We start from the raw sequence: 56,756 nt of genomic DNA on the forward strand, positions 1-56,756 counted from the left end.
GGGACACCTCACGGTCGAGCAGCGCGGTGACGGAGGCCAGCTCGTCGGCGAGCTGCGCCGCGTCGACGGACGTGGAGTCCGTCAGCGCGTCGAGACGCTCACGTGCGGTGGCCAGCGCGTCGCGGCTCGCTCCGTTCATCGCGTGGCCTCGGCCTTCGAAGCGGTCTCGTCGAGACCGTCGAGGAACCGGTCGATCGTGCGGCTCTGCCGGGCGTGGTCCTCAAGGGACTCGCCGACCAGCTTGCCGGCCAGTTCGGTGGCCAGCTGGCCGACGTCCTGGCGCAGCGCGGACGCGGCGGCCTTGCGGTCGGCGGCGAGCTGCGAGTGACCGGCGGCGATGATTTCCTCACGCTGCCGCTGGCCTTCCGCGCGCATCTCGGCGATGAGCGTGGCACCCTGCTCCTGCGCCTCCTGGCGCAGACGCGCGGCCTCGTGCCGTGCCTCGGCGAGCTGGGCCTTGTACTGCTCCAGCACGCTCTGGGCTTCGGTCTGAGCGGCCTCGGCCTTCTCGATACCGCCCTCGATGGCCTCGCGGCGCTGCTCCAGAACCTTGTTGATGTTCGGAAGCAGCTTCTTGGCGAGGAAGCCGAAGACGATGACGAAGGCGATCAGGCCGATGACCAGCTCGGGAATCGGCGGGATGAGGGGATTTTCCATCTCCTCGGCCGCGACAGTGAGCAGCTGGCTCATATCAGTGCCTTTCGTCTAGTGGGCGGTCTGTCGTGAATCCGACGTCAGACGCCGTAGACGAACGGCATGACCAGACCGATGAGGGCGAGCGCCTCACAGAAGGCGAAGCCGAGAATCTGGTTGGCACGGATCAGGCCGGCAGCCTCGGGCTGACGGGCAAGGGCCTGGGTGCCGTTACCGAAGATGATGCCGACGCCGACGCCGGGGCCGATCGCGGCAAGGCCGTAGCCGATGGAGCCGAGGGAGCCGGAGACAGCGGCGAGGGTCTCAGTGGCAGCCATGCTGATTCTTCCTTCTCTGTACGGACCGGCGGGGGTTGACCACCGGACGTTTAGGGGGTTTTACCGGGGGTGGCTCAGTGGTGCTCGGCGAGCGCGCCCTGGATGAAGGTGCAGGTAAGAAGCACGAAGACGTATGCCTGCAGGGCCTGGATGAACAGCTCGAACGCCGTCATCACGATCACCATGATGAACGAGACGCCCGCGTAGGCGATCCCGATGCCGTTGAGCAGGTACCAGCTGGCGATCGTGAACAGCAGCAGCAGGGTGTGTCCCGCGAACATGTTCGCGAACAGTCGCACCGCGTGCGTGAACGGCCGGACGATCAGGTTCGAGAGGAGCTCGATGCCCATGGCCAGCGGGAGAACCGGGCCCAGCGACTTGTCGTAGCCGGAGAAGTTCTTGAACGCGCCGGCGAATCCGTGCCGCTTGAAGGTCAGCGAGACCCACAGGACGTACACGATCCCGGCGAGGACCGCGGGGTACGAGATGATCGACGTGACCGGGAACTGGGCGACCGGGACGATCGACCAGATGTTCATCATCCAGATGAAGAAGAACAGCGAGACGACCAGCGGTACGTACTTCTCGCCCTCCTTCTTTCCGATCGTCTCGTAGACGACGCCGCGCCGGACGAAGTCGTATCCGGCCTCGGCGACCATCTGCAGCTTGCCCGGGACGACCTTCGGCTTGCGGAAGGCGGCCCAGAAGAAGCCGAGGACGATGACGGAGCCGAGCAGCGCCAGGAGCATCGTCTTGTTGAAATAGACGCTGCTGTCCGCATCGCCCACGAGGGGCTCGAACAGGAACGAGTGCAGGCCGGGAGCCGGGAATCCACAGCCGTCGAAGATGTGGCAGTCGGTCTCGAAGGCGAGCACCTGCGTCGGGTCAGCACTCACCGCGGGCTCCTTCAGCGTGGCGCATAGGTACGGCAACCTCGTTGTGTCGGCGCGGCGCGCAGCCGCGGTTCGGCACTGGACTGGTGTAACGGATGTGAGGGCGGCTGGGGGGCATCAAGCCTCGCGATTGAGCAGGCGTCAGCTCAGATGCCCGCGCCCGCGATGCCGCAGTTGGCACCGGACGATAGCAGGGTCTTCTACGAGCACTTATCCCGGCCCTACCTCTCACGACGAGTGCCCTGTCTTTTCGGGCCTGTCGCCCTTCGAGGACTCGGGTTCGACGTAGAGGATCTTGGCTTTCATCTGGGCACGCGCCTGTGCGCCGATCCACGCGAGCGTGGCGGCGACGATCGAGATCGCGAAGGCCTTCGGGTTGAACAGCGTCGTGTTCTTGAACGCGGCGACAAAGATGAACAGCAGAAGAATCTGTGCCGTGTAGAGCATCAGACCCATTGCCTGGAACAGGTGCGGAAGCGATTTGGCGGTGCGCTGCAGAACGTACAGCCCGATGCCCATGAAAAGGATCACGACCAGCGTCGCCACGAGCGCCCCGACCGCCCCCTTGCCCCCCGCGACCACACCACTGACGACGGCGGCAATCGCGCCGACGGCAGCTGTGGGCACAGCGGCCTGGAGAAGGATCCGGACGTCATTGGAGGGCATGGCGGCAACTCCGCTTTGCTCAAGGGGGCAGGTGTCGTCATGGACGAGCGTAGTCCCGGACAGCGAGAGAACCTCACCGCCGGTGAACCGTCGCACCGCGGTCCTTCGGCTCTGTCCTGGGTTCTCGTGAACCGTATCACAAACTATTTGATGAGGTCTTTACCTGGTTGGTGTGCTCGGTGTCACACATGAGGGTGAACATGCACGTCTGTGCGCTCATGCGACCAACTTGTCTGGTATTGAGGCGCTTTTGCAGAGCCGCCCACCGGACGGCTCTTGCGAAACTCTTACCCGGCGTCAGCGCGACGACCCGGCCCCTCGCTCGTCCAGCAGACGCGAACGGGCGCCGACGGCGCTCGCCCCGTTGACCCCTGAGACACCGACAGCGACCGGAGTACGACGTTCCCCGTCCCGCTCCCCGTCCTCGTCCCTGCCGTGCGCGAGGTCGTCGCCGGTCTCGTCGTACGCGGCCGCCCGACCGCCCTCCGCGGGCACATCCACGGCCTTGCGACGGCGGTAGCGCGGCGGCACGAAGTGCTCGGCCCAGCGCGGGGCCCGCGGCGTGAACCGCGGCAGCAGAAGCAGCAGCAGGCCCACCGCGCTGAGCGCCATGATGCCGAGCACGATCCACATCGCGCCCGAGTTCACCGAGTAGGCGAGGGCTCCGAAGGCGATCAGCGCCGACCAGAAGTACATGATGAGCACGGCCCTGCTGTGCGAGTGCCCGATCTCCAGCAGCCGGTGGTGCAGGTGTCCGCGGTCGGCGGCGAACGGGGACTGGCCGCGCCAGGTGCGCCGCACGATGGCGAGCACCAGGTCCGCCGCCGGCACGGCGATGATCGTCAGCGGCAGCAGCAGCGGGATGTAGACGGGCACCGTCTGGTGCACGGCCTCCTTCTCGGACCCCGCGAACAGGTTCATCGCGTCCGGGTCGACCTGGCCGGTGATGGAGATGGCGCCGGCCGCCAGCACCAGCCCGATGAGCATCGAGCCCGAGTCGCCCATGAAGATCCGCGCGGGGTGCATGTTGTGCGGCAGGAAGCCCAGGCACATGCCCATCAGGAGCGCGGCGAAGAGGGTGGCGGGGGCGGCGGACTCCAGCCCGTACCCGTACCAGATGCGGTAGCCGTACATGAAGAACGCGGCGGCGGCGATGCAGACCATGCCCGCGGCGAGGCCGTCGAGGCCGTCGGCGAAGTTCACGGCGTTGATGGTGATCACGACGAGTGCGACCGTCAGCAGCGTGCCCTGCCACTGGGTCAGCGAGACCGAGCCGACACCGGGGATGGGCAGCCACAGGATCGTCAGACCCTGCATGACCATGACGCCCGCGGCGATCATCTGGGCGCCCAGCTTGATCAGCGCGTCGATCTCGAACTTGTCGTCCAGGACGCCGATCAGCCAGATCAGGGCGGCGCCGGACAGCAGCGCCCGCGGTTCGTTGGAGTTCTCGAAGACCACGCTGAGGTTCGTCAGATGGTCCGCGACCAGCAGGCCCGCGCACAGCCCGAAGAACATCGCGATGCCGCCGAGGCGCGGTGTGGGTTCTCGGTGCACGTCACGTGCCCGGATCTCCGGCATCGCTCCGGCCACGATCGCGAACTTCCGCACCGGCCCGGTCAGCAGGTACGTCACCGCGGCCGTGATGCAGAGCGTCAGGAGGTATTCACGCACGGGCATTCCCCACAGGTCTCGCTGGCCATCTCAGCCCCACACCATAGCTTCGTGCGCATACGGTTGAGGACTTCCGGGTAGAGCCGATGGTTGCACGAGTGGCTGCGGCTCCACGCCCGCCCACCCCACGCTAGCCGGGATAGGGGGGAAATCTCCCGGTCAGATCCCGCACTTCTTCACGTACGCGCCGGCCTGCGGACTCGTCCCGAAGGGCCGCGCCGAACAGCACCGCGATCCGGGCCATCTCGGCCTCGCCCATGCCCTGGGTGGTGACGGCGGCCGTGCCCAGGCGCAGTCCCCGTACGTCGGGGTGGGGCAGCGCGCAGGTGTCGAGGACCATTCCGGCGGCGGCGAGCCGGCCGCGGGCGGTGCGGCCTTCGACGCCGAGCGGCGCCGGGTCGGCGGTCAGCAGATGGGTGTCGGTGCCGCCGGTGACGACCGCGAGCCCCTCGGCGGCCAGGCCCTGTGCCAGCACCCGCGCGTTCGCGACCACCTGATGGGCGTACGCCGTGAACGCCGGTGTTGCCGCCTCACCGAACGCGACGGCCTTCGCGGCGACGGTGTGCATCTGCGCGCCGCCCTGTGTGAAGGGGAAGACGGCCCGGTCGACGCGCTCGGCCAGCTCGGTCCCGCACAGCAGCATCCCGCCGCGCGGCCCGCGCAGCACCTTGTGGGTGGTCGCGCACACGACGTCGGCGTACGGGACCGGGCTGGGCGCCGCTCCCCCGGCGACGAGGCCGATGGGGTGGGCGGCGTCGGCGATGAGATACGCGCCGACCTCGTCCGCCACCTCGCGGAAGGCCGCGTAGTCGATGTGCCGGGGGTACGAGATGGACCCGCACACGATCGCCTTCGGGCGGTGGGTGCGGGCCAGCGCCCTGACCTGCTCGTGGTCGATGAGGCCGCTCTCCGGGTCGACGCCGTAGCCGACGAAGTCGAACCACCGGCCGGAGAAGTTCGCGGGCGACCCGTGCGTGAGGTGCCCGCCGTGCGGCAGGCCCATCGCGAGGACGGTGTCCCCGGGGCGCAGCAGGGCGGCGTACGCGGCCAGCACGGCCGAACTCCCGGAGTGCGACTGCACGTTGGCGTGCTCGGCGCCGAAGAGGGCCGTGGCGCGCTGTACGGCGATCCGCTCGGCGACGTCGACCAGCTCGCAGCCGCCGTGGTGGCGGGCGCCGGGGTAGCCCTCGGCGTACTTGTTGGCGAGCGGCGAGCCCAGCGCGGCCAGCACGGCCGGCGAGGTGAAGTTCTCGGCGGCGATCAGCTGGAGCGTCGTGGTCTGCCGTGTCAGCTCCGCGAGGAGGATCTCGGCCAGCTCCGGATCCTGCCGGCCGAGCACATCGACGGACGGCGGGCCTTCGAGCGTGGGTGTGACCGGCATGGCGGACTCCGGACCTCGGCGGGGGATCGCTATGTCCAATGTAGGACCGACTCCCCCGCCGCGCCCGGCGTTACGCAGGAGCACCCCGCACACCGTCCGAACAGCCCTCCCCGCCGCCCCACCCGGGGACACGCCCCCACGGGGCCTCAGGCCCGCGCGGACGCCCCCGTGAGAGCCGTGACCACGGGGTCCAGCGCCTGGTTGATCTCGTCGCCCACCGAGCGGAAGAACGGGAGGGGGGCGCCGTACGGGTCGTAGACCTCGTCGGCTTCCGCCGTGGGGGCCAGGAGCCACCCGCGTAGAGCCGCCGCGGCGCGGACCAGGGCCCGGGCGCGTTCGACCATGCCGTCGTCCAGCGGCGGCAGTGTCGTGGGGTCTATGGCGCGGACCAGGCGGGTGAACTCCTTCAGGGTGAAGGTGCGCAGGCCCGCCGAGTGGCCCATAGAGATGACCTGGGCGCGGTGGTCACGGGTCGCGGTGAGGACCAGGTCCGCCCGGATGACGTGCTCGTCCAGCAGTTCGCGGCCCACGAAGCCGGAGGCGTCCGCGCCGAAGTCCGCGAGGACCGCCTCCGCGTTGGCCTCCATGGGCGCGCCCTCGTGCCCCCAGGTACCGGCGCTCTCCACTATCAGGCCGCCCCACAGGGGGTCGCCGAGCCGGTCCGCCAGGGCATGGCGGGTCAGCCGCTCGGTGATCGGCGAGCGGCACACGTTGCCGGTGCTGACGTGGAGGATGCGAAAAGAGGAGTCGCCCGAGGCCCCGTCGCCGTAAGCCCCCGTGTACCCCGTCCCCGTACCTATGCCACGCCCCGCGTCAGGGGCTGTCAATTCGCCACCTCAAGGTCGGGTACGACCTTTCGCAGCTCCTCGGCCGACAGCGCGCCGGCCCGCAGCAGCACCGGCACCTTGCCCGTCACGTCGACGATCGACGACGGGACGATGCCGGGGGTGGGGCCGCCGTCCAGGTACACGGAGACGGAGTCGCCGAGCATCTCCTGCGCGGCGTCGCAGTCCTCGGGGGACGGGTGTCCGGTGAGGTTGGCGGACGACACGGCCATCGGGCCGGTCTCGGTCAGCAGCTCGATGGCGACCGGGTGCAGCGGCATGCGCACGGCGACGGTCCCCCGGGTGTCCCCGAGGTCCCACTGCAGGGACGGCTGGTGCTTGGCGACCAGGGTCAGCGCGCCCGGCCAGAAGGCGTCGACGAGCTCCCAGGCCATCTCGGAGAAGTCCGTGACCAGGCCGTGCAGCGTGTTCGGGGAGCCGATGAGGACGGGCGTGGGCATGTTCCGGCCGCGGCCCTTGGCCTCCAGCAGGTCCGACACGGCCTCCGAGCTGAACGCGTCGGCGCCGATCCCGTACACGGTGTCGGTCGGCAGCACGACGAGCTCGCCCCGGCGTACGGCGGACGCGGCCTCGCGCAGACCCGTCGAGCGGTCGGTCGCGTCGTTGGTGTCGTATCGCCGTGCCATCAGCAAGCCTCCTCGCGCACGCGGACCCCGGTGGCCGCGCATCTAACGGTTTCCACGTCGTCCACAGGGGACATCGCCGTGGTCATGGCGTCGCCCTGCGGGCGGTCGCGAACCGCGGCCGGTTGTTGAGGTCCGGGTGGTCGGCCGCGTCGGCCCAGCCCCGCTCCTCGGTGAAGATCCACGGCACCTGTCCGCCCTGGGTGTCGGCGTGTTCGACGACGACGACACCGCCGGGCCGCAGCAGCCGGTGCGCGGTGCGCTCCAGACCGCGGATCAGGTCGAGGCCGTCCTCCCCCGAGAACAGGGAGAGTTCGGGATCGTAGTCCCGGGCCTCCGGAGCGACGTACTCCCATTCCGTGAGCGGGATGTACGGCGGGTTGGTGATGACGAGGTCGACCTGGCCGTCGAGGTCGGGGAAGGCGTCCAGGGCGTTGCCCTGGCGCAGGTCGACCCTGGACCCCTCGACGTTCTTGCGGGTCCACCGCAGGGCGTCCTCGGACAGCTCCACGGCGTGCACGCGCGAGCGCGGGACCTCCTGTGCGAGGGCGAGCGCGATGGCGCCCGAACCGGTGCACAGGTCCACGATCAGCGGCTCCACGACGTCCATCGCGCGGACGGCGTCTATGGCCCAGCCGACCACGGACTCGGTCTCGGGCCGGGGCACGAACACCCCCGGCCCGACCTGGAGTTCCAGATAACGGAAGTAGGCAAGACCGGTGATGTGCTGGAGCGGCTCGCGGGCCTCGCGGCGCGCGATCACCTCCCAGTACCGGGCGTCGAAGTCCGCGTCCTTCACGGTGTGCAGCTCGCCCCGCTTCACACCGTGCACGAACGCGGCGAGCTCCTCGGCGTCGTTGCGCGGCGAGGGCACGCCGGCGTCGGCCAGCCGCTGGGTGGCCTGGGCCACTTCCGCGAGCAGCAGGTTCACGCGTCCTCCGGGCTGAGCTGTTGTCCGTCGTGCGGATGTGTACTGCGACTGTCCACTGCGGCCGTGCGGGTACGCGTCCTAGGCCGCGGCGAGCTTGGCCGCCGAGTCGGCGTCCACGCAGGCCTGGATCATCGCGTCGAGGTCACCGTCGAGGACCTGGTCCAAGTTGTACGCCTTGAAGCCGACGCGGTGGTCCGAGATGCGGTTCTCCGGGAAGTTGTACGTACGGATCTTCTCGGAGCGGTCCACGGTGCGGACCTGGCTGCGGCGGGCGTCGGCGGCGTTGCGCTCCGCCTCCTCCTGGGCCGCGGCGAGGAGCCTGGAGCGCAGGATACGCATCGCCTGCTCCTTGTTCTGCAGCTGGCTCTTCTCGTTCTGGCAGGAGGCGACGACTCCGGTGGGAATGTGCGTGATGCGCACCGCGGAGTCGGTGGTGTTGACGGACTGGCCGCCGGGCCCGGAGGAGCGGTAGACGTCGATCCGCAGGTCGTTCGCGTGGATCTCGACGTCGACCTCCTCGGCCTCGGGGGTGACGAGCACACCGGCGGCGGAGGTGTGGATACGGCCCTGCGACTCGGTCGAGGGCACCCGCTGCACGCGGTGCACGCCGCCCTCGTACTTCATCCGTGCCCAGACGCCCTGGCCGGGCTCGGTGGCGCCGTTGCCGCCCTTGGTCTTCACGGCGACCTGGACGTCCTTGTAGCCGCCCAGCTCGGACTCGGTGGAGTCGATGATCTCGGTCTTCCAGCCGACGCGCTCCGCGTACCGCAGGTACATGCGCAGCAGGTCGCCGGCGAACAGGGCCGACTCGTCGCCGCCCGCGCCCGCCTTGATCTCCAGGATGACGTCCTTGTCGTCGCTGGGGTCGCGCGGGACCAGCAGCAGCCGGAGCTTCTCGGTGAGCTCCTCGCGCTGCTTCTCCAGGTCCTTGACCTCCGCGGCGAAGTCGGGGTCGTCGGCGGCGAACTCCTTCGCCGTCTCGATGTCGTCACCGGATCGCTTCCAGGAGCGGTACGTCGCGATGATCGGGGTCAGCTCGGCGTAGCGCTTGTTGAGCTTGCGCGCGTTGGCCTGATCGGCGTGGACCGACGGGTCAGCGAGCTTCTTCTCAAGATCGGCGTGCTCGCCGATGAGTTCCTCGACCGCCTCGAACATCTCCGGCTCCAATGGACTGCCCCCGGCACCTTCACGGGTTCGGGGACGTAGGTACGGCATGGGGGTTCGTACGGGGGTTCCCTGCTCGATCGAACCGCTCGACCGATCTGCTCGATCGCGTTCGAGAGCGAGGGGTGGGGCTGCACCGCAAAGCGCCGGTCCCAGCGCCCCCGGACGGAGGCACCGAAGACCGGCGCTGTGAGCTCGCTACTTGGTGTCGGCCGCAGCCTTGGCCTTGCCGAAGCGGGCCTCGAAGCGGGCCACACGGCCACCGGTGTCGAGGATCTTCTGCTTGCCCGTGTAGAACGGGTGGCACTCGGAGCAGACCTCGGCGCGGACGGTGCCGCTGGAGATCGTGCTGCGGGTGGTGAACGACGCGCCACAGGTGCAGCTGACCTGCGTCTCGACGTACTCGGGGTGGATGTCGCGCTTCAAGGTGTCTCCTAGTTTCGGGAGGGCTCCGGGTCGCTGCCGCGGATTGCGGGGGCGTGAACCGGGGCCGACTGTCCAGTCTGCCAGGACTGGTGCCATCTCCCCAAACCGGGGGATGGCCGGGGGTATTCCCGCGCCCCGACGCGGGCTCCGGCGGGGCCCCTCCGGGGCCCCGTAAGGGGCGCGGGGAACTGCGCGACCAGCCACGACGTACCCGCACATGCCCACCGGCACCGGCGCGCTCCCCCGTATGGGGCGCTGGTCACGAAGTGACGACGCCCTTGGCGTCGCCGGTCGCCGAGCCCTCCGTCGCCGACTTCGGGATCGCGCGGTCGTTCTTCAGCGCGGCCCAGACCTGCGCGGCCTTGTCCTTCTCGACCAGGACGCGGTTGCCGTCGGCCGGGTCGTACTGGACCGGCAGCGTGACCATGTTCATCTTCGACGAGCCGATCCCCTTCAGCCCGTTGGCGAAGGACGCCAGATCCTTTACCGAGGCCAGGTCGGAGTCGGTGGTCACCGTCTTCGTCGCCGTGTCGGCGAGGTCGTACAGCTTCTTCGGGCTGGTCAGTACGCCGACGCTCCTGACCTGCTCGACCAGCGCCTCGATGAAGGCCTGCTGGAGCTGGATCCGGCCGAGGTCGGAGCCGTCGCCCACCCCGTGCCGCGTACGCACCAGGCCGAGCGACTGCTTGCCGGTCAGCCGGTGCGTGCCGGCCTTGAGGTCGAGGTGGCTCTCCTTGTCGGTGATGTCCTTGGTCGTGGTGACCTCGACACCGCCGAGTTCGTCGATCAGCTTCTGGAAGCCGCTGAAGTCGACCTCGACGTAGTGGTCCATGCGGATACCGGTCATCGACTCGACGGTCTTGACCGCGCAAGCCGCGCCGCCCGTGGAGTACGCCGAGTTGAACATGGCGAGCGACGCGGCGTCGTGCTCCACGCCCTCGCTGTCGGTGCACGCGGGCCGCGGTACGAGCGTGTCGCGCGGTATGGAGACCACGCTGGCCTTCTTGTGGCCCTCGTAGACGTGCACGACCATCGCGGTGTCGGAGCGGGCGCTGCCGTCGTCGGTGCCCCCGCCCAGGTCCTTGTTGCTGCCGGAACGCGTGTCGGAGCCGAGTACGAGGATGTCCTGCGAGCCGTTGTCGACGTCCAGGGGCCGGTCGGTGCCGAGTGCCTGGTCGATGTCGACGCTCTTGATGTTGTCGTTCAGGTTGAAGTACACGTACCCCAGGCCCGTGCCGCCCAGAACGAAGACACCCGCCGCGGACCAGGCCGCGATGACGAGCGCCTTGTGACGCGTGCTCCGCGGTTTACGGCGATGGCCGGATTCAGGTGTGCTCTCGGCAGGCATGTGCTCCTCGGTTCTCGCTGGTCGGTTCGGCTACCCCCTGCGGTCAGGGTCAGGCGTGGTCAGGTGCCGTGACGTCTCTGTCAGGACCCGTCTGTTCAGACGTTGAAACCGAAAAAAGGGTTGCACAACGCACTGTGACCGTACTGTGCGAACCCGGACACAACGGGTGACCGGCCGCGCGGGCCGTCGGCGGCTCACCTGCGCTTACGTGGGCGGACGGGCCGCCTCCGCGCCACCGTGTCGACCTTCACATCTGTGGCGAAGGTCTCGCACAGTGCACCACGGGGACAACGCGCAGGGCCGCCCCCGAGGTGACGGGGACGGCCCTGTGCGCCACCGGCTGCGCCGGCTGAGACCTCAGTCGTTGCCGTTGCCCGGCATCGGCGTCGTCTTCTGGATCTGCAGCAGGAACTCGGCGTTCGACTTCGTCTGCTTCATCTTGTCGAGCAGCAGCTCGATCGCCTGCTGCTGGTCGAGCGCGTGCAGCACACGACGCAGCTTCCAGGTGATGGCGAGCTCGTCGCTGCCGAGCAGGATCTCTTCCTTGCGCGTACCGGACGCGTCGACGTCCACCGCCGGGAAGATGCGCTTGTCGGCGAGCTTGCGGTCGAGCTTCAGCTCCGCGTTGCCCGTGCCCTTGAACTCCTCGAAGATGACCTCGTCCATGCGCGAGCCGGTGTCGACCAGCGCGGTGGCCAGGATCGTCAGCGAACCGCCGTCCTCGATGTTGCGCGCGGCACCGAAGAAGCGCTTCGGCGGGTACAGCGCGGTCGAGTCGACACCACCGGACAGGATGCGGCCGGAGGCCGGGGCGGCGAGGTTGTACGCACGGCCCAGACGCGTGATCGAGTCGAGCAGCACGACGACGTCGTGGCCCAGCTCCACCAGCCGCTTGGCACGCTCGATGGCGAGCTCGGCGACCGTGGTGTGGTCCTCGGCGGGACGGTCGAAGGTCGAGGAGATGACCTCGCCCTTCACCGACCGCTGCATGTCGGTGACCTCTTCCGGACGCTCGTCGACCAGGACGACCATCAGGTGGCACTCGGGGTTGTTGACGGTGATCGCGTTGGCGATCGCCTGCAGGATCATGGTCTTGCCGGTCTTCGGCGGAGCCACGATCAGACCGCGCTGGCCCTTTCCGATGGGCGCGACGAGGTCGATGATGCGGGTCGTCAGCACACCCGGGTCGGTCTCCAGACGGAGCCGGTCCTGCGGGTACAGCGGCGTCAGCTTGTTGAACTCCGGGCGTCCGCGCCCCGATTCGGGCGCCATGCCGTTCTGCGAGTCCAGGCGGACCAGCGCGTTGAACTTCTCGCGGCGCTCGCCGTCCTTGGGCTGCCGGACGGCGCCGGTGACGTGGTCACCCTTGCGCAGACCGTTCTTGCGGACCTGGGCGAGGGAGACGTACACGTCGTTCGGACCGGGGAGGTAGCCCGACGTACGGATGAACGCGTAGTTGTCGAGGATGTCCAGGATGCCCGCGACGGGGATCAGGACGTCGTCGTCGGCGACCTGCGGCTCGTTCGGGCCGAACTCGTCGCGGCCACGGCGGCCACGGCGGTCGCGGTAACGACCGCGGCGGCCACGGCGGCCACCCTCGAAGTCGTCGTCGTCCTGCGGGCCGTTGTCACGCTGACGGTCCTGGCGGTCCTGCCGGCCGCCGCCCTGCTGACGGTCCTGCCGGTCCTGGCGCTGCTGGTTGCCGCCGCCCTGGCCCTGACCGCCCTGGTTGCCGCCGCCCTGCTGCTCGTCGCCCTTGCCGCCACGGCGGTCGCGGTCGCGGCCTCCGCGGTCACGGTCGCCGCGCTCACCGCGGTCGCCACGGTCGGCGCGGTCACGGCGGTCGCGGCGGCCCTGCCGGCCGTCGTTCCCGCCGTCCGAGCCGTCGCCCTTGGCCTCGCCCTGGGACTGCGCGGACTCCTCGGTCCTGACCTCGGTCTTCGCCTCGGCGGTGATCGTCTCCGGGCTGCCCGCCTCGGAGGTGGCACGACGCCGGCGGCGCTCGGCCGGAGCGTCGTCCCCACCGCGCTCGCCGCCCTCGCTCGCCCGGGCGGGGCCGCCGGCCGGCTGGCCGGGGATCTCGATCTGCTGCTGAGCCACGGCCTTCTCGGCCTTGGCCTCCGCCTTCTTCTCGGCGGGAGAGACGGCCTCGTCCCCCGTACGAGCCTTCGAGGTGGCCCGGCGCTTGGGCTTCGTCTCGGTGGCGTCCCCGGCGGCGGACGCGGTCTTGGCCGAAGCACCCCCGCCGCCCTGCGCCTCCTTGATGACCTCGATCAGCTGGCTCTTGCGCATCCGCGCGGTGCCCCTGATGCCGAGGCCGGATGCGACCTGCTGCAGCTCGGCCAGCACCATGCCCTCAAGGCCGGTACCGCGGCGCCGACGGGAGCCGGCACCGGTGGCAGGCGCGGAGGCGTCCGTGGCGGGCGCGGCAGCGGTCTCCTCGACACGTGCGCCCATCAGATCGGTGGTGTCGCTCACGAAGGGTCCTTCCCTGGAGCGGACGTCGGCCTGTCTGGCTCGGCGACCGGTTGTGCTGTCCGACAGTGGTCCGTCTTGTGTGGACCGTGCCGGGGCGGTGGTCCGCCCAAAGGCGGAGGGAATTTCTGGGATGACGTTTCCCGGGGCCGCGGACTTGAGGTTCTGTGTCCATCGGCTCGGTCACGCCGGTTCCGGAGCGTACTCAGCACCGCTCAGCGCCTAGCACCCAATGCGTGGCACAAAGCGATTTGGGGGGCTCCCGGAAGAATGATTGTCCCGGACGGGGACGTGAAGCACCTCGCCATGGTGGGGTCGGGTGCAGACTTGAGGTTAACACTACCGGATCCAACAAACATTCCCCCTCTCGAAATCCGGCAACCGAGTGTCACGGAGCAAGCGGCAGCACGCTCGCCCCGGTGGCGTCGAGGCCCAGCCGGTTGGCCGCCCAGCCCTCTCCCGCCAGTTGTGCGACCTTGTCGGCCGCGGCCTCGTCGGCGAGCGCGAGCACGGTGGGCCCGGCACCCGAGATGACCGCGGGAATGCCGTCCGCCCGCAGCCGCTCCACCAGCGCGGCGCTCTCCGGCATGGCCGGGGCGCGGTACTCCTGGTGCAGTCGGTCCTCGGTGGCGGGCAGCAGCAGCTCGGGGCGCCTGGTGAGGGCCTCGACGAGCAGTGCGGCACGGCCCGCGTTGGTGGCGGCGTCGACGTGCGGGACGGTACGGGGCAGGAGTCCGCGGGCGGTCTCCGTCAGTACGGCCTTGCCGGGTACGAAAACCACCGGAACGATGGAATCGGCGGGTTCCATCCTGATGGCGCGCGCCGCCCCGTTCTCCAGCCAGGACAAGGTGAATCCGCCGAGCAGACAGGCCGCGACGTTGTCGGGGTGGCCCTCGATCTCGGTGGCGAGCTCAAGGAGGGCGGTGTCGTCGAGCTTGCTGTCGCCGCCTATGGTCACCGCGCGCGCGGCGACGATGCCGGCGCAGATCGCGGCGGACGAGGAGCCGAGGCCCCGGCCGTGCGGGATGCGGTTGGCGCACACGATCTCAAGGCCGCGGGGCTGTCCGCCCAGCAGGTCGAAGGCGGTGCGCAGGGACCGTACGAGCAGGTGGCGCTCGTCGCGCGGCAGCGTCTCGCTGCCCTCACCCGCGATGTCGATGTGCAGGCCGGAATCGGCCACGCGGACGACCACGTCGTCGTACAGCCCCAGTGACAGGCCGAGGGCGTCGAAGCCCGGGCCGAGGTTGGCACTGGTGGCGGGGACGCGCACCCGGACGGCGGCGGCGCGGAACGCTGGACCGGCCATCGCTCGATGACTCTCCTTGAGCTTGAGCTGCGAGATTTTCGAAATCCTGCGAGACGTACGGAGAATGCGGAAGACCCGGAGGCCGCAGGGGCGGCGCGGCACCGCGGCATATGCGGCGGGCGGGTTCGGTACAGCTTATCGAAGGAAGGTTCAGTGGCGACATAGGGCGCACAGGAGGCGCACGATGCGTGTCGTAAGCCCGCATGTGCACCCCCTGCCGGATGCCTCTTCCCGTCCCCCGTCGGGCACGTGTGCCGGGTGGTGCGGCTACGCCAGGCCCAAGCGCTCGGCGGCCGTGGCCGCGTCGACCGGGACCGTGACGGGCTGCGGGGCGCCCGCGACGGCCCAGTCGGGGTCCTTGAGGCCGTTTCCGGTCACCGTGCAGACGATGCGCTGGCCCGGGTCGACCTTGCCCTGCTCGGCGGCCTTGAGCAGACCGGCGACGGAAGCCGCCGAGGCCGGCTCGACGAAGACGCCCTCCTGCGCGGCCAACAGCCGGTAGGCGCGCAGGATCTCACGGTCCGTCACCTCGTCGATGAAGCCGCCCGACTCGTCCCGCGCGGCGAGCGCGTACTGCCACGAGGCCGGGTTGCCGATGCGGATCGCGGTGGCGATCGTCGAGGGGTCCTTGACGACCTCGCCGCGCACGATGGGCGCGGACCCGGACGCCTGGAAGCCCCACATGCGCGGAGTCCGCGCGGCGATCTTGTCGGCGGCGTACTCGGTGTACCCCTTCCAGTACGCGGTGATGTTGCCCGCGTTGCCCACCGGGAGGACGTGGATGTCGGGGGCGTCGCCGAGCATGTCCACGATCTCGAACGCCGCGGTCTTCTGCCCCTCGATCCGCACCGGGTTCACCGAATTGACCAGTGCCACCGGGTAGTTGTCGGAGAGGTTGCGCGCCAGGGTGAGGCAGTCGTCGAAGTTGCCGTCGACCTGGAGGATCTTCGCGCCGTGCACGAGGGCCTGGCCCATCTTGCCGAGCGCGATCTTGCCCTGCGGCACGAGGACGGCACAGACCATCCCGGCGCGCACGGCGTAGGCGGCCGCCGAGGCAGACGTGTTGCCCGTGGAGGCACAGATGACGGCCTTCGCGCCTTCCTCCTTGGCCCGCGTGATGGCCATGGTCATTCCGCGGTCCTTGAAGGACCCGGTGGGGTTGGCGCCCTCGACCTTGAGGTGGACCTCGCAGCCCGTGCGCTCGGAGAGCACCTGCGCGGGCACGAGCGGCGTACCGCCCTCACGCAGCGAGACGACCTGCGTGGTGTCGGACACCGGCAGCCTGTCCCGGTACTCCTCGATGATTCCGCGCCACTGGTGGGTCATTGCTCGTTACTCTCCTTCAACCCGCATGATGCTGGCGACACCACGCACGGTGTCGAGGTTGCGCAGCGCCTCCACGGTCCCCGTCAGGGACGCGTCGGACGCGCGATGGGTGACGACCACGAGGGAGGCATCGCCGCCTCCGTCGAGCCGCCCCTGCTGGCGAACCGTATCGATCGACACGCCGTGTTCGGCGAACACGGTCGCCACCTGGGCAAGAACGCCCGGTTTGTCGGCCACATCGAGACTGATGTGGTAGCGGGTCACGACCTCACCCATGGGCGACACCGGCAGCTGGGTGTACGCCGAGTCGCCGGGCCCGGTCGCGCCGCTGAGCTTGTTGCGGCAGACGGCGACCAGGTCCCCGAGGACGGCGGACGCGGTCGGCGCGCCACCGGCGCCCGGCCCGTAGAACATGAGCTGCCCGGCGGCGTCGGACTCGACGAACACGGCGTTGTACGCGCCGCGCACGGAGGCCAGCGGGTGGGTCAGCGGGATCATCGCGGGATGCACCCGCGCGGTGACCGATCCCCCGTCGGCGGCCCGCTCGCAGATGGCGAGCAGCTTGATGGTGCAGCCCATCGCCTTCGCGGAGGCGAAGTCGGCGGCGGTGACCTCGATCATGCCCTCGCGGTACACGTCGTCGAGGCGTACGCGCGTGTGGAAGGCGATCCCGGCGAGGATGGCGGCCTTGGCGGCGGCGTCGAAGCCCTCGACGTCGGCGGTGGGGTCGGCTTCCGCGTACCCGAGCGCGGTGGCCTCGTCGAGTGCCTCCTGGTAGCCGGCGCCCGTCGAGTCCATCTTGTCGAGGATGAAGTTGGTGGTGCCGTTGACGATGCCGAGCACGCGGTTGACCTTGTCGCCGGCGAGGGACTCGCGCAGCGGCCGGATCAGCGGGATGGCACCGGCGACGGCGGCCTCGTAATAGAGGTCCGCGCCGTGGTCGTCGGCCGCCGCGTGCAGCGCGGCGCCGTCCTGGGCGAGGAGCGCCTTGTTGGCGGAGACCACGGACGCGCCGTGCTCGAAGGCGGTGGTGATGAGGGAGCGGGCCGGTTCGATACCGCCGATGACCTCGACGACCACGTCGATGTCACCCCGTTTGACCAGGGCGGTCGCGTCGGTGGTGATCAGGGCGGGGTCGATGCCCGCGCGCACCTTGGAGGGCCGGCGCACGGCCACGCCCGCCAGTTCGACGGGGGCCCCGATGCGCGCGGCGAGGTCGTCGGCGTGCGTCGTCATGATGCGCGCCACCTCTGAGCCGACTACCCCACAGCCCAGCAGCGCCACCTTCAGCGGACGCGTACGCATCATCCGACCTCGTTTCCTCATACCGTCACGGTGGGACCAGTCTCACTCACCGGACGGGGGTTTCTACCCTTCGTCCGGATCGTGAGATGTCGATTTCATTTACGCGAGGCCGGAAAACAGGAGATCTTCCGTCCTCGCTCGTCCGTCCATGTCAGCAGACATCGAGTCAGCCGACATCGAGACGAAGTAGATCCTCCTCGGTCTCACGGCGGACGATGACCCTGGCCTCGCCGTCGCGGACCGCGACGACGGGCGGACGCAGGGCGTGGTTGTAGTTGCTCGCCATCGAGCGGCAGTACGCGCCGGTGGCCGGCACCGCGAGGAGATCCCCGGGCGCGAGGTCGGACGGCAGGAAGGCGTCCTTCACGACGATGTCACCGCTCTCGCAGTGCTTGCCGACCACGCGGACGAGCATGGGTTCGGCATCGCTCGTACGCGAGACGAGGGCGACGCTGTACTCGGCGTCGTACAACGCGGTACGGATGTTGTCGGACATGCCGCCGTCGACGGAGACGTACGTACGCAGGCCTTCGAGGGGCTTGACGGTGCCGACCTCGTACAGGGTGAAGGCGGTCGGTCCGACGATGGCGCGTCCGGGCTCGACGGAGATCCGGGGGGTCCGCAGCTTCGCGGCCTCGCACTCCCGGGTCACGATCTCGCCGAGCGCCTTGGCGATCTCGTGGGGCTCGCGGGGGTCGTCGTCGCTGGTGTAGGCGATGCCGAGGCCGCCGCCGAGGTCGATCTCGGGCAGTTCGACGCCGTGCTCGTCACGGATCTCGGCGAGCAGCGACACGACACGGCGGGCGGCGACCTCGAACCCGGCCATGTCGAAGATCTGCGACCCGATGTGGGAGTGGATGCCGATCAGTTCGAGCCCGTCGAGGCTGAGCGCACGCCGTACGGCCTCGGCGGCCTGTCCGTCCGCGAGCGCGATCCCGAACTTCTGGTCCTCGTGCGCGGTGGCGATGAACTCGTGCGTGTGGGCCTCGACGCCCACGGTCACGCGGATCTGCACGCGCTGCCGCTTGCCGAGGCTCTGCGCGATGTGCGCGACCCGCACGATCTCCTGGAAGGAGTCGAGAACGATACGCCCGACGCCGACCTCGACGGCCTGGGTGATCTCCGCCACGGACTTGTTGTTGCCGTGGAAGGCGATGCGCTCGGCGGGCATCCCGGCGGAGAGGGCGGTGGTCAGCTCACCGCCGGAGCACACGTCGAGGTTGAGCCCCTCCTCGTGCAGCCAGCGCACGACGGCACGCGAGAGGAACGCCTTCCCGGCGTAGAACACGTCGGCGTCGTGGCCGAAGGCGGTGCGCCAGGCGCGCGCCCGTGCCCGGAAGTCGGTCTCGTCGACGAAGTAGGCGGGCGTGCCGAACTCCTCGGCGAGCGTCGCCACATCGATCCCGCCGACGCTGACCGAACCGCTCCCGGTACGCGTCACGGTCTGCGCCCAGACCTTGGGGTCGAGGACGTTGAGGTCGGCCGCCGGGGCGGTGTAGTGCCCCTCGGGCAGGACATCGGCGTGGCGGGGCCCGGCGGGGTGTGCGGATCGGCTCATGTCTTTTGGGCTTTCTAGAAGATCTCGGTTCGCTTCACATCAGACCGGATCAAATCAATCAGATCAGATCGGGTCAGATCAGGTCTGTTCAGCTCGGGTCTGTTCAGCTCAGCTCAGAGATGGGTCGGTGCGTCGATGCCGAGCAGGGACAGGCCGCCGGCCAGCACCGTCCCGGCGGCTTCGGCGAGCGCGAGCCGGGAGCGGTGGGCGGCCGAGGGTTTCTCGTCCCCCAGCGGGAGCACGGTGTGCTGGAAGGCGAGCAGCGCGTCGGCGACGGTGACGAGATGCCGCGCGACCCGGTCGGGCGCGCGGTGGCGCGCGGCGGCGGCGAGGGCGTGGGGATAGGTGTCGAGGGCGTCGAGGAGCGGGCCGGGCCCACTGATGTGGTCCCCGGGAACGGCGGCGAACCCGAGGGCCGCGGCGTTGCGGCCGAGGGCCGTCGCGCGGGCGTGCGCGTACCGGACGCGGAAGAGGGGGTTGCCCTCCCGCTGGACGAGGTGCTCGTCGGTGATGCGGGGGTGGTCGTGGGACGCGGGATGCAGCAACGCCCAGCGGCCGGCGTCACGGCCGAGGGGGGTGGGGTCCTGGCCGGCGGGCACGGGCCGGAGGTCGAGTTCGAGGGGCGCGGACGTGGGCGCGGACGTGGACGCAGGCGCTTCGGGCGGGCCTTGGGCGGCGTCGACGGTGACGCCGAGGGTGTGGGCCCAGGCGGGGTCGAGCGCGTCCTCCGCGGCCTCCGCGGCCTCCGCGGCCTCGCAGGAGGCGGAAGCGGTGCTGTCGGTACAGGCGGTACGGGTGGTACGGGTGGTACGGACGAGGACACCCTGGGACCGCAGAATCCGGGCGAGGACCTGCCCGGTGACGGCGGCGCGCACTTCGCTGCAGGGGTAACACAGCTGAACGACCTGACCGGTCGGCCCATTGACGTACCCGTACCGCTCGCCGCGCCGCAGGATCTCGGCGACGAGGGCGGCCTCCCGGCCCTTGAGGGTGATGTTGAGAAACCCGGGTCCGGTGATGTCGACGCGCTCGACGCCCGCCACTCCGCTCAGATGGGGCCGCAGGATCTCGGCGACCTCCTTGGGCGGCCGGCCGGCGGGACGGGCCAGCTGGAGGGCGACATTGGTGGCGTAGTCGCCACGCCCGCCGGGCCCGGGGGGCACGACCTGCGCACGCTCCGGCACGGCCACGGCCAGCTCACCGTCGTCCACGGCACGGCGCACGGCGCGCAGCACGGTGCTGGAGAGCTCGACGGGGGTCACGGGGCAAGCGTAGGGGAGGAGGGGGGTGGGTAGGCGAATGGGTTTGGGCGAAGGTCCGGCATATGGACGGTCGCCTTCTGCGCGTGCCGCTTCAGTTGCCGGTACGGCCGGCGCGCTCGGGCCCGCCGGGCCCGTACAGGCTCTCGGCACCCTCGAACGACGAACCGGCCCCACTGCCGGAGGCCCCGCCGACACCGGAATCGGCGATCTCCCGCAGCTCCCGCCGCTCTCGCCGCTCCCGCAACTGGCGTACGAGCCGGACCAGGTCCGCGGGCTCGAAGGGCTTGGAGAGGAAGGCGTCGACGCCGACATCGAGGCCGCTCTCGACCTCGTACTGCGTACAGGCGCTGATGATGGCGAGGGGGAGGTCACGGGTGCGCGGATCGGCCCGGAGCCGGGCGGCGGTACGCAGCCCGTCGAGCCGCGGCATGACCACGTCGAGGGTGACGACGTCGGGGCGCACCTGGTGGATGACGTCCAGGCACTCGACACCGTCAGCCGCGGTCACGACCTCGAAACCCTCCAGTTCGAGGTTGACCCTGATCAGTTGCCGGATGACCTTGTTGTCGTCCACAACAAGCACCCGACCCGACGCGCCTGGCACAACTTGAGAGTAGGTCGGCGCGCGGGTTCGCGTCCGGCTTTTCCCTACTTCCACCCCACGCGGGGGATCCGGGGGCCTGGGCCTGCATCGCCCCCGGCCGAGGTACGCCATCGGGCCCGCTGCCGAGTTCCGGCCTCGAACCGGCCCAAGCTCCGGGATCGCACCCGACGGAGTTCCGGCATCGGACCCGGTCGAGCTTCGGGATCGCCGCGACCGAGGTACGGCATCGGACCGCCCAGGCTTCGGCATCAGGCCCGACCGAGGTAAGGCCGAGGTCCAACCAAGATCCAACGAACCCCGGACGCCCCCTCCCCACCCCCCGAAATCCGTTCATGAACACCCGGAGAGAGCTGGTAGTGTTCAACCCGTCGCCGCAACCACAGCGCCCGACACGCCCCCGTAGCTCAGGGGATAGAGCAACGGCCTCCGGAGCCGTGTGCGCAGGTTCGAATCCTGCCGGGGGCACACTGTGTAAGTGTGCCCAAGACCCCGCCATCAGCGGTTTCGCTGAGGACGGGGTCTTCGCGTATGTGTGGGTCGAGTTGCTCGGGCCCGGTGCGCACCTCTACGTGGCGTCCAGGTCGATTCCTGTCAGGTCGCGGAGGGCGCCGAGGAAGGCCTCTACGTCGGGCAGGGTGTTCACGCGGTTTTCGTAGACCTCGATCCGTCGCGCGAAGTCGTTCGCCAATGCGTCGAGCCGGGGCTGGAGGTCCGTGTGGGAGGCAACCGTGATCGCGTCGTAGTAGTCGATGTCGCTGCCGATCGTCAGGTCGACGAAGACATCTTCATCCCTGATGACCGAGGGCAGGCTGGGCCTGGACGCGCCGGACAGTGCGGCGACGAGGTCCTTCAGCCGGGCTTGGCCGGGGGCAACCGCGAAGACTGTGATCTCGCAGGACGCGTCCAACAGCACGGCATGCAGCAGACGGATCAGATCTCGGGGTGTCGAGAGACCGAACAGTCCCGCCCGTTGGGCGTCCTTCCGAGGATCCGACCACCCGGGCACGGCAGTTGAGCGTCCTTGGACGAAGCCGTTGTCACGCACCGCGTGCGGATCCGCCGCCTCGATGTCGTACTCCCAGTCGACGAGTGCCGGCTCTCGCCCCAGAGCCCGTGCGGCCTCGTCCCGGTAGTAGGCCGGAATCGCGTAGCGAGCCAGCCCGGCGGTCAGGCGCCAGACCAGGCCGGTGTAGACGGCCACCTCTTCCATGTTGTTGTTGTTCACCGCGTACTCGGTGAAGGGCGTCGGCCCGGGCTGCCAGTCCTGGAACAGCCCCGGCCAGTGACGGGTCACCGCTGTCTGCGTGCCTGGAAGGTAGCGGTGGACATTGATGCCCTGCTCCTTCGAGCTCTGGAAGCGAAGGGGATGCACAGCCGTAATTTAGGCCTCGACCCGAGCACCCGTGGTCAGGTCGGAGCAAGCGGGCCGACTTCTCCGCGCCAATCGCGGACCCGCCTCGCACCGCCCCCGCAGCCGCAGCCGCAGCCGCAGCCGCAGCCGGGAGGATCACAGGTAGGATTGGTGGCATGAGTGAGAGCACCGGCAAATACTCGATCACCATGCCCCGCGACATCGCGGAAGCGGCGAAGGCTCGCAGCGGGCCCTCCGGGCTGTCCGCGTATGTGGCCGCCGCCGTGGCCCGGCAGATCGAGCGGGACAACCTCAACGAGATCATCCAGGTTGCCGAGGCAGAGCACGGACCCGTCACGGACGGGGAGATCCAGGCTCTGCGCGATCAGCTTCAGCAGGCCCGCAGGCAGCAGACTCGGGGCGGGGCGAGCGCCGCGTGACCCGCTCGCCCGCCATTCCCGGCGGCACCCTGGTTCTCGACAGCGAAGGCCTGGCCAAGGCCGTTCTGCGAGACCGTGCCGTCACCGGCTGGCTCGCCCTCGCCCGCGCCGATGACCTGCGCGTGATCACCTCCGTGGCCACTCTTGTGGAGGTGGTCCACCCGCGGATCAACCGACCGGCTCTGGAGTGGATCCTGTCCCGTCTGGTCGTCGAACCGGTGACGGAGCCCATCGCCCGCCACGCGACCGCCCTTCTCGCCGACGCCGGCCGGCACGGGCACAAGTACGCCATCGACGCCATGCTGAGCGCGACTGCGCTCGCCGCCCCCTCCCCGGTCACCGTGCTCACGTCCGACCCGGAAGATCTCACCGCGCTGTGCGGCGGGCGGGTCACCGTCATCAAGATCTGATTCCGCGTTCTGTCGCGGCGCGAGCAGTCTGACCGACCCGCGGCCGGGGCCGAGGGCACCTTCCCTCGACCCACATCCACCCGAGTGCAAAATTTACCTAGCGCAATGATTGCCTTGTGCTTCTCGTACGTACCTCCTGGCGACCGGGTCGTTCAGTTCAGGAGGCAGTATGCGTGTCACGCAACGCACCGCAGGGACCGTATTCGTGATCGGTGGGCTGGGCGTGACCCTGGCTGCGCTCGCGTATCCCGCTCTGGTCGGGGTGGAGGCCACCACGACCAGTCAGGACCGGATCATCGCCAACACGCGGTACGGGCCCCTGACCGAGGCCGATCGGGATTTCGTCGTCAAGGTGCGGGCCGCGGGGCTCTGGGAGCATCCGCTGGGGCTCATGGCCATGGAGCGCGGGACGACCCCTGCCATGAAGGAGGCCGGGAAGCATCTCGTCGCCGGGCACTCCGGGCTCGACGAGATGTGCCGGAAGATCGCGCCCGAGCTGGGCATCACCCTGCCCAACCAGGCCAGCCCGCAGCAACAGCAGTTCGTGGCCACCGTGGACGGAAGCACCGGGCAGCAGTTCGACACGACCGCCGTGAACATCATGCGCGTCACGCACGGGCAGATCTTCCCCGTCATCGCGAAGATCCGCGCCAACACCAAGAACACGATGGTCCGTGAACTCGCCGACCTGGCCAACGACACCGTCCTCGACCACATCACGGTGCTGGAGAAGACCGACCTCGTCAACTACGACCAGGTCAACTTCCAGCAGACCAGCCCGCCCAAGCTCCCCAAAGCCGAGTTGACCCCGCCCGCCCCGCAGCCCGGCTCACCCGTCCTCGTCCTCAACAGGCCGGAAGGGTTGGATGTGAATACGACATCACCGACGCCCACTCCGACTCCGACCCCCGCCGTCGGGTGACCGGCGGAGTTCTACGCGTCGTGGGCCGCCGGCGGGTCCACCCAGCCCAGCGGGTGCGGCACCCCGTCGTCCGCGTCCTCCACGTCCGGGACCGGTGGTTCGCCGCCCGCCTCGTTGAAGGCCGTCAACGCCTCGACTATCGCGGTGCGTTGGGCGGGCGTGAGGCGTTCCACGATCGTGGCGATCTCCGCGCGACGGCGGGCCGTGACGTCCTCGACCGTGCGCCGCCCCTCCTCCGTGAGCCGGAGCAGGGTCTCACGGCGGTTGCCGGGGTTGGTCTGCCGGTCCGCGAGACCGGCGGTGATGAGCCGGTCGACCATGCGCATGGCCGTGGACGGCGCGACCTGGAGCAGTTCGGCGAGCGTGACCAGTTTGGTGGCGCCGCGCGTGGACAGCACGACCAGCATCCGGACCTGCGGCAGGGTCACCCGTTCCTCGACCTCGGCGAGCGAGCGGGCCGAGACCGCGACCAGCACGCGCGAGGCGGTCAGCACCGCACGGGTCACCGCGTCGACGTCGTCATCGACGCCCATGCCTGCGGCCCCCGCGCCGCCGACGGACGCGCTGCCGACGCCCGCGCCGCCGACGGCCGTGTTCTCCACTGTCACTTCACTCACGTCCATGTCGTTCATGACGTCCAGGTCCTCCGTGACATCGACGTCATCTGTCGCTCCGACAGGGGTCTCGTGCTCCGGCATGTGTCCTTTCTATCTCGCCGAAGTGCCTGCCCACTCACCTGATCCACACAGATTTTCCTCGCCCGTGACCCGTGTAAGCACGCAAAAGCTCAAAGACTCAAAGACTCAATGGCTGACTGGCTGACTGGCTGACTGGCTCAACGGGGCGGCGCCGGGCCCGTACTCCTGCGCACGATCAGTTCGACCGGCACCACCCGGTCCAGTGCCGGTTCCGGCGGGCCGTCCAGCTGGGACAGGAGCAGCCGCAGGGAACGCGTACCGATCTCAGGGAAGTCGGTACGGACCGTCGTCAGCGGGGGAAGCAGGTGCGCGGCCTCGGGGATGTCGTCGTAACCGACCACGCTCACGTCGTCCGGCACCCGGCGGCCCGACTCGTACAGGGCGCGGAGCACGCCGAGCGCCATCTGGTCGTTGGAGGCGAAGATCGCGGTGACGTCGGGGTCGTCGGCCAGCCTGCGGCCCAGTTCGTAGCCCGAGTCGGCACTCCAGTCGCCGACGAGGGGCTCGTGGACCTTCGCCCCCGCCGCCTTCAGCGTGGCCCGCCAGGCCTCCACCCGGCGGTCCGCCGACAGCCAGCCCGTGGGGCCCGCGATGTGCCGGACCGTCGCGTGGCCGAGGTCCAGCAGGTGCTCGGTGACCATGCGGACGCCCGCCCAGTTGTCGGCCGTGACGAACGACGCGTCCTTGCCGAGGTCGTTCTCCAGGACCATCAGCGGGGTGTCGAGCCGCGCCTCCGCCAGCGCCTTGCCGACCCAGCGCTGCGGGGCGATGGCGATCACACCGTCCGCGCCCTCGGCCGACAGGGTGTCCACGGCCCGTACGACGGTGGCCCGGTCCGCCGTGTCGAGCGCGATGGAGCTGACCAGGTAACCCGCGTCCTGGGCCGCACTGTTGATCGCGGTCAGGATGGACGCCGGACCGTAACGGGCCGCGTCGAAGGAGATGACACCCAGCATGCGGGTCCGGCCGCTGGCCAGCGAGCGTGCGCTGCGGCTGGGGCGGTAGCCGAGGGTCCGCATGGCGGTCAGGACCACCTCGCGGGTCTCGGGGCGGACGGCCGGATTGTCGTTCAGTACCCGCGACACGGTCTGCTTGGAGACACCGGCCAGCCGCGCCACGTCGTCCATCACCGGCCGCGCGCCCGCGAAGTTGCGCCGGCTGCGCCCCTTGGGGAGACCGGGCGGCACACCGTCACCGGCACGTGGGGTCATGGCGGGTGATGCCCTTCGGGATACGGGGACGGGGGTGCAGGGACGGGGGTGCGGGTTCGTCCGTCGGGCGGAGCCCGCCCGGTCGGCCCAGAATAGGCCGCCGGGCGGGAAGGCGGCGCGGCAGCCCGGTCCCGCCCTACCGGCCCCGCCCCGCCTCGTCCCGCCCTACCCGGCCTCCCTCACCTCCCCCGCTTCCCCCGCCTCCCCGATGGCCCACGTACGGGTCATCACCCACTCGACCCGCCCGACCGTCGCCACAGCCGCCTCCTCAGCGGACACGCCGGCCACGTACACCCGCGCCTCGGCCGCCCTCGGCAGCACCCGCAGCCTGAGTCCCTCCCCCCGCAGGGCGAACGCCGGGAGCCGGTCCAGGGCGATGTCCCAGGCCCGTCCCGAGTGGAACTGGTCCGCCACCAGCTTGTCGCCCACGTACGCGCGGGCCACGTCGCCGGACCAGTGGACGCGCAGCAGGGTTCCGGTGAGCGGGAGTCCGTCGGGGACGGCGACGGCGTACTCGGCGGCGGTCGTGTCGTAGTGCGCGTCGGCGGGGGCGCTCGCCCGGCCCTGCACGCCCGTCACGGGTTCGGGCGCCGGTCCGGCGGCACGCACCGGCTCAGCCTCTCCGACGCGCGATCCCCCTCCCCCGCCCTCTCCCCCGAACCGCGGGTCCCAGCCGTCCCCCGTCAGGTGATACCGCGTGAACACCCCGTCCTCCGACTCCCGCACGCTCCCGCCCGTCACCACCGGAGGCCGTCCCGGCGCCGGCAGGAAGGCCAGCGACATCTCACCGGCCGGCCCGTGCACCCGTACCTCCCCCTGCCCGCCCCGCGCGTGCGCGTCGAAGACGACACCGGCGCCGACACCACCACCGACACCGTCACCGGGCTCGCAGAGCACCAGCCGCTCCGCTCCCCAGGCGACACCCTTGTAGGCGGTACGGGCCGTCCGCGCGTCCAGGACCAGGAGGCCGACCCGGTTGCCGTCCGCCGTGTCCACCTCCACCAGGGCGTCGGTGCCGGGACGCAGGCCCGTGATCAGGACGCGGTCGTCGAGTGTGGCGCTCTGCCCGGAGGGCACCCGAACCGACCGCAACGTACGCGCGTCCAGCGCCAGTTCGACCGGTACGCCGTCCGTCGCCGCCAGTACCAGGACCGTACGGCCGTCGTCGTCGGCGACCGTGCACACCGGCTGCGCCGTCACCCAGTCCAGGCGCAGGCCCCCCACGTCGAGGCGCAGCGGCCAGCAGAAGTACGCGCCCGTCGGGACCGTGACCGGTGTGCTGGGGAAGGTGAGGGCGGGGCCGGCCGGGAACTCGACCGTGAACGAGGTGTCCGGATGGTCCGGCAACCCCTCGTGCGGCTGGTGGTTGTTGACGAAGAGGAAGCCGGAGCCCGCCGAGGCCCGGACCGCCCAGCGCAGGGTGTCCCGGTCGTCCTGCCCCGCGGGCTGCCGTGCCGGGAGGAAGGACTCCATCGGCGCGATCAGTTCGCCGAAGTCCGCCAGCATCAGGTGCTGGAGGCGCAGTTCGTCGTACGAGGGGCGGTACTGGCCGTACTCGCCCAGCGGCGCCTGGAAGTCGTACGTGCGGACAGGGAGGTCGTTCGGGTACCTCGTCGCGTGGGACTCCTGGAGGGTCGTCCGCTCGCCCGCCGGATTCGTACCGCCGTGGAACATGTAGTAGCCCTGCCACACGGAACCGCAGCCGATCTTCGTGAGGCCGAGCGCGCCGACGTCGGCCGCGTCGACGCGCGGGCGGCGGTGGTACGAGACCGCCATGCCGCCGCCCAACTCGCAGGTGGCCCATGGGAATCGGCCTTCCGTGGACATCGGTTCGGTACCGCGTACCGTCGTCGGGCGCAGATCGGCGCCGATGCCCTCGTCGTCGCGCTGGTGCGTGAAGAAGAAGTGCTTGCGGCAGGTGTCGGGCCAGCCGCCGTCGGCCTCGGTCCAGAAGGTCTCGGGGTAGCCGCCGTACAGCGGGAGCAGTTCGTCGGGCGGGAGTCGCACACCTCCCCAGGCCGTCGAGGTCCACAGCGGGGCGCTCAGGCCGGCCGCCTGGGCCATGCGTTTCAGGGTCAGCAGGTGGCCCGGCTGGTCGTACAGCTCGTTCTCGATCTGGATCGCGACGATCGGGCCGCCGTGCGCGCGGTCGAGCCCGCTCAGCTGCGCCGCGACGGCCTCGTACCAGGTGCGTACGGGTGCCAGGTACGCGGGATCGTCGGTGCGCGGGGTACAGGCCCGGGCCAGGAGCCAGTCGGGTAAGCCGCCGTTGCGGACCTCCGCGTGGGACCAGGGGCCGATGCGCGGGACGAAGTCCAGGCCGTGGCGGGCGCAGAGTCCGGCGAAGCGCCGCAGGTCCCGGTCGCCGTCGAAGCGGATCCGGCCCTCGACCTCCTCGTGATGGATCCAGATGACGTAACTCGCGACGGCCGTCACCCCGCCCGCCTTCATCTTCAGCAGCTCCTCCTCCCACTCCGCCGCCGGGTAGCGGGTGTGGTGGAACTCGCCGGAGACCGGGAACCAGGGGCGCCCGCCACGGGTGAGGTACCGGCTGGTGACCTCGATCGGGTCGGGGACGCCGGGCGCGTCGGAGAAGGGGAGGTGGCTGGTGAGCGGTGGCGCGGCCGGCGCGGACACCTTCAGGCGGAGCGGCGGCATCACGGGTTCACCGCGCCGAGGTCGGGGCTGTCGGTGAGGTGGACGCGCGGTGCGGTCGTGGCCTGCGACTCCAGCAGGACCAGTTCGTTGGTGCCGGGGCGCAGGACGGGCGCGGGCACGTACAGCGTGCGCTGCGGGCCGCGGTTCCAGTAGCGGCCGAGGTGGAAGCCGTTGATCCAGGCCTGGCCCTTGGTCCAGCCGGGCAGCGAGAGGAAGGTGTCGGCGGGCGTCCCGACCTCGAAGGTGCCGCGGTGGAAGGCGGGCCCGGCGTCGGACGGCGAGCCGGCGGCCGGAGCGAAGGGGACCGCGCCCACGGTGTCCAGGGCCAGCGGGTGGCAGTCCCAGCCGTGCAGGGCGGTGCCGTCGAAGGTGACGGGCCCGAGCAGCCCCTTGGGTGCGCCGATACGCGGCCCGTAGTTGACGCCGCCCATGTTCTCGACGAGCACGTCCAGCGTGGCACCGGCTCGCGGCACGCGCACGGACAGGGCGTCCTCGTGCCGTTCCCGTTCCAGTACGCCGACGGGGGCGCCGTCCACGAAGACCTGGGCGCGGTCGCCGACCCCGCCCGCGAAGCGCAGGACACCGTCGCCGGACACGGGAACCGTCGTGCGGTAGAGGGCGTACCCGGCCCGCAGTCCCAGCTCCTCCATGGTCACCGGCCCGGCGTCGACGCGTACCGGCTTGGCAAGAACGCCCGCGTGCGAGAGCAGCGACGCACGATCACCCAACTCCACGACGGTGTGGGGCAGTTTGGGACTCGACGCCGGGGCGGGCTCGTCGGGGACCGGGGCGTGGCGGGAGATGACGTCACGGAAGGCGTGGTACTTCGGCCCCGGGTCGCCGGACTCGGTGAGGGCCGCGTCGTAGTCGTACGAGGTCACGATCGGCGCGTACGCGTGGTCGTGGTTGGCGCCGTTCGTGAAGCCGAAGTTGGTGCCGCCGTGGAACATGTAGATGTTGACCGAGGCGCCCGCGGAGAGCAGCCGGTCGAGGTCGGCGGCGGCGTCGGCCGCGTCGCGCACGTGATGCGGTTCGCCCCAGTGGTCGAACCAGCCGATCCAGAACTCGGCGCACATCAGCGGCCCTTCGGGCTGATGGGCGCGCAACTGATCGAGGGACTCGGTGATCCGGCTGCCGAACGTGCCGGTCGCGAGGACGCCGGGAAGACTGCCGGCCGCCAGGTGCGCCGGGTTGGCCTGGTCGCAGGTGAAGAGCAGTTCCTCGACGCCGCGGGCGCGGAAGGACGCGGCGAGGTGTTCCAGGTAGGCGCGGTCGTCGCCGTACGCCCCGTACTCGTTCTCCACCTGTACGGCGATCACCGGGCCGCCGTTCGCGGCCAGTTGGGGCAGCAGCGGGGGAAGCAGCAGGTCGAGATAGCGGTCGAGCGCGTCGGTGAAGCGGGGGTCGCTGGTGCGCAGCCGGATGTCGGTGTCCGTGGTGAGCCAGGAGGGCAGACCGCCGCCGTCCCACTCGGCGCAGATGTACGGGCCCGGGCGCAGCAGGACGTGCAGGCCCTCGGCCTGGGCCAGTCGCAGATAGCGGGGCAGGTCGAGGATGCCGTCGAGGACGAGGGTGCCGGGTTCGGGCTGGTGGAGGTTCCACGGGACGTACGTCTCGACCGTGTTGAGGCCCATCAGCCGGGCCTTGCGGAGCCGGTCGGTCCACTGGTCGGGATGGATGCGGAAGTAGTGCATCGCACCGGAGATGATCCGGAACGGCTCTCCATGAAGCCGGAATCCGTCGGAGGACGTACTCAGAACAGTCATCAGGAAGCTGCTTCCCTTCGGCTCGGACGGGGATCGGTACCGAGACCGCGTCAGCGGCCGAGGTGCCGGCGGTTGCGGTGGTCGGCCGTCGCCGGGCGCGTGGCGCGGGTCGGCCGGAGCGTGACGGCCGGGCACAGTGCCGAGGCCGCGCCCAGCAGGAGCGGGACGGCGCGCGCCCCGGACCACTCGATGGCCTGCCGGTGGCCTGTCGGTGGCCTAGCCGAGCGCGGGCCTTAACCATGATGTTACCGGTAACTTGCAGTCGTCAAGATCTCCGCTCGGGATGCTGCGAGGGAGGAGAACGCCGGGCGGGCCCTCGGTCAGGACAGGGCGCGGCGCAGGGCGGCGTGGAGCTGGGCCGGGTCCGTCCAGTGGCGGGTCCTGGTCGGCGGCACGCGCCAGTGCAGACCGGGCGCGTACGTACGGTGCCGGGGCGGGACGGCCACGTGGGAGCCCTGGCCGAGAATCCGGGCCGGGGGTACGTCCCAGGTGGCGGCCTCGCCCGGCGGGACGAGCCAGTACAGGACGCCGCCGTAGCCGTCCTCGATCACCGCTCCCGTATGGGGGCCCAGATGTTCGAGGATGCGCAGGCCCGTGGTCAGCGGGACCCGCACCGCGTCCCACCACTGGCCGGCCGGGAGGGTCCGCACCTCCGGGCCCAGCGGTCGCAGCCACTTCGGCGCATCACTGCTCGGCATGGTTCGCCTGCCTCCACCACTCGCCCGGGATCATGACTTTAGAACGAACGGGCGGTCTGGACGCACGTGTCCGCCTGATGAACATGCCGGTGTGCGCGCCCTCTTTGGCATGGGCCGCGACGTCGTGACGTCCGTCGGGGTACGTGCGGGTCGTACGTGGCTGGTCGCGCCGTTCCCCGCGCCCCTAGGGAGTGGGGGTGGGCCCGGTCTTGCACCTTGCCGTCGTGCGTGGCTGAGCGCGCCGTTCCCCGCGCCCCTAGGGAGTGGGGGCGGGGCCCGTCTTGCACCTTGCCGTCGTGCGTGGCTGAGCGCGCCGTTCCCCGCGCCCCTAAGGGGCCGGGGGGGGAGCGGTTACCCCACTCCTCTCGCGGGCGCTGATGTGGCCTGAGGGGGTGGTTCGGGATGTGTGGGCGGTGCGGCAAGGGGGGTTCACTTGTTGGCTCGGGAGCGCCGACCACATGTCCCGGACCACCCCCGCCCCCACACGCGACGCCAGGCGCGTCTTTCAGGGGCGCGGGGAACTGCGCGGCCGGCCACGGACGGTCCGCAGGCGAAGAAAGACCTCAGGCCGGTGCCTTCTTCCGGGCGGGAGCCTTCTTCGGCGGGGAAGCGTCCGACGACTTCTCTCCAGCCGCCGACTTCGAAGTCGCCTTCTTCGCCGAAGTCGCACTCTTCGCCGAAGCCGCCTTCTTCGCCGGAGCCTTCTTCTTCGTCGACGCCGGCTTCGCAGAACCCGCGGCCGTCTTCTTCGCCGCCCTCTTGCGAAGGGGCTTCACCTCCGCGTCCTCCCGCCGAGCGCCCTGAGCGCCCCGCGCCTGCCGCACACTGTTCTCCAGCGCGGACATCAGGTCGATGACCTTGCCCCCGGACGCCTCCGCGGCGGGAGCGGACGGCACCGCCTCCCCGGACGCCTTCGCCGCGATCAGTTCCTCCACCGCCTCGCGGTAGTCGTCGTGCAGCTCCGCGAGATCGACCTCCCCGAGCGTGTCCATCAGCGCGTCGGCCAGGTCCAGTTCCTTGTCCCGGACGGTGACACCCTCGTCCGGGGCGACGTTCTCGGGCGCCCGGATCTCGTCCGGCCACAGCAGCCCGTGCATGGCGATGACGTCGTCGACGACCCGCAGCATGCCCAGCCGCTCACGCCCGCGCAGCGCGAACTTCGCGACGGCGACCTTCTGGCTGCGCTTCAGCGCCTCCCGCAGCAGGGTGTACGGCTTGGCCGCGGGCGCCCCGTTCGCCGACAGGTAGTACGCCGTGTCCATCTGGAGCGGATCGATCCGGTCGGCCGGCACGAAGGCCACGATCTCGATCGTCCGCGTGGTCGGGATCGGCAGGGAGGCCAGGTCCTCGTCCGTGATGGGGATCATCGTGCCGTCCGCGTCCTCGTACGCCTTGCCGATCTCCGACGACGGCACCTCGCGGTCCTCCGTCTCGCACACCTTGCGGTAGCGGATACGGCCGCCGTCCTCGGTGTGGATCTGGCGGAAGGAGATCGAGTGGTTCTCCGTGGCGTTCATCAGCTTGATCGGGATGCTGACCAGGCCGAAGGAGATGGCACCGTTCCAAATGGATCTCACGTCCGACACCCTTCAGGTCGCTGTCACCCGTCCCCTCGCCCCCGCCACCCGTTTTCGTACGAATACGTGGGATTGTCATCCTATGACGCCAATCACTGAGGTGGCCGGGCGAAAGGTGACCCTGAGCAACCTGGACAAGGTGCTCCACCCGGCGACCGGCTTCACCAAGGGTGAGCTGCTGCACTACTACGCGACCGCGGCGGAGGCGTTCCTCCCCCACCTCCGCGACCGTCCGGTCTCCCTGCTGCGCTACCCGGACGGCCCGGACGGCCAGGTCTTCTTCACCAAGAACGTCCCGCCCGGTACGCCCGACTGGGTCGCCACCACGGAGGTCCCCCGTTCGGAGGGGCCGGCCCGGATGGTCCTGGTCCAGGACCTGCCCTCCCTGATGTGGGCGGCGAACCTGGTCACCGAGTTCCACACCCCGCAGTGGCGGGCGCGGACCCCCGATGTCGCCGACCGGCTGGTCCTCGACCTGGACCCCGGCGCGCCGGCCACGATCGTGGAGTGCTGCCGGGTGGCCGTATGGCTGCGCGACCGGCTCGCGGCGGACGGTCTGACGGCGTACGCGAAGACGTCCGGCTCCAAGGGGCTGCATCTGCTGGCCGCCCTGGAGCCCACGCCGTCCGCCGAGGTCTCCGCCTACGCCAAGACGCTCGCGGTGGAGGCGCAGGGCGAGCTGCCCGGGCTGGTCGTCCACCGGATGACGCGTAGTCTGCGGGCTGCCAAGGTCTTCGTCGACTTCAGCCAGAACGCGGCGCGCAAGACGACCGCCGCGCCGTACACGCTCCGGGCTCGGGCGGCGCCCACGGTCTCCGCCCCTGTCACCTGGAACGAGGTCGAGTCCTGCGGGGCTCCGACCGAACTGGCCTTCGTCGCCGGGGACATCGCGCGGCGTCTCGATCGCCACGGCGATCTGTTGGCGCCGTTGCTGGACGCGGGCCTGGCGGGGTCACTGCCGTGACGCTCGGCTGGGGTCTGATCGCGCCGTTCCCCGCGCCCCTTTGGGGCGCTCTTGCCGTGCGGGCGGACCACAGAACCCGGGGTCACCGGCCTGACACTCGCCCGCGGGCCGGTGGGGGCTGGTCGCGCCGTTCCCCGCGCCCCTTTGGGGCGCTGCTGCCGTGCGGGCGGACCACAGGAACCCGGAGTCACCGGCATGACGCCCGGCTGCGGGCCGGTGGGGGCTCGTCGCGCCGTTCCCCGCGCCCCTTTCGGGGCGCTCTTGCCGTGCGGGCGGACCACAGGAACCCGGGGTCACCGGCCTGACATCAGAGTCGTAGCCATGTGCCCCGGTCGCGGGCCATCGCGTGGAGGGCCTCTATGTCCGCTGGTTTGAGGACTCCTCCCGCGCGGGCCAGGGAGGTCACGTCCGTGTCCAGCAGGATGCGCAGCTCGCGCGGTGGGGCCGTCACCGAGACGTTCTTGGGGGCGAAGAGGGCCAGGACGGGGCGCACCTCGGCGGTGAGGGCGTACGAGGCGCGGTCCGCGTCGGCGCGGACCGCGCGCAGCAGGGGCCGGGCCTCCCGGCGCCCCACCGTGACCATGGGGTCGGCGACGTGGACGCGCTGCTTGCGGGCGTACACCGTGTGCACGGCGAACAGGCCCCCGGGGCCGATCACCAGGTGGTGGACGCGGTCGCCGCCGGGCAGCGGCACCGAGTGCAGGGTGCGCCACCCGGCCCCCTCCAGCCGGTCCAGCGCCTCACCCACCGCGAGTTCCGCCGCGAGGGCGTGCCGCCGGGGATCCGGCCGCATCCGCCGCTGCGGGCCCGGCTCGTGGTCGAGCACGGTCTGCAGGGCCTCGCCGGGCCGGTTCGGCGCGAGGTCGTCGTCCGGGTGCAGGGACAGCCGGGCGAGTTCGGCGGGGGTCGGCACCGGCGGCGGTCCGACCGTCACCGTTCCGCTCAGGAACGGTCCGAGCACATCGAGCACGTCCTCGCGCCGCTCCTCGCTGAGCAGATTGACCCGGGCGGCCTCCCTGTCGTACCAGGCGACGTTCCTGCCGTCCGTGCGGCAGACGTAGAGCCGTTCCTGACCGTGCCGCCAAGTCGGTATGACGCGCAGTGTGTTCATGCATCATCACCCCTCGACCATGGGAACAGGCGGGGTGCTCCAGGGGCAAGAAGGCGGTTACCTTTGGAAGCAGTTGGAGGGGGAGGCGCCGTTGCGGGCTCGCAGAAGGCAACCCGATGTGCCGGCCCCGGACAGCCCGTGGAACGAGATAGTGCCCGGTCTGTGGATGGGCGGGCACCAGTACACGGGCCGGTCGGGAGAGCCGGAGTTCGCCGTCGTACACGACGAGTTCGACCTGGTGCTCACCCTGCTGCGACTACCCGGCCACGGCCCGGAGCCGGGCGTCGAGCACCATGTGTGGGCCATCCCGGACGGGCCGCTGGACGGCACCCAGCTGGCCGGCGTGATCCGGCTCGCCCGGACGGCGGCCGAGGCGCTGGAGGAGGGCAGGCGCGTCCTGGTCCGCTGCTTCCACGGCTACAACCGCTCGGGGCTCGTCGTCGCCCACGCCCTGGTCCTCGCGGGGCGTACGGCCGACGAGGCGATCCGGCTGATCCGCTCCCGCCGCTCCCCGTGGGCCCTGCACAACGAACTCTTCGTGGAGTACCTGCGGACCGGTCTTGTCACGGCCCGGCTGCTGGAGGAACTGGCCGAGTAACCGGTCGGCGGCGGCACCGCCGGCCCGTCCCACCCGGCCCGCTCGTCTCAATCGGCCCACTCGGCCCACTCGGCCCACTCGGCGAACAAAAGGGACTTCCGTACGAATAAGGTGTCCCGGACGGCAGGGTCGATCAGTCATGCCCCCTGCCCCGACCGCCCAAGCCCGGCCCTGTCCGGCCCCGTCCGGCCCCGACGCAGGAGCGCAGTGATCCCCAACCGCCCCGCGGCCTTCGCGCGGCCCGCCGCCGCGCCGTCCGCCGCCGCGCCGCCGGTCGCGCTGCTCGTCGCGCTCGCGCTCGCCGGTCCGCTGCTCGCGGGCTGCGGCGACCCGGGCGACCTGCGCGGCGCCGGTCCGACGTCCACCGCCGTGGCGCCGACCCGGCTGTGGCCGCAGGTCCCGCCCGCCGCCTCGCCCGCCGTCGACTACGGCGAGGCGGACACCGAGACGGTCAAGGGCGTCCCGGTCCCGGACGACGACATCCGGAAGGCCGACCCGGTCGCCGTCTTCCGCGCGGAGATCGCCGCCCACCCGGACCTCTACACCGGCAAGGGGCGTTACGCGCAGACCGCCCGGCAGGTCGCGCGGTGCGGCGGGAAGAGCGCGCGCGGCCCGGCGTGCCCGGTCCTGCGGGCGTACTACCGCGACCTCACCGGTGACGGCCGCGACGACATGGTGCTCGGGGTGCGGATGCCCGACCACCAGCTGGGCGTGCGCACGTACACCGTCATCGGGCACCGGCTGACGGAGGTCATGGCGACGACCGACAGCACGCTCGGAGTCGAGATCGCGGGCCGGGACGTGATCATCCGCTCGCCGTCGAAACTGGCGGGCTACGAGTACCGGACGGTCTGGTCGTGGGACCGGCGGCAGCGGGCGATGCTCGCGGCCAAGGACGAGATCCTGCGGGTCGGAGCCACGGCGCCGCCCTCCGGACGCGCGCCCGCCCGCACCCCGGCCCCCTCGGCCGGGACCCGGTGAACCGTCCACCGCGGGAGCCGCTGCCGGGGCCGGTCCCCCGGCAGCTCCCGGGGACCGGCCGCATCGGGCGGCTGCGCCGGCGGGCCGCGGGTCTCACCTGGAAGGCCGCCGTCTTCATCACGGTGATGTGCTGCGGGCTCGCCGCGCTCCTCGGCGTCCTCGTGCACGTCTCGGTGACCGACCAGACCGTCGGCGAGGCCCGCGACCACGCGCTCGACCGGCTGACGCAGGCCACGGAGGCCTTCGAGGCGGGCGACCGGCTGCCGCCAGGCGCGGGGGTGGATCCGGCCGGGCTGCCCGCCGAGCTGCGTACGCTCGCGGCGGGCGGGCGGCGCGGCACGATGGTCGGGACCGGTGACCCGTACCCCACGATGTGGGCGGCCGGGCCCGTGAGCGGCGGGCGGGCGCTGGCCGTACAGGTCGACTACGCGCAGGGCGTGCGCACGATCGAGGGGCTCGACCGGGCGATCCTCGGCTCCTCGGCGCTGGCGATCGGCGTGACGCTGCTGGTGGGCGCGTTCGCGGTGACGCGCGTGACGCGGCGGCTGCACTCGACGGCCCAGGTGGCGCGGCGGATCAGCGCCGGCGATCTGGACGCGCGGGTGGGGGATCCCAGGGCCGGGGATCCGCGGACCGGAGGCCCGGCGAGTCCCCAGGACGAGGTGGCCGCGGTGGCGGGCGCGCTGGACACGATGGCGTCCTCGCTGCAGAACAAACTGCTGAGCGAGCAGCGGTTCACCGCGGATGTGGCGCACGAGTTGCGGACCCCGCTGACGGGGCTGCACGCGGCGGCCGAACTGCTGCCGCCCGGCCGTCCGACCGAACTCGTCCGGGACCGGGTCGCCGCGCTGCGCACGCTCACCGAGGATCTGCTGGAGATCTCCCGGCTGGACGCGCGCAGCGAGCGGGCGGAGGTGGACGCGGTGCGGCTGGGGGACGTGGCCGAGCGGGTGGTCCGGGCCGCGGGCCCGGGCGCGGGTACCGGCATCGGTACGGAGATCAGCATTCTGCGGGACGCCGTCGTGGAGACCGATCGGCGGCGGCTGGAGCGGGTGCTGGGGAATCTCGTGGCCAACGCGCATCGGCATGGACGGGGGCCGGTGACGTTGACGGTCGACGGGGGTGTCATCACCGTGCGGGATCACGGGGACGGGTATCCGGAGTATCTGCTGGGGCACGGGCCGCAGCGGTTCCGGACGGAAGGGGGTGCTCGGGGGCACGGGTTGGGTTTGACCATCGCCGTGGGGCAGGCGGAGGTGTTGGGGGCGCGGCTTGTGTTCGCCAACGGGGTGGGTGGGGGTGCGGTCGCCGTTCTGACGCTGGCCGATTCCTGAGGGGCGGTCGGCTGTCGGGTGCGGGTCCGTCGTGGCTGGTCGCGCAGTTCCCCGCGCCCCTGAAAGGCAAAAGACTGCGCCAGTCCCCACGTCCCTTAAGGGCTGCGGCCCTCAAAGACAAAAGATTGCGCCGTTCCCCGCGCCCCTTAAGGGCGAAAGGACTGCGCCGTTCCCGCGCCCCCAGAGCGCTGCGCCCCCGGACGGCTGCGCCCCGATGGCTCAGTGTGGCGGGCGGTTGTGGGGGCGGGATTCTAATGTGGCGGTTAGTCAGCCTTGGTCACCATTTCGGAGGAGTCCGCCATGTCTCTGCGTACCGCTTTCGTCCGTCGTCTCGGGATAGCCGCCGCCTGTGGCGGTCTCGTCCTCGGGGGCGCGAGCCCCGCCCTCGCCGGTGACGACTGGGGCGACCACCACGGCAGCCACGACAGCAGTCACCCCCGGTACTACAAGGGCCGCATCAGCGCGCCCGGCGGGCTGAACCTGCGGGACAAGCCGACCCGCAGCAGTGCCGTGATCGGCTTCGCGGAGTACGGCGAGGTCGTCTCCATTTTCTGCAAGACGCCCGGCCAGAGCGTCCAGGGCAACACCCTGTGGTACCTCCTCGCCGACGGCACCTGGGCCTGGGGAGCCGCCCGCTACATCGACAACATCGGCGCCTCGCCCCGCTGGTGCTGAGCGCACCCCCCGTGCCTCCCGAGGCACACCGGCACAGCCCCTCTGTCGCGACATAACAGGACATCGGGCGACCGGCTTGCTAACTTCCGGACATGCTCTCGCCCGGAACGACAGTGCAGGCGGACCCGCCGGCTCCCGTTGTACGCCTCCCCCGGCGCCGTGGCATCGAGTTCACCCTCCTGATCGTGGCCGTCCTGCTCTCCGTGTACGGCTACTGCGGCGTCGGGCTCGCACGGACCGGATCCGTCCCGCCCGGCGCCGCCGGATACGGCGCCGGGCTGGGCGTGCTCGCGCTCCTCGCCCATCTCGCGGTGCGCCTGCGCGCCCCCTGCGCCGACCCGCTGCTGCTGCCGATCGCCGTCCTGCTCAACGGCCTGGGCCTGGTCCTGATCTACCGGCTCGACCTGGAGACCCCGGCCGACCGGGCGGCGCCCACGCAACTCGTCTGGTCGACCCTGGGCGTGGCCCTGTTCATCGCGGTGATCGTGCTCCTGCGCGATCACCGGGTGCTCCAGCGCTACACGTACGTGTCCGTCGTCACCGCGCTGGCCCTGCTCGTCCTGCCGATCTTCTTCCCCGCGGTGAACGGCGCCCGGATCTGGATCAGGATCGCCGGGTTCTCCATCCAGCCGGGCGAGTTCGCGAAGGTCATGCTCGCGCTGTTCTTCGCGGGCTACCTCGCCGCCAACCGCAACGCCCTCGCGTACACCGGCCGGCGGATCTGGCTGCTCCAACTGCCCACCGGGCGCGTGCTCGGCCCGATCCTCGCGGTCTGGCTGCTGAGCGTGGGCGTCCTGGTCCTCGAACGCGACCTCGGCACCTCGCTGCTCTTCTTCGGCCTGTTCGTGATCCTGCTGTACGTGGCCACGGGCCGCACCGGCTGGATCGCGGTGGGGCTGCTGCTCGCGGCGTGCGGGGCGTTCGCCGTCGGCTGGCTGGAGCCGCATGTGCACAGCAGGGTCGAGGACTGGCTGCATCCCTTCGCGTCGATCGAGGCGGGCCGCGGCCCGAACCAACTCGCGCAGTCCCTCTTCGCGTTCGCCGCCGGCGGGTTCCTCGGCACGGGCCTCGGCGCCGGCCACTCGGTCCTCATCGGCTTCGCCGTCAAGTCGGACTTCATCCTGGCCACGGCGGGCGAGGAACTGGGCCTGGCCGGCCTCTCCGCGATCTTCATCCTGTACGGGCTGCTGGTCGAACGCGGTATCCGGGCGGGCCTCGCCCTGGCCGACCCCTTCGGCCGGCTGCTCGCGGTCGGGCTCGCCTCGATCGTGGCGCTGCAGGTCTTCGTGATCGCGGGCGGGGTGACGGGGCTGATCCCGCTGACCGGGATGGCGATGCCGTTCCTCGCGCAGGGCGGTTCGTCGGTCGTCACCAACTGGATCATCGTGGCCCTGCTGATGCGCCTCAGCGACTCGGCACGCGGCCGCTCCGAGGAGAAACAGCAGGGCGAGGAGAGGCAGCGGGGAGAGGGGGTCGCGCCGTGACGGGCAACGGCCGGCCCATGACCCGGTACATCCGGCACGCCGCCGCGTTCTGCGCGCTCCTGCTGCTCGCCCTCCTCGTCAACGCCACCCGTGTGCAACTCGTCCAGGCCCGTACGTACGACGAGAATCCCGCCAACCGCCGCCACACGATCGCCCGCTACGGCCAGCCGCGCGGTGACATCCTCGTCGGCGGCCGGGCGGTCACCGGGTCCCGGGACTCCGGCGAGCAGTTCCGCTACGAACGGACGTACAAGAACGGCCCGTTGTACGCCCCGGTCACCGGCTTCGCCTCCCAGGTGTACGGGACCTCCCTGCTGGAGGGCGCCGCGGACGGCGTACTGGCGGGCACCGACCCGGCGCTCTCGCTGCTTCCGCTGTGGAACGACCTCGCCCGGGTCCGTGACCCCGGCGGTCGGGTGGTCACGACGCTCGACGCGGCGGCGCAGCAGGCGGCGTACGCCGGGCTCGGTGCGCGGCGGGGCGCGGTGGCCGCGCTCGAACCGTCCACCGGCCGCATCCTGGCCCTGGTCTCCACCCCCTCCTACGACCCCGCGGAGCTCTCCGGGACCGACTCCGCCGTGGCGAGGGCGTGGGCGCGGCTGAACGGCGCGGCGGACAAGCCGATGCTCAACCGGGCGGTACGGCAGACGTATCCGCCGGGTTCGACCTTCAAGGTGGTCACCGCGGCGGCGGCGCTGGACTCGGGTGCGGTGCGTGACCTGGACGCGCCCACCGACTCCCCGGACCCGTACCGGCTGCCGGGCAGTTCGGCGCGGCTGACCAACGAGGTGGAGGGGTGCGCGGACGCGTCGCTGCGGTACGCCTTCCAGTGGTCGTGCAACACGGTCTTCGCCGGGCTCGGGGTGAAGGTGGGCCGGGACGCGATGCGCACGACGGCGGCCGGCTTCGGCTTCAACGACCGGAAGCTCGGCATTCCCTTCCGGGTCTCGCCCAGCACCTTCGACACCCGGGTCGACAAGGCGCAGCTCGCGCTGTCCTCCATCGGCCAGTACAACACCCGTGCCACGCCCCTGCAGATGGCGATGGTGGCCGCGGCCGTCGCCAACTACGGCTCGGTGCGCACCCCGCACCTGGTGGAGCGGACGACCACCGCCGACGGCGACACGGTGTCCGCGACGGTGCAGCACACCCTGCGCCGGGCGATGAACCCCGGCACGGCCGTGCGGCTGCGCGAGCTGATGACGGACGTGGTGGAGAAGGGGACCGGTACGAACGCGGCGATCCCCGGCGCCACGGTCGGCGGCAAGTCCGGCACGGCCCAGCACGGCGTCCACAACTCCGGTACGCCGTACGCCTGGTTCATCTCCTGGGCGCAGGACGACGACTCCATGGAACCGGCGGTGGCCGTCGCGGTCGTCGTCGAGGACGCGGCGGCCGACCGGGGTGACATCAGCGGCGGCGGGGACGCTGCGCCGATCGCCCGGGCGGTGATGGAGGCGGTGCTCGACCGGTGACGCCCTTCGAGGATCAGGGCTGGGAGCCCGCGTCGATGGCCTCCTCGACCTCCGTCACCCGCGCCTGCTCCTCCGCCGCGAAGCGGTCCGCGTCGAGTTTCTCCGCCAGCTCCTCGTCCTGGGACATCAGGAGGTCGAGATTGGAGTTCCCCATGTCGAAGACGCCCATGTCGACGTAGGCCTGCTGGAGGCGCTTGCCCCACAGGCCGATGTCGCGGACGCAGGGGACGATGCGGGAGAACAGCAGCTGGCGGAAGAGGGCCAGGAACTCCGACTGCTCGGTGTACTCCTCGGCCTTGGCCCGGGGCACGCCGAAGTTCTCCAGGACCTCCGTGCCGCGCAGCCGGTCCCGCATCAGGTAGCAGCCCTCGATGACGAACTCCTCGCGTTCGCGCAGTTCGGCGTCGGAGAGCTGCTTGTAGTAGTCGCGCAGCGCCATCCGGCCGAAGGCCACATGACGGGCCTCGTCCTGCATGACGTACGCGAGGATCTGTTTGGGCAGCGGCTTCTCGGTGGTGTCCCTGATCAGGCCGAACGCGGCGAGCGCGAGCCCTTCGATGAGGACCTGCATGCCGAGGTAGGGCATGTCCCAGCGGGAGTCGCGCAGGGTGTCGCCGAGCAGTGACTGGAGGTTGTCGTCGACCGGGTAGACCATCCCGACCTTCTCGTGGAGGAAGCGGGCGTAGATCTCCGCGTGCCGCGCCTCGTCCATCGTCTGGGTGGCCGAGTAGAACTTGGCGTCCAGGTCGGGCACGGACTCGACGATGCGGGCCGCGCAGACCATGGCGCCCTGCTCGCCGTGCAGGAACTGGCTGAACTGCCAGGAGGCGACGTGCTTGCGCAGTTCACCCCGGTCGCGGTCGTTCATCTTCTCCCAGTACGGCGTGCCGTAGATGGAGATCGACTCGTCGGGGGTGCCGATCGGGTCGTGCGGGTCGACCTCCAGGTCCCAGTCGATCCGCTTCTGCCCGTCCCACTGTTTGTCCTTGCCCTTCTGGTAGAGGGCCAGCAGGCGGTCGCGCCCTTCGTCGTACTCCCAGCTGAACCGTGCCGCGCCGGTCGCGGGCACCTGCCAGAGGGGAGCTCCGGGGTCCTTGGCGTACAGGTCGTAGGTCGGCATGTCTCGCAGGCTCACACGTGGTAGACGGCGGGTCAACAAGTTGCGCAGGGGGGATTGACGGGCTTGCTGACAAGCAGTCTCATAAGACGTGACCGGCGGTAACCAGCATGCGTCAGGGCACGGCGACGCACGCACGACGAGCCATGACGACGTACGGCGAGGTGGGCACAGCCATGACGACCGTGACGACGGAGGACCCTGAGGACACCGGGATCGCGGGTCTGCGCGACGCGCTCGGCCTGCTCAAGGACCGCGAGCAGGTGGCCGAGCGGCTGCTCGAATCCTCCGCGAAGCACTCCTTCGACCCGGACGAGGAGCTGGACTGGGACGCGCCCTTCGAGGACGGCAAGTGGTTCTGGCCGCCGGAGCTGGTGTCGCTCTACGGCACCCCGATGTGGAAACGGATGAGCGAGGAGCAGCGGATCCTGCTCTCCCGGCACGAGGCGGCGGCACTGGCCTCGCTGGGGATCTGGTTCGAGATCATCCTCATGCAGCTGCTGGTGCGGCACATCTACGACAAGGCGGCGACGAGCGCGCACGTGCGGTACGCGCTGACCGAGATCGAGGACGAGTGCCGCCACTCGAAGATGTTCGCGCGGCTGATCACCCGGGGCGGGACCCCGCACTACCCGGTGAGCCGGCTGCACCAGAACCTGGGCCGGCTCTTCAAGACGGTGTCCACGACTCCTGGTTCGTTCACGGCCACGCTGCTGGGCGAGGAGGTCCTCGACTGGATGCAGCGGCTGACGTTCCCGGACGAGCGGGTGCAGCCGCTGGTGCGCGGGGTGACGCGGATCCACGTGGTGGAGGAGTCGCGCCACGTCCGGTACGCGCGTGAGGAACTGCGCCGCCAGATGATGACCGCGCCGCGCTGGTCGCAGGAGTTCACCCGGATCACCTCGGGCGAGTTCGCCCGCGTCTTCTCGGTCGCCTTCGTCAACCCGGAGGTCTACACGAACGTCGGCCTCGACAGCCGGGAGGCCCAGGCCCAGGTGAAGGCGAGCGCCCACCGCCGGGACATCATGCAGACAGGCAGCAAACGCCTCACGGACTTCCTCGACGACATAGGCGTCCTACGAGGCGCGGGCCGCCGCCTGTGGAAGTCGTCGGGCCTGCTGGCCTGAACCGGGGCAGGGGCGCAGCCCCGCCCGTCAGGCGCGGGCGCAGCTCCGCCCGTCAGGGGCGCGGGGAACTGCGCGACCAGCCCCCACCGGCCCGCACCCACCCACCCACCGACCCCACCCCACCCCACGCCCACCCCGCACCCCCGGGAACGGGTTACCCTGCAAAACATGACCTCGCAGGCCCCCACCCGCGCATACCGGCGCCTGAGCGTCGAGGAGCGACGCAGTCAGCTCCTCGACGCCGCGCTGTCCCTGTTCGCGGCAAGGGCCCCCGAGGACATCTCCCTGGACGACGTGGCGGAGGCGGCAGGCGTCTCCCGCCCGCTGGTCTACCGCTACTTCCCCGGCGGCAAGCAGCAGTTGTACGAGGCGGCCCTCCGCTCCGCCGCACAGGAGCTGGAGCACTGCTTCGCCGAACCGCCGGACGGTCCCCTCACCCGCCGCCTCGCCAACGCCCTGGACCGCTACCTCGCCTTCGTGGACCAGCACGACGCCGGTTTCAGCGCCCTGCTGCAGGGCGGCAGCGTGGTCGAGACGTCGCGGACGACGGCCATCGTGGACGGCGTACGACGGGCCGCCGCCGAGCACATCCTCAGCCACCTGGCCGTTGAGGCGCCCGGGAACCGGCTCCGCATGACCGTCCGGATGTGGATCACGGCCGTCGAGGCGGCCTCGCTGATCTGGCTGGACGAGGAGAAGGAACCCCCGCTGGACGAGCTGCGCGACTGGCTCGTCGAGCAGTTCGTGGCCTGCCTGGTGGCGTCGGCGGCCCGCGACGAGCAGACCGCCGCGGTGGTACGGGCCGCGCTGACGCTGGAGTCCGCGGACGGACCGATGGGCTCGCTGGCCCGCCGGGTGCTGCCCGTGGTGGGCGACGCGGCCCACCTGCTGTGACACTGGCCCGGTGAAGAGCGAAGACACCCCCTTCGAGGGCGGCCCCCTGGACGGCCGTGTGCTGCCGGTCCTGCTCGGCCCGACCGGGCATCCGCCGAAGGTGTACCGCGTCCCGGTGCCGTCGAACGACGGCGGCGCGCCCACCCTCCTGGTCTACCGCCGCGTACAGGCGGCCACGAGCAGCCGCCTCGGCCTGCACCAGGGATGGAAGTACGAGTACGACCCCACGGGCCGCACCGGCAAACTCAAGTGGCCGTGGTCGAAGCCGGACCCCGCTCCCGGTCCGGTGCCGGACGCCACGCCAGACGCCACGCCGGACGGCAAGCCGGAGGACACCCACGGGTGACGTGGTTGGGCCGGTCCGCCCACGGTCGGCGCGCGCGGCTCGTGCGGGCGTCTGATGCTCACGATGCGGAGAGGCGGACATACCGCCCCGCACCGGAGGTGACGACGTGTCAGGAAGGCTTCTGCGACTGGTCTGCACGGCGGCGATCGCGGCCGGCGCGGTGCTGGTGCCCGTACCCGCCATGGCGGCGCCCGACCCGGACGAAAGCCGCTCCCCCGCGGCCGAGCGCCCCGTGGCCGAACTGCTGACGGACCTTCAGCGGCTGTACCGGGAGGCCGAGAAGGCCACCGAGACGTACAACGCGACCGAGGAGCGGCTGAAGCGGCAGCGGACCGAGGTCGCGCAGCTCACCGGCCGGCTCACCGCGGCCCGCCACGCGCTCCACGGCAGCCGCGGCGCCGCGGGACGGCTCGCCCGGCAGCAGTACCAGGGCAGGAGCGAGATCTCCTCGTACCTACAGCTGCTGCTCGCCCGCGACCCGCAGCACGCGCTCGACCAGGGCCACGTCATCCGGCAGGTCTCCCAGGAGCGGGCCGGGACGATGGAGCGCCTTGCGGGGGACGAACGGCGGACCGACGATCTGGCACGCCGGGCCCGCACAGCCCTCGACAACAGGCTCGCTCTCGCCGGTCAGCAGAGAAAGGACCGCGACCTGGTGCGCGAGCGGCTGAAGGACGTCGAGGAGCTGCTGGCCTCGCTCACCGAGGAGCAGCTCGCGCGGGTGGCCGAACTGGAGAGGTCCGGGGTCGCGAAGGCCCAGGACGAACTGGTGGCGTCGGGCGCGCTCAGCAGCACCCGCCGCCCCACCCCGCAGGGGGGCGCGGCACTGCGCTACGCCGTGGCCCAGATCGGCAAGCCGTACGAGTGGGGCGCCGAGGGCCCGGACTCGTACGACTGCTCGGGCCTCACCTCACAGGCCTGGACGGACGCGGGCCGCCCCATCCCCCGCACCAGCCAGGAACAGTGGGCCCAACTCCCCCGCGTCCCCCTGCCCGACCTGCGCCCCGGCGACCTGGTGGTCTACTTCCCCGAGGCCACGCACGTGGCGATGTACCTGGGCGACGGCCTGGTGATCCAGGCCCCGAGACCAGGAGCGAAGATCAAGGTCTCCCCTCTGGCGGCCAACCCGATCCTGGGCGCGGTCCGCCCGGACCCCTCGGGAAAGCCCCTACGGCAGTACACACCACCGAAGCTCCCCGACAACGCGACGGACGGCTCGGACGAGGGCTACGACACGGACTAGGGCGCCCAGAAGGGGCGCGGGGAACTGCGCGGCCGGCCACGACGGCGCGGCAGGCACGAGCGGCCCTCAGCCACCCGTCACCGAGGCCAGATAAGCCCCCGTCTTCTCCGGCTCGTAGAAGAAGTTCTCGAAGTCCGACGGGTCGTTGAAGCCGTTCGCGAAGCGGTTGGCGACCGGAGGGAGCTGGCCTGCCGCGCCGATCAGGTTCAGGACGTGCTCCGGGGGCGGGCCGAGCATCGCGTTCGTCCACTTCGTGACGTGCTGGGCCGTGTCCCAGTAGCGCTCGAACGTGGCGCGCATCCACTGCTCGTCGAACTCCTTGTCCCCGTGGCCGACGATCGAGTCGAGGTACGAGGCGGCGCACTTGGAGGCGGAGTTGGAGCCCTGGCCGGTGATCGGGTCGTTCGCCACGACCACGTCGGCGACGCCGAGGACCAGGCCGCCGCCGGGCAGTCGGCCGACGGGGTTGCGGACGGTGGGCGCGTAGCGGCCGGCCAGCGTGCCGCCCGCGTCGGTGAGTTCGACCTTGGTGGCCCTGGCGTACTCCCACGGCGTGAACCGCTCCATGAGTTCCAGGGTCAGGGAGAGGTGCTCGGCCGGGTCCTTCACACCCTGGAAGGCGTCCAGCGGGCCACCGGGTATGCCCTCCCAGAAGAGGATGTCCGCCCGGCCGGAGGTGGTGAACGTCGGCATCACGAACAGCTCGCCGACACCGGGCACGAGGTTGCAGCGGACCGCGTCGAACTCGGGGTGCTCGGGGCGCGGGCCGAGCCCGTGCACGTACGCGACGGCGAGGGCGCGCTGCGGCTGCGCGTACGGGGAGCGGGAGGCGTCGCGGCCGAACATCGACACCAGTTCGCCCTTGCCGGCCGAGACGAGGACCAGGTCGTACGTACGGGCGAAGTAGTCGAGGTCGGAGACGGCGGCGCCGTGGATGACGAGCTGGCCGCCGCGCTGTGCGAACGTCTCCATCCAGCCGGCCATCTTCACGCGCTGGTCGACGGACTGCGCGTACCCGTCGAGCTTGCCGACCCAGTCGATGGCGCGCTGCGAGGGGCCCGGGTCGAAGGAGCCGGGGGCCGCGACCGAGACGCCGAGTCCTTCGATCTTCGGGGCCTGGGACTCCCAGAAGTTCAGCTGGAGCGCGCGCTCGTGCTCCAGTGCCGTGTGGAACATGCACTGGGTCGACATGACGCGCCCGGTACGGATCTCGTCCGCCGTCCGGTTGGACATCAGGGTGACCTCGTACCCGTTCGACTGGAGTCCGAGGGCGAGCTGGAGTCCGGACTGGCCGGCTCCGACGACGAGTATCTTCCGCATGCGGGTCCTCACTGTGCACTCTGCGTACGCGTACGCCTTGTTACGCCCTGTTCGGGGCTGACGTCCTGTGCGGACTGTCCGGTACGAGCTATTCGGGGCTGACGTCGAGCGCGTGGCCCACCAGTGCCAGCAGGCTCTCGATGACCGAGATCCTGCGGCGCGCGTCCATGATCATGACAGGTATGTGCCCGGGGATCGTGAGCGCCTCCCGCACGTCGTCGGCATCGAACCGCTCGCTGCCGTCGAAGTGGTTGACGGCGACGACGTACGGCAGCCCGCAGCTCTCGAAGTAGTCCAGCGCCGGCCAGCAGTCCTTGAGACGGCGGGTGTCGGCGAGGACCACGGCGCCTATCGCCCCGCGCACCAGGTCGTCCCACATGAACCAGAACCGCTGCTGCCCGGGCGTACCGAACAGGTACAGCACCAGGTCGTCGTCGAGGGTGATGCGGCCGAAGTCCATGGCCACGGTCGTGGTGGTCTTCTCCGGGGTCGAGCTGAGGTCGTCGGTGCCCTCGCTCGCCTGTGTCATCAACGCCTCCGTCTGGAGAGGCGTGATCTCGGAGACGGCGGTGACGAGGGTGGTCTTGCCCACCCCGAAGCCACCCGCCACCACGATCTTCGTGGCGATCGGCGCGCGGGTCCGATCCTTCTGCCAGGCCCTCAACTCCTCGTCGGGCTCCACGACTTCGGGGAGGCCGGACGATCGGGAGACATCCGAGACGCGGGAGACGTCAGAGACGACGGAGTCCACTCAGCACCCTTTCCAGCAGAGCACGGTCCGGCTGTCCCGGGCCGTGACCTGTTCCGTACACACGGATCTTGCCCTGGTCCGCCAGGTCGCTGAGGAGCACCCGGACCACACCGAGCGGCATCTTCAGAAGGGCCGCGACCTCGGCCACCGTACGCATCCGGCGGCAGAGTTCGACGATGGCCCTCATCTCCGGCATCACCCGGGTGGAGAGTGAACCATTCTCCAGTTCACGCCGCTCATCCGGGGCCTCCAGTGCGGCCACGAACGTCTCGACGAGCAGCACGTGCCCGAAGCGCGTACGGCCCCCGGTGAGCGAATAGGGGCGTACGCGGGCGGGTTTGCGGTCCCCGCCGCGGACCGGCAGTTTGGGCGTGCCGGACGCGCCGGACGCGCCGCTCTGGTCGCTCACTTGGCCGTCTCCATCGTCGTGGCCTCAAGCGACTGGCGCAGCTCGCTGCGGAGTTCGGGAGTCAGGACGTGTCCGGCACGGCCCACGAAGAGCGCCATGTGGTACGCGACGACGCTCATGTCGCAGTCGGGGGCGCCGTGCACACCGAGCAGCGAACCGTCGCTGATCGACATGACGAAGAGCCCGCCCTCCTCCATCGCGACCATCGTCTGCTTGACGGTGCCGCTGTCCATCAGCTTGGCGGCGCCGATGGCGAGGCTGCCGATGCCGGAGACGATGGTGGCCAGGTCCGCCGCGGACCCGCGCGGACCCGAGGGTCTCCCCTCGTCCTGCCGCGCCTGCGCGTTTCTCCCGGGGTCGGAGGAAAGGAGCAACAGGCCGTCGGAGGAGACCACCGCGACCGACAGGAGGCCCGGCACCTCCTCGACGAGGTTCGTCAGCAGCCAGTGCAGATTACGGGCTTCATGGCTCAGTCCGAAGGTACTGGGCGCAGTCAACTGCTTGCCTCCTCGACGGTGTCCCCCTTGGTTTCTACGGCATGTGCGGCGGGCGTCTCCAGCTCAGACGTCTGTTCGGCGATCTCCGCTTCGACATCGCGGCGGCCCTCGCTGGCACCCCGGTGGAACCCGCCGAGGCGGCGGCGCAGTGCCTCGGCGTCGACGGGCGTCTGACGCGGACCGGCGGCCGGCGCGGGCGCGGCGATCCTCGGGGTCCGCTTGGGCAGCCCCTTGTCGGTGATCCGCTCCACCGGCTCCACCGGCTCCACCGGCTCCGGCGACGTCTGCACGTCGTCCGGGGCGCGCTCGTGGGTGTCGGGACCGATGGCGTACGGGTCGGGGGCACGGCGGGTCTCGGCGCGGTGGTCCCCGGTGGCCTGCGCCGGGAGCCGCACGGCCGGGTCGTCCGCCGCAGACTCGGAGGGCGCGGGAGACAGCGGGGCCATGAGGACCATGGTGGTCTCGGGGCCGCCGGGCTGCTCCGCCTCCGGGGCGTCGGGCTCGGACGGCGGTTCGCCCGGGCCGGCGGTGTCCACGGAGTCGGCGGTGTCCGCGGAGTCGGCGGTGGCGGTGGCGGTGGCCTCAGGGTCGGCGGCGTTCACCGAAGCGGGGGCCGGTGCCTCGTCGGCGACGGCCGGGTCGGGCGCGGCAGCCGGCTCGGGCGGGGCGAGAGCGGTCCCCGCCCCGTCCGTCTCGCGCAGGGTGTCCTCCGCCGCCGCGATCAGCGGGTCGCGGCCCTGGCGGCCGTACAGGACGTTGGAGTTGACCTCGGCGTCCGCTCCCGGCAGGGACATCGCGGCGGCGCCCCCGGGCGTGGGCGCGCTGGTCGCCTGGGGCACGGCCACGGCGGGCGCGGCGGCGAGCAGCGCCTTGGGCAGGACCACGACGGCCGTGATGCCGCCCTGCTTCTGCTCGCGCAACTGCACCCGTACACCGTGCCGGTGGGCGAGCCGGGCCACCACGTACAGGCCGAGGCCGAGGCCCTCGCCGCTCTCCTCGTCGTACGGGTCCTCGGGGTCGAAGGCCGCGAGGCGGGTGTTGAGCCGCTCCAGCCGCTCGCCGGTCATGCCGATGCCCTCGTCCTGGACGGAGAGCATGACCTCGCCGCTCTCCAGGAGCCAGCCGGAGACCTCGACGGGGATGTCGGGCGGCGAGAACGAGGAGGCATTCTCCAGGAGTTCGGCCACCAGGTGGCTGATGTCGTCCGCCGCGAACCCGGCGAGGTGCGCGTGCGGCGGCAGCGCGGAGATCCGGACGCGCTCGTAGCGTTCGACCTCGCTGACGGCCGCGCGGACGACGTCGACCAGCGGGACGGGTCCGGGGTGCTGGTGGCCGTGCTCCGCGCCCGCGAGGACCAGCAGGTTCTCGCTGTGGCGGCGCATGACGGTGGCGAAGTGGTCGAGCTTGAAGAGCGTGGCGAGGCGCTCGGGGTCCTGCTCGCGCTCTTCGAGGCCCTCGATGACGCCGAGCTGCCGTTCGACCAGGCCCAGGGTGCGCAGGGCGAGGCTGACGTAGGTGCCGTGGATGTTCTGCCGGACCTGCTCCAGATGCGCGGTGGCCTCGGCGAGTTCGGTACGGAACCTGTCGCGTTCGTCGGCCATCTTCTGGCGCTGGCCGATGAGGTGCTTGCGGTCGCCCTCCAGCGTGCCGAGGCGCTCCTGGAGCGCGACGGCGTGCGTGTGGAGCGTGTTGACGGAGCGCACGACCTGCGCGAACTCGTCGTTGCGGCCGGTGAACTTGACCGGGTCGCCGGTGCCGGGCTCGGCGGCCAGGCGCGCCGAACCGCGGCGCAGGACGGACAGCGGGCGCGTGAGCGACCGGGCCATGCCGGTGGAGACGCCGACGGCGAGCAGCATCAGCGCGCCGAGGATCGCGACGCGGATCTCCAGCCCGGTGACGTCGTCGTCGCGCAGCTGGGCGAGTTCCTCGGCACGCTGGGTGTTGAGGGACGCCTCGACGCCGCGCATCAGCTCGACGCGGGAGGAGAGCGCCGCGTCCAGCTTCTTGGTGCTGGTGGCCAGTTCGTCGTCGGAGAGCGTCGGCTGGTCCGCCAGGCTCGCCAGGTACTTCTCGGCGGACGCGACATCCGGCCCGTTGACCGTGGAGTCGTACGAGGTCCGGTCCGCCTTGGGTGCCGTGCCGGCGAAGTCGGCGAGGGCCGCCTGCTCACGGACGTTGGCCTGCTGGGCCGCGGCGGTGAGCGCGTCGCGCTGCTTGGTCGCGGCGGCCGACGACGTGGTGGTCGTGGTGGGCAGGCCCGTGATGGGGTCGGTGGTGGTCTGCCTGCTGGTGGGCACGCTCAGCGCGGCGAGCAGCAGACCACGGGTCGAGGCGGCCTGCTGGACGGCGGTGTCGAGGTCGGCGAGGGCGTGCGCGCCGGAGCCCGCGCGGGGCGGGATCTCCCCTGCGAGGTCCTCGGCGAGGGCGTGCAGTTCGGTGAGGGCCGTCGAGTACGCCTGGTGGGCTTCGAGGGCGCTGCTCTCCCCGGTGAGCGCCGACCTGCGGACGGCGGCGATCGCGTCGAGCGTCTTGAGGAAGGACGCGGGGGCGTCCGCCTCGACGGCGGCGACGCGCAGTTCGTCGACCTGGCGGTCCACGCGGGCGCTGCGGCGCTCCGAGGGGGCCTGCCCCTTGGGCCGGCCGGCCGCGAGGTACGAGGTGACCTCGTCGCGTTCGTCGGCCAGTGAGTGGGCGAGGGCCAGGGCGTCCTGGGTCCGCTCGGCCGACGTCACCAGGTTCTGGGAATCGTTCAGCTGTCCGGAGGCGGCGATCACGGACGGAGCACCCGCTCCGGCGATCGCGGCGGCCACCACGGCGACGGCGACGATCAGCCGGCTGCGTACGTGAGCGGGCCGACCTCGTCCCGCGGGGTCCGGAGTGTCCTGCGGTGCCGGTGAGTTCGGGGTGTGCCCTGAGGCTCCACCCGAGGCCGGCTGCCTGCCTTTGCGCCGAGGCCGCATTTTCTGCACCGGTGCTCGCATTCTTGACTCGTGTCCCCATGGGCCCGGGTGACGATCCGTCAACTCGCGTGTCGTCCCGGTTCGGCTCCCGACCCTCCCAGTGCCGGTGGGCAGTGGTCGCGCATCGCCTGACCCGCCACACGAAGGAGTGAACATCGCCGGGGAGCGGCCCGGCAAGTTCCCCTGGCGCGTGCGACACCCCTGCGTGGCAGGCCGGTTGGACGTCCACGGCAACCGATGGCAGGATGCGCCGCCACGCTTCGCCGGAGTCGGTGAATCCGTCGCAAAACAGGCGCCTGACCTGCTCGTCCGGACCATCTGACCGACGGTTGCCAGCCTTTGGTGAAGCTCGTGAAGGGCTCGTGCAGACTGGCCGGATGCGCTCGGAACTGATCTCGGTACCCGGTGACCCCACTCGCCCCGACGAGGACTACGCATCGGTCGGACTTCCCGCCTCCGGACAAGGCGGTTCGATCGTCGTCCTGGACGGTGTGACACCTCCCGCGACCGATCAAGGCTGTCTTCATTCCGTCCCCTGGTTCACCGCCCGGCTCGGTGGCGCGTTGCACGAACTGTCCGTTTCCCGACGAGATCTGACGCTCACTGAGGTCTTGGGGCACGCCATCGCGCGTACCTCCGACGCACATCGGGCAACCTGTGACCTTTCTCACCCGCGCACCCCGCAGGCAACGGTGGTGCTGGCGCGCTGGTCAGAGGCGTTGGTCGAGTATCTGGTGCTCTCCGACTCGGCGCTGCTCATCGAGTCGCCGGCGGGCGCGGTCATCCCCGTCCTGGACGACCGCCTCTCGCGGGTCCCGCACGCCACGCTGAGGTCGGCCGCGGCGACGGACGCGATCCTGCGCAACAAGGAGGGCGGCTTCTTCACGGCCGCCGCGGACCCCTCGGTGGCGTCGCGCGCGGTCACGGGCACGCTGCCCCGCTCCGAGGTGCGCGCCCTCACGGCCCTCACGGACGGCGCGACGCGCTGGGTGGAGAAGTTCGGCGAGGGCGACTGGACGGAGCTGTTCACCCTGATCCGCAAGGAGGGCGGCCGGTCCCTGATCGACCGGGTCCGCGCCCTGGAGCGGGCGGACACGGCGGGCATGTACCTGGGCCGCTCCAAGCCCCACGACGACGCGACGGTGGTCCACGTGGAGCTGTGACCCCGCCGCGGGGTGGCGGGGCGCGGCGCGGAGCCGTGGTCGGGTGCGCCGTTCCCCGCGCCCCTGAGTGGGACGGGGCGCAGCCCCTCCCCGAGGGGCGCGGGGAACTGCGCGAGCAACCCCCACCGGACCCGCACATTCAGAGGCGCGGGGAACTGCGCAGTCGTTCGCCCTCAAGGGGCGCGGGGAACTGCGCGGCCAGCCACGACGGGCCGTCAGCCAGAAGGCAACGACCGGCGGCCGGGGCCGCTCAGCCCCGCTCAACCCCCCGATTCAGCCGGTGCAACAGCCGCGCCAGCTCAGCCACCTCCCCCCGATCCCAGTTCGCCAGCTCGCGAACGTACCGGGCCCGCCGGGCATCACGCACGGTCCCGAACCGCTCCCGCCCCACGTCGGTGAGGTGCACGAGCCAGGCCCGCCCATCCGCGGGATCAGGCTCGCGGGCGACGAGCCCGAGTTCCTCCAGCGCCCGCAGCTGCCGGGACATCGTGGCCTTCCCGACCCCGATGTACGCGGCGAGCTCCGTCGCCCGCTGCCGCCCCCGCTCCTCCAGCCGCACGAGGAGCCCGTACGCGGAGGACTCCAGATCGGGATGCACCTCGCGCACCATCTCCCCGGAGGACGCCCGCGCCCGCCGCAGCAGCACGGTCAGCTCACGCTCAAGCGCCAGGAACTCCTGATCGACGGATCCGCCGCCCCCGGCCCCCGGACCCTCAGGACCCTGGTCCATACCACTCCCCGGAACGCCGGATCCCGCCCGATGCCCCTCGCCCATACCGCCCTCGTGCACGTCAGCACCCATGACCCGGTTTCCCGATCCTGAAAGTTTCCGCCAAAGACCGCCATTGCCGCAGCTCGGCCAGTATTTCGCAGGAATAGACCAACGGCAGCCGCCGAGCCCTCTTTCCGCCGGTCGCCCGCGTGCGTAGCTTTTTCAACCAGCACCCGCATGGCATGCCCACGCCACTTTATGGACCACCATCACCCGGGCACCACCGAGCCTTCGGAGGCACGAACATGTCCGTGCGCACATCCGGAACGGCCCACCGCTCGCACGCGCGCGACCACCTCAGAACGCGCCACGGCGCGATGGGCATCCTGCTCCTGACCCTCTCCCTGTTCCTCTCCCTCCTCGTCGCGCATCCCGCCCAGGCGGCGGACGTCCCGGCCCGCGGCTCCGCGTACATGGGCATGGGCGTGATCGCGCACGACGGCCAGGACGGCCTGCCGACGCCGGGCGACGCCACCCAGACGGAGGGGGTGGACGTCAGCAGCCACCAGGGCAACGTCGCCTGGTCGACCCTGTGGAGCAGCGGGGTCAAATGGGCCTATGTGAAGGCCACCGAGGGGACGTACTACACGAACCCCTACTTCGCCCAGCAGTACAACGGCTCATACAACGTCGGCATGATCCGCGGCGCGTACCACTTCGCGACCCCCGACACGACGGGCGGCGCCGCCCAGGCCAACTACTTCGTGAACAACGGCGGCGGCTGGTCGAAGGACGGCAGGACGCTGCCGGGCGCGCTCGACATCGAGTGGAACCCGTACGGGGCGGCCTGCTACGGCAAGTCGCAGAGCGCGATGGTCACCTGGATCCGCGACTTCCTGAACCAGTACAAGGCCCGCACCGGCCGTGACGCCGTCATCTACTCGGCCACCAGCTGGTGGACCCAGTGCACCGGGAACTACTCCGGTTTCGCCTCCGCCAACCCGCTCTGGATCGCCCGGTACGCCTCGGCGGTGGGCACGCTCCCGGCGGGCTGGGACTACTACACGATGTGGCAGTACACGTCCTCGGGCCCCACGGTCGGCGACCACGACAAGTTCAACGGCGCCCTCGACCGCGTGGTGGCCCTCGCCAACGGCTGAGCCGGCCGCCTCCCCATACGTACGCGGAAGGCCCGGACCCCTCAGGAAGAGGGGCCCGGGCCCTACCCGACCGATGGCGTCCGTCACTGCGCCACCGGAGCCTTCGTCACGCGGCCACCGGAACCTCCGTCGCCGCGCCGTTCGTCGCCGGCGCCAGCGCCAGCTCCAGGACCTGGCGGACGTCCGTCACCGCGTGGACGTCGAGCTTCTCCAGGACCTCGGCCGGTACGTCGTCCAGGTCGGCCTCGTTGCGCTTCGGGATGATCACCGTGGTGACCCCCGCCCGGTGCGCGGCGAGCAGCTTCTGCTTGACGCCGCCGATCGGCAGCACCCGCCCGGTGAGCGAGACCTCACCGGTCATGGCCACGTCGGTGCGGACCAGCCGGCCCGACAGGAGCGAGGCCAGTGCCGTCGTCATCGTGACACCCGCGCTCGGGCCGTCCTTCGGGACCGCGCCCGCCGGGAAGTGGATGTGCACGCCCCGGTCCTTGAGGTCGGCGACGGGCAGTTCCAGTTCGGCGCCGTGGGAGCGCAGGAAGGAGAGCGCGATCTGTGCCGACTCCTTCATCACGTCGCCCAGCTGACCGGTGAGGGTCAGGCCCGCCGCGCCCGTCTCCGGGTCGGCCAGGGACGCCTCGACGAAGAGGACGTCGCCGCCGGCGCCGGTGACCGCGAGACCGGTCGCCACGCCGGGCACCGCGGTACGGCGCTCGGCCGGGTCCTGGGCGGACTCGGGCACGTGGTGCGGCCGGCCGATCAGCGCGCGCAGATCGTCCGCGCCGACCGTGAACGGCAGCTTCCGCTCGCCGAGTTCGTGCTGCGCCGCGATCTTGCGGAGCAGCCGTGCGACGGACCGCTCCAGGTTCCGTACGCCCGCCTCGCGGGTGTACTCGCCGGCCAGCCTGCGCAGCGCGCTCTCGTCGAGGGTGACCTCGGCGCTCTCCAGACCGGCCCGCTCCAGCTGGCGCGGGAGCAGGTGGTCGCGGGCGATGACGACCTTCTCGTCCTCGGTGTACCCGTCGAGCCGCACCAGTTCCATGCGGTCGAGCAGCGCCTCCGGGATGGCCTCCAGCACGTTGGCGGTGGCCAGGAAGACGACGTCGCTCAGGTCCAGCTCGACCTCCAGGTAGTGGTCCCGGAAGGTGTGGTTCTGGGCCGGGTCGAGGACTTCGAGGAGGGCCGCCGCCGGGTCGCCCCGGAAGTCGGAGCCCACCTTGTCGATCTCGTCGAGCAGGACCACCGGGTTCATGGACCCGGCCTCCCTGATCGCCCGTACGATCCGGCCGGGCAGCGCGCCGACGTACGTACGCCGGTGGCCGCGGATCTCCGCCTCGTCCCGTACGCCGCCGAGGGCGACACGGACGAACTTGCGGCCCATGGCGTGTGCGACGGACTCGCCGAGCGAGGTCTTGCCGACGCCGGGAGGCCCGACGAGTGCGAGCACGGCGCCACCACGACGCCCGCCCACGACACCGAGACCCCGGTCATTACGGCGCTTGCGGACCGCCAGGTACTCGGTGATCCGCTCCTTCACGTCCTCCAGGCCCGCGTGCTCGGCGTCCAGGACCGTCTTGGCGCCCTGGATGTCGTACTCGTCCTGGGTGCGCTCGTTCCACGGGAGTTCCAGCACGGTGTCGAGCCAGGTGCGGATCCAGGAGCCCTCGGGCGACTGGTCGCTGGAGCGCTCCAGCTTCTCGACCTCCTTGAGCGCGGCCTCACGGACCTTCTCGGGGAGGTCGGCGGCCTCAACGCGGGCCCGGTAGTCGTCGGACTCCTCGCCCTCGGCCTCGCCGTTCAGCTCGCGCAGCTCCTTGCGCACGGCCTCCAGCTGCCGCCGCAGCAGGAACTCACGCTGCTGCTTGTCCACACCTTCCTGTACGTCCTTGGCGATGGACTCGGCGACATCCTGCTCGGCGAGGTGCTCGCGCAGCTGCTCGGTGGCCAGC

51 protein-coding genes, 1 tRNA gene and 1 pseudogene (1 of these 53 running past the window's edge) are annotated in these 56,756 nt (G+C 71.0%); 17 read left to right on the forward strand and 36 right to left on the reverse strand.

Annotated features, from left to right (window positions below):
- From ACFWGJ_RS01745 to ACFWGJ_RS01840, 20 genes and pseudogenes are all read right to left on the reverse strand, one after another.
- Nucleotides 1–139, reverse strand: a pseudogene (locus ACFWGJ_RS01745) (F0F1 ATP synthase subunit delta); the annotation flags it as partial.
- Nucleotides 136–690, reverse strand: coding sequence for a F0F1 ATP synthase subunit B (locus tag ACFWGJ_RS01750; RefSeq protein ID WP_107021299.1), 555 nt, complete (start codon nt 688–690; stop codon nt 136–138). The gene ACFWGJ_RS01750 and the pseudogene ACFWGJ_RS01745, both read right to left, overlap by 4 nt.
- Nucleotides 691–734: 44 nt before the next feature.
- On the reverse strand, nt 735–971 hold the full coding sequence (locus tag ACFWGJ_RS01755; RefSeq protein WP_067273352.1) for a F0F1 ATP synthase subunit C: 237 nt from the start codon (nt 969–971) through the stop codon (nt 735–737).
- A 74-nt stretch (nt 972–1,045) separates the two neighbouring features.
- Nucleotides 1,046–1,867: a F0F1 ATP synthase subunit A gene (atpB, locus tag ACFWGJ_RS01760; RefSeq protein ID WP_387320236.1), complete on the reverse strand. Its 822-nt coding sequence runs from the start codon at nt 1,865–1,867 to the stop codon at nt 1,046–1,048.
- A gap of 225 nt (nt 1,868–2,092) precedes the next feature.
- The gene (locus ACFWGJ_RS01765) at nt 2,093–2,530 is read right to left on the reverse strand and encodes a hypothetical protein (protein WP_328493914.1); all 438 of its coding nucleotides are present in this window, start codon (nt 2,528–2,530) and stop codon (nt 2,093–2,095) included.
- Nucleotides 2,531–2,827: 297 nt separating this feature from the next.
- A complete protein-coding gene (locus tag ACFWGJ_RS01770) occupies nt 2,828–4,204 on the reverse strand; it encodes an MraY family glycosyltransferase (protein WP_387320237.1) in 1,377 nt (458 codons plus the stop codon).
- Between the two features lie 130 nt (nt 4,205–4,334).
- Nucleotides 4,335–5,585 carry a serine hydroxymethyltransferase gene (glyA, locus tag ACFWGJ_RS01775; RefSeq protein WP_387320238.1) on the reverse strand — a complete coding sequence of 417 codons (1,251 nt, stop codon included), beginning with the start codon at nt 5,583–5,585 and terminating at the stop codon, nt 4,335–4,337.
- A 146-nt stretch (nt 5,586–5,731) separates the two neighbouring features.
- Entirely contained in the window at nt 5,732–6,412 is a 681-nt protein-coding gene (locus tag ACFWGJ_RS01780) for a protein-tyrosine-phosphatase (RefSeq protein ID WP_387320239.1), read from the reverse strand.
- Nucleotides 6,409–7,056 (reverse strand): L-threonylcarbamoyladenylate synthase, encoded by a 648-nt coding sequence (locus ACFWGJ_RS01785; RefSeq protein ID WP_387320240.1) that lies wholly within the window; start codon nt 7,054–7,056, stop codon nt 6,409–6,411. The genes ACFWGJ_RS01780 and ACFWGJ_RS01785 overlap by 4 nt, the downstream gene beginning before the upstream one ends.
- 82 nt (nt 7,057–7,138) lie before the next feature.
- Nucleotides 7,139–7,984, reverse strand: a complete 846-nt coding sequence (prmC, locus tag ACFWGJ_RS01790) for a peptide chain release factor N(5)-glutamine methyltransferase (RefSeq protein WP_387320241.1) — start codon at nt 7,982–7,984, stop codon at nt 7,139–7,141.
- Nucleotides 7,985–8,062: 78 nt separating this feature from the next.
- Nucleotides 8,063–9,139, reverse strand: coding sequence for a peptide chain release factor 1 (gene prfA / locus ACFWGJ_RS01795; protein ID WP_210889794.1), 1,077 nt, complete (start codon nt 9,137–9,139; stop codon nt 8,063–8,065).
- Between the two features lie 207 nt (nt 9,140–9,346).
- A complete protein-coding gene (rpmE, locus tag ACFWGJ_RS01800) occupies nt 9,347–9,574 on the reverse strand; it encodes a 50S ribosomal protein L31 (RefSeq protein WP_055510606.1) in 228 nt (75 codons plus the stop codon).
- Between the two features lie 259 nt (nt 9,575–9,833).
- The gene (locus ACFWGJ_RS01805; protein WP_387320242.1) at nt 9,834–10,922 is read right to left on the reverse strand and encodes an LCP family protein; all 1,089 of its coding nucleotides are present in this window, start codon (nt 10,920–10,922) and stop codon (nt 9,834–9,836) included.
- Between the two features lie 357 nt (nt 10,923–11,279).
- Nucleotides 11,280–13,400 carry a transcription termination factor Rho gene (gene rho, locus ACFWGJ_RS01810; protein ID WP_387320243.1) on the reverse strand — a complete coding sequence of 707 codons (2,121 nt, stop codon included), beginning with the start codon at nt 13,398–13,400 and terminating at the stop codon, nt 11,280–11,282.
- 385 nt (nt 13,401–13,785) lie between these two features.
- Entirely contained in the window at nt 13,786–14,703 is a 918-nt protein-coding gene (gene thrB / locus ACFWGJ_RS01815) for a homoserine kinase (protein ID WP_107021308.1), read from the reverse strand.
- Nucleotides 14,704–14,970: 267 nt separating this feature from the next.
- Nucleotides 14,971–16,029, reverse strand: coding sequence for a threonine synthase (thrC, locus tag ACFWGJ_RS01820; RefSeq protein ID WP_387320245.1), 1,059 nt, complete (start codon nt 16,027–16,029; stop codon nt 14,971–14,973).
- A 6-nt stretch (nt 16,030–16,035) separates the two neighbouring features.
- Nucleotides 16,036–17,334: a homoserine dehydrogenase gene (locus ACFWGJ_RS01825; protein WP_387320304.1), complete on the reverse strand. Its 1,299-nt coding sequence runs from the start codon at nt 17,332–17,334 to the stop codon at nt 16,036–16,038.
- A gap of 166 nt (nt 17,335–17,500) precedes the next feature.
- Entirely contained in the window at nt 17,501–18,892 is a 1,392-nt protein-coding gene (lysA, locus tag ACFWGJ_RS01830; protein ID WP_387320246.1) for a diaminopimelate decarboxylase, read from the reverse strand.
- A gap of 113 nt (nt 18,893–19,005) precedes the next feature.
- Nucleotides 19,006–20,154, reverse strand: coding sequence for an ArgS-related anticodon-binding protein NrtL (gene nrtL, locus ACFWGJ_RS01835; protein ID WP_387320247.1), 1,149 nt, complete (start codon nt 20,152–20,154; stop codon nt 19,006–19,008).
- 91 nt (nt 20,155–20,245) lie between these two features.
- Nucleotides 20,246–20,737: a response regulator gene (locus ACFWGJ_RS01840; RefSeq protein ID WP_387320306.1), complete on the reverse strand. Its 492-nt coding sequence runs from the start codon at nt 20,735–20,737 to the stop codon at nt 20,246–20,248.
- Between the two features lie 414 nt (nt 20,738–21,151).
- Between ACFWGJ_RS01840 and ACFWGJ_RS01845 the strand changes: the two genes are divergently transcribed.
- Nucleotides 21,152–21,223 (forward strand) — tRNA-Arg (locus tag ACFWGJ_RS01845).
- A gap of 100 nt (nt 21,224–21,323) precedes the next feature.
- On the opposite strand, the gene ACFWGJ_RS01850 is transcribed toward ACFWGJ_RS01845, so the two are convergent.
- Nucleotides 21,324–22,130, reverse strand: a complete 807-nt coding sequence (locus ACFWGJ_RS01850; protein ID WP_387320248.1) for a hypothetical protein — start codon at nt 22,128–22,130, stop codon at nt 21,324–21,326.
- A gap of 155 nt (nt 22,131–22,285) precedes the next feature.
- Here ACFWGJ_RS01850 and ACFWGJ_RS01855 point away from each other — a divergent pair, with 155 nt between their 5' ends.
- From ACFWGJ_RS01855 to ACFWGJ_RS01865, 3 genes are all read left to right on the forward strand, one after another.
- Nucleotides 22,286–22,549: a CopG family transcriptional regulator gene (locus ACFWGJ_RS01855; protein ID WP_387320249.1), complete on the forward strand. Its 264-nt coding sequence runs from the start codon at nt 22,286–22,288 to the stop codon at nt 22,547–22,549.
- The gene (locus ACFWGJ_RS01860; RefSeq protein WP_387320250.1) at nt 22,546–22,959 is read left to right on the forward strand and encodes a type II toxin-antitoxin system VapC family toxin; all 414 of its coding nucleotides are present in this window, start codon (nt 22,546–22,548) and stop codon (nt 22,957–22,959) included. Before ACFWGJ_RS01855 ends, ACFWGJ_RS01860 begins: the two co-directional genes overlap by 4 nt.
- A 169-nt stretch (nt 22,960–23,128) precedes the next feature.
- Nucleotides 23,129–23,881, forward strand: a complete 753-nt coding sequence (locus ACFWGJ_RS01865; protein ID WP_387320252.1) for a DUF4142 domain-containing protein — start codon at nt 23,129–23,131, stop codon at nt 23,879–23,881.
- Nucleotides 23,882–23,892: 11 nt separating this feature from the next.
- On the opposite strand, the gene ACFWGJ_RS01870 is transcribed toward ACFWGJ_RS01865, so the two are convergent.
- The 6 genes from ACFWGJ_RS01870 to ACFWGJ_RS01895 all read right to left on the reverse strand — a co-directional run bounded on the left by ACFWGJ_RS01870 (nt 23,893) and on the right by ACFWGJ_RS01895 (nt 32,498).
- Nucleotides 23,893–24,414 carry a MarR family winged helix-turn-helix transcriptional regulator gene (locus ACFWGJ_RS01870; protein WP_387320308.1) on the reverse strand — a complete coding sequence of 174 codons (522 nt, stop codon included), beginning with the start codon at nt 24,412–24,414 and terminating at the stop codon, nt 23,893–23,895.
- 302 nt (nt 24,415–24,716) lie between these two features.
- Nucleotides 24,717–25,790 carry a LacI family DNA-binding transcriptional regulator gene (locus ACFWGJ_RS01875; protein WP_387320253.1) on the reverse strand — a complete coding sequence of 358 codons (1,074 nt, stop codon included), beginning with the start codon at nt 25,788–25,790 and terminating at the stop codon, nt 24,717–24,719.
- 165 nt (nt 25,791–25,955) lie between these two features.
- The gene (locus tag ACFWGJ_RS01880) at nt 25,956–28,448 is read right to left on the reverse strand and encodes a beta-galactosidase (protein WP_387320255.1); all 2,493 of its coding nucleotides are present in this window, start codon (nt 28,446–28,448) and stop codon (nt 25,956–25,958) included.
- Nucleotides 28,448–30,214, reverse strand: a complete 1,767-nt coding sequence (locus tag ACFWGJ_RS01885; protein ID WP_387320256.1) for a beta-galactosidase — start codon at nt 30,212–30,214, stop codon at nt 28,448–28,450. Before ACFWGJ_RS01885 ends, ACFWGJ_RS01880 begins: the two co-directional genes overlap by 1 nt.
- 320 nt (nt 30,215–30,534) lie before the next feature.
- Entirely contained in the window at nt 30,535–30,912 is a 378-nt protein-coding gene (locus ACFWGJ_RS01890; protein WP_381832834.1) for a hypothetical protein, read from the reverse strand.
- A gap of 563 nt (nt 30,913–31,475) precedes the next feature.
- On the reverse strand, nt 31,476–32,498 hold the full coding sequence (locus ACFWGJ_RS01895) for a Ku protein (protein WP_387320257.1): 1,023 nt from the start codon (nt 32,496–32,498) through the stop codon (nt 31,476–31,478).
- Between the two features lie 73 nt (nt 32,499–32,571).
- Here ACFWGJ_RS01895 and ligD point away from each other — a divergent pair, with 73 nt between their 5' ends.
- Nucleotides 32,572–33,453 carry a non-homologous end-joining DNA ligase gene (ligD, locus tag ACFWGJ_RS01900; RefSeq protein ID WP_387320258.1) on the forward strand — a complete coding sequence of 294 codons (882 nt, stop codon included), beginning with the start codon at nt 32,572–32,574 and terminating at the stop codon, nt 33,451–33,453.
- A gap of 307 nt (nt 33,454–33,760) precedes the next feature.
- On the opposite strand, the gene ACFWGJ_RS01905 is transcribed toward ligD, so the two are convergent.
- Nucleotides 33,761–34,564 carry a nuclease-related domain-containing protein gene (locus ACFWGJ_RS01905; protein ID WP_387320259.1) on the reverse strand — a complete coding sequence of 268 codons (804 nt, stop codon included), beginning with the start codon at nt 34,562–34,564 and terminating at the stop codon, nt 33,761–33,763.
- Nucleotides 34,565–34,655: 91 nt separating this feature from the next.
- Here ACFWGJ_RS01905 and ACFWGJ_RS01910 point away from each other — a divergent pair, with 91 nt between their 5' ends.
- The 6 genes from ACFWGJ_RS01910 to ACFWGJ_RS01935 all read left to right on the forward strand — a co-directional run bounded on the left by ACFWGJ_RS01910 (nt 34,656) and on the right by ACFWGJ_RS01935 (nt 41,111).
- Nucleotides 34,656–35,162 carry a dual specificity protein phosphatase family protein gene (locus ACFWGJ_RS01910; protein WP_387320260.1) on the forward strand — a complete coding sequence of 169 codons (507 nt, stop codon included), beginning with the start codon at nt 34,656–34,658 and terminating at the stop codon, nt 35,160–35,162.
- A gap of 207 nt (nt 35,163–35,369) precedes the next feature.
- Nucleotides 35,370–36,143: a hypothetical protein gene (locus ACFWGJ_RS01915; protein WP_387320261.1), complete on the forward strand. Its 774-nt coding sequence runs from the start codon at nt 35,370–35,372 to the stop codon at nt 36,141–36,143.
- A gap of 62 nt (nt 36,144–36,205) precedes the next feature.
- Nucleotides 36,206–37,477 carry an ATP-binding protein gene (locus tag ACFWGJ_RS01920; protein WP_387320310.1) on the forward strand — a complete coding sequence of 424 codons (1,272 nt, stop codon included), beginning with the start codon at nt 36,206–36,208 and terminating at the stop codon, nt 37,475–37,477.
- Nucleotides 37,478–37,777: 300 nt separating this feature from the next.
- Nucleotides 37,778–38,152, forward strand: a complete 375-nt coding sequence (locus ACFWGJ_RS01925; protein ID WP_387320262.1) for an SH3 domain-containing protein — start codon at nt 37,778–37,780, stop codon at nt 38,150–38,152.
- A gap of 92 nt (nt 38,153–38,244) precedes the next feature.
- On the forward strand, nt 38,245–39,636 hold the full coding sequence (locus tag ACFWGJ_RS01930) for an FtsW/RodA/SpoVE family cell cycle protein (protein WP_387320263.1): 1,392 nt from the start codon (nt 38,245–38,247) through the stop codon (nt 39,634–39,636).
- 17 nt (nt 39,637–39,653) lie between these two features.
- Entirely contained in the window at nt 39,654–41,111 is a 1,458-nt protein-coding gene (locus ACFWGJ_RS01935) for a penicillin-binding transpeptidase domain-containing protein (RefSeq protein ID WP_387320264.1), read from the forward strand.
- Nucleotides 41,112–41,124: 13 nt separating this feature from the next.
- Here the strand turns inward: ACFWGJ_RS01935 and ACFWGJ_RS01940 are convergent, their stop codons facing one another.
- Nucleotides 41,125–42,231 carry a ferritin-like domain-containing protein gene (locus ACFWGJ_RS01940; protein WP_387320265.1) on the reverse strand — a complete coding sequence of 369 codons (1,107 nt, stop codon included), beginning with the start codon at nt 42,229–42,231 and terminating at the stop codon, nt 41,125–41,127.
- Between the two features lie 173 nt (nt 42,232–42,404).
- Between ACFWGJ_RS01940 and ACFWGJ_RS01945 the strand changes: the two genes are divergently transcribed.
- The 4 genes from ACFWGJ_RS01945 to ACFWGJ_RS01960 all read left to right on the forward strand — a co-directional run bounded on the left by ACFWGJ_RS01945 (nt 42,405) and on the right by ACFWGJ_RS01960 (nt 45,838).
- Nucleotides 42,405–43,355: a diiron oxygenase gene (locus ACFWGJ_RS01945; protein WP_387320266.1), complete on the forward strand. Its 951-nt coding sequence runs from the start codon at nt 42,405–42,407 to the stop codon at nt 43,353–43,355.
- Between the two features lie 168 nt (nt 43,356–43,523).
- Nucleotides 43,524–44,249, forward strand: a complete 726-nt coding sequence (locus tag ACFWGJ_RS01950) for a TetR/AcrR family transcriptional regulator (protein ID WP_387320267.1) — start codon at nt 43,524–43,526, stop codon at nt 44,247–44,249.
- A 10-nt stretch (nt 44,250–44,259) separates the two neighbouring features.
- The gene (locus ACFWGJ_RS01955; protein ID WP_387320268.1) at nt 44,260–44,595 is read left to right on the forward strand and encodes a hypothetical protein; all 336 of its coding nucleotides are present in this window, start codon (nt 44,260–44,262) and stop codon (nt 44,593–44,595) included.
- A 106-nt stretch (nt 44,596–44,701) separates the two neighbouring features.
- Nucleotides 44,702–45,838, forward strand: coding sequence for an NlpC/P60 family protein (locus ACFWGJ_RS01960; RefSeq protein ID WP_387320270.1), 1,137 nt, complete (start codon nt 44,702–44,704; stop codon nt 45,836–45,838).
- Nucleotides 45,839–45,904: 66 nt separating this feature from the next.
- Here ACFWGJ_RS01960 and ACFWGJ_RS01965 read toward each other — a convergent pair whose 3' ends face one another.
- The 5 genes from ACFWGJ_RS01965 to ACFWGJ_RS01985 all read right to left on the reverse strand — a co-directional run bounded on the left by ACFWGJ_RS01965 (nt 45,905) and on the right by ACFWGJ_RS01985 (nt 51,796).
- Nucleotides 45,905–47,158 carry a styrene monooxygenase/indole monooxygenase family protein gene (locus ACFWGJ_RS01965; RefSeq protein WP_387320271.1) on the reverse strand — a complete coding sequence of 418 codons (1,254 nt, stop codon included), beginning with the start codon at nt 47,156–47,158 and terminating at the stop codon, nt 45,905–45,907.
- Nucleotides 47,159–47,246: 88 nt separating this feature from the next.
- Nucleotides 47,247–47,909 (reverse strand): ATP/GTP-binding protein, encoded by a 663-nt coding sequence (locus ACFWGJ_RS01970; RefSeq protein WP_387320273.1) that lies wholly within the window; start codon nt 47,907–47,909, stop codon nt 47,247–47,249.
- A complete protein-coding gene (locus ACFWGJ_RS01975; RefSeq protein WP_387320275.1) occupies nt 47,890–48,318 on the reverse strand; it encodes a DUF742 domain-containing protein in 429 nt (142 codons plus the stop codon). Before ACFWGJ_RS01975 ends, ACFWGJ_RS01970 begins: the two co-directional genes overlap by 20 nt.
- Nucleotides 48,315–48,815: a roadblock/LC7 domain-containing protein gene (locus ACFWGJ_RS01980; protein ID WP_387320277.1), complete on the reverse strand. Its 501-nt coding sequence runs from the start codon at nt 48,813–48,815 to the stop codon at nt 48,315–48,317. Before ACFWGJ_RS01980 ends, ACFWGJ_RS01975 begins: the two co-directional genes overlap by 4 nt.
- Complete coding sequence (locus ACFWGJ_RS01985) at nt 48,812–51,796, reverse strand: nitrate- and nitrite sensing domain-containing protein (RefSeq protein ID WP_387320279.1); 2,985 nt, start codon at nt 51,794–51,796, stop codon at nt 48,812–48,814. Before ACFWGJ_RS01985 ends, ACFWGJ_RS01980 begins: the two co-directional genes overlap by 4 nt.
- A 356-nt stretch (nt 51,797–52,152) precedes the next feature.
- On the opposite strand from ACFWGJ_RS01985, the gene ACFWGJ_RS01990 reads away from it, so the two are divergent.
- The gene (locus ACFWGJ_RS01990) at nt 52,153–52,938 is read left to right on the forward strand and encodes a hypothetical protein (RefSeq protein WP_387320281.1); all 786 of its coding nucleotides are present in this window, start codon (nt 52,153–52,155) and stop codon (nt 52,936–52,938) included.
- Nucleotides 52,939–53,188: 250 nt separating this feature from the next.
- Here the strand turns inward: ACFWGJ_RS01990 and ACFWGJ_RS01995 are convergent, their stop codons facing one another.
- Nucleotides 53,189–53,668 carry a MarR family winged helix-turn-helix transcriptional regulator gene (locus ACFWGJ_RS01995; protein ID WP_387320283.1) on the reverse strand — a complete coding sequence of 160 codons (480 nt, stop codon included), beginning with the start codon at nt 53,666–53,668 and terminating at the stop codon, nt 53,189–53,191.
- A gap of 287 nt (nt 53,669–53,955) precedes the next feature.
- On the opposite strand from ACFWGJ_RS01995, the gene ACFWGJ_RS02000 reads away from it, so the two are divergent.
- Nucleotides 53,956–54,810: a lysozyme gene (locus ACFWGJ_RS02000; protein WP_387320284.1), complete on the forward strand. Its 855-nt coding sequence runs from the start codon at nt 53,956–53,958 to the stop codon at nt 54,808–54,810.
- Between the two features lie 106 nt (nt 54,811–54,916).
- Here the strand turns inward: ACFWGJ_RS02000 and lon are convergent, their stop codons facing one another.
- A protein-coding gene (gene lon / locus ACFWGJ_RS02005) for an endopeptidase La (protein WP_387320285.1) crosses the window boundary here: on the reverse strand, nt 54,917–56,756 show its 3' portion. 578 nt of this gene lie beyond the right edge of the window; the window shows 1,840 of its 2,418 coding nt (coding positions 579–2,418); its start codon lies off the right edge, out of view; the stop codon is at nt 54,917–54,919.

The sequence above is a fragment of the Streptomyces sp. NPDC060205 genome, from assembly GCF_042728395.1.
Taxonomy (GTDB): domain Bacteria; phylum Actinomycetota; class Actinomycetes; order Streptomycetales; family Streptomycetaceae; genus Streptomyces.

Coding starts and splice junctions, on each gene's coding strand:
- ACFWGJ_RS01930 (WP_387320263.1), top strand. CDS start 38,245: ATGCTCTCGCCCGGAACGACAGTGCAGGCGGACCCGCCGGCTCCCGTT.
- ACFWGJ_RS01905 (WP_387320259.1), bottom strand. CDS start 34,564: ATGAACACACTGCGCGTCATACCGACTTGGCGGCACGGTCAGGAACGG.
- ACFWGJ_RS01805 (WP_387320242.1), bottom strand. CDS start 10,922: ATGCCTGCCGAGAGCACACCTGAATCCGGCCATCGCCGTAAACCGCGG.
- prfA (WP_210889794.1), bottom strand. CDS start 9,139: ATGTTCGAGGCGGTCGAGGAACTCATCGGCGAGCACGCCGATCTTGAG.
- ACFWGJ_RS01880 (WP_387320255.1), bottom strand. CDS start 28,448: ATGCCGCCGCTCCGCCTGAAGGTGTCCGCGCCGGCCGCGCCACCGCTC.
- ACFWGJ_RS01865 (WP_387320252.1), top strand. CDS start 23,129: ATGCGTGTCACGCAACGCACCGCAGGGACCGTATTCGTGATCGGTGGG.
- ACFWGJ_RS01995 (WP_387320283.1), bottom strand. CDS start 53,668: ATGGACCAGGGTCCTGAGGGTCCGGGGGCCGGGGGCGGCGGATCCGTC.
- ACFWGJ_RS01985 (WP_387320279.1), bottom strand. CDS start 51,796: ATGCGAGCACCGGTGCAGAAAATGCGGCCTCGGCGCAAAGGCAGGCAG.
- ACFWGJ_RS01965 (WP_387320271.1), bottom strand. CDS start 47,158: ATGCGGAAGATACTCGTCGTCGGAGCCGGCCAGTCCGGACTCCAGCTC.
- ACFWGJ_RS01755 (WP_067273352.1), bottom strand. CDS start 971: ATGGCTGCCACTGAGACCCTCGCCGCTGTCTCCGGCTCCCTCGGCTCC.
- ACFWGJ_RS01825 (WP_387320304.1), bottom strand. CDS start 17,334: ATGCGTACGCGTCCGCTGAAGGTGGCGCTGCTGGGCTGTGGGGTAGTC.
- ACFWGJ_RS01990 (WP_387320281.1), top strand. CDS start 52,153: ATGCGCTCGGAACTGATCTCGGTACCCGGTGACCCCACTCGCCCCGAC.
- thrC (WP_387320245.1), bottom strand. CDS start 16,029: ATGACCCACCAGTGGCGCGGAATCATCGAGGAGTACCGGGACAGGCTG.
- ACFWGJ_RS01940 (WP_387320265.1), bottom strand. CDS start 42,231: ATGCCGACCTACGACCTGTACGCCAAGGACCCCGGAGCTCCCCTCTGG.
- ligD (WP_387320258.1), top strand. CDS start 32,572: ATGACGCCAATCACTGAGGTGGCCGGGCGAAAGGTGACCCTGAGCAAC.
- lysA (WP_387320246.1), bottom strand. CDS start 18,892: ATGAGCCGATCCGCACACCCCGCCGGGCCCCGCCACGCCGATGTCCTG.
- ACFWGJ_RS01765 (WP_328493914.1), bottom strand. CDS start 2,530: ATGCCCTCCAATGACGTCCGGATCCTTCTCCAGGCCGCTGTGCCCACA.
- ACFWGJ_RS01935 (WP_387320264.1), top strand. CDS start 39,654: ATGACCCGGTACATCCGGCACGCCGCCGCGTTCTGCGCGCTCCTGCTG.
- thrB (WP_107021308.1), bottom strand. CDS start 14,703: ATGGCCGGTCCAGCGTTCCGCGCCGCCGCCGTCCGGGTGCGCGTCCCC.
- ACFWGJ_RS01925 (WP_387320262.1), top strand. CDS start 37,778: ATGTCTCTGCGTACCGCTTTCGTCCGTCGTCTCGGGATAGCCGCCGCC.
- ACFWGJ_RS01885 (WP_387320256.1), bottom strand. CDS start 30,214: ATGACTGTTCTGAGTACGTCCTCCGACGGATTCCGGCTTCATGGAGAG.
- ACFWGJ_RS01875 (WP_387320253.1), bottom strand. CDS start 25,790: ATGACCCCACGTGCCGGTGACGGTGTGCCGCCCGGTCTCCCCAAGGGG.
- ACFWGJ_RS02000 (WP_387320284.1), top strand. CDS start 53,956: ATGTCCGTGCGCACATCCGGAACGGCCCACCGCTCGCACGCGCGCGAC.
- ACFWGJ_RS01750 (WP_107021299.1), bottom strand. CDS start 690: ATGAGCCAGCTGCTCACTGTCGCGGCCGAGGAGATGGAAAATCCCCTC.
- ACFWGJ_RS01890 (WP_381832834.1), bottom strand. CDS start 30,912: ATGCCGAGCAGTGATGCGCCGAAGTGGCTGCGACCGCTGGGCCCGGAG.
- ACFWGJ_RS01945 (WP_387320266.1), top strand. CDS start 42,405: ATGACGACCGTGACGACGGAGGACCCTGAGGACACCGGGATCGCGGGT.
- ACFWGJ_RS01855 (WP_387320249.1), top strand. CDS start 22,286: ATGAGTGAGAGCACCGGCAAATACTCGATCACCATGCCCCGCGACATC.
- glyA (WP_387320238.1), bottom strand. CDS start 5,585: ATGCCGGTCACACCCACGCTCGAAGGCCCGCCGTCCGTCGATGTGCTC.
- ACFWGJ_RS01870 (WP_387320308.1), bottom strand. CDS start 24,414: ATGGGCGTCGATGACGACGTCGACGCGGTGACCCGTGCGGTGCTGACC.
- ACFWGJ_RS01950 (WP_387320267.1), top strand. CDS start 43,524: ATGACCTCGCAGGCCCCCACCCGCGCATACCGGCGCCTGAGCGTCGAG.
- ACFWGJ_RS01785 (WP_387320240.1), bottom strand. CDS start 7,056: ATGGCACGGCGATACGACACCAACGACGCGACCGACCGCTCGACGGGT.